Annotated in this window: 43 protein-coding genes, 3 tRNA genes, 1 other RNA gene and 21 pseudogenes (2 of these 68 cut by a window edge); 42 read left to right on the top strand and 26 right to left on the bottom strand. The window is 71.5% G+C overall.

The features are described 5' to 3' along the window. Positions 1-104, top strand: a pseudogene (locus tag L2X98_RS22035) (ATP-dependent helicase); it begins 3,172 nt to the left of the window's first position. A gap of 13 nt (positions 105-117) precedes the next feature. Here L2X98_RS22035 and L2X98_RS22030 read toward each other — a convergent pair. Beyond that, positions 118-1,344 carry a hypothetical protein gene (locus tag L2X98_RS22030; protein WP_435526237.1) on the bottom strand — a complete coding sequence of 409 codons (1,227 nt, stop codon included), beginning with the start codon at positions 1,342-1,344 and terminating at the stop codon, positions 118-120. A 159-nt stretch (positions 1,345-1,503) separates the two neighbouring features. Between L2X98_RS22030 and L2X98_RS19705 the strand changes: the two genes are divergently transcribed. The 3 genes and pseudogenes from L2X98_RS19705 (at position 1,504) to L2X98_RS01540 (ending at position 4,115) form a co-directional block, all read left to right on the top strand. After that, positions 1,504-2,079, top strand: a complete 576-nt coding sequence (locus L2X98_RS19705) for an NAD(+) diphosphatase (protein ID WP_354002873.1) — start codon at positions 1,504-1,506, stop codon at positions 2,077-2,079. Further along, complete coding sequence (locus tag L2X98_RS19700) at positions 2,042-2,326, top strand: NUDIX domain-containing protein (RefSeq protein WP_354002872.1); 285 nt, start codon at positions 2,042-2,044, stop codon at positions 2,324-2,326. Before L2X98_RS19705 ends, L2X98_RS19700 begins: the two co-directional genes overlap by 38 nt. Next, positions 2,323-4,115, top strand: a pseudogene (locus tag L2X98_RS01540) (ATP-dependent helicase). Before L2X98_RS19700 ends, L2X98_RS01540 begins: the two are co-directional and overlap by 4 nt. 771 nt (positions 4,116-4,886) lie before the next feature. Here L2X98_RS01540 and L2X98_RS22025 read toward each other — a convergent pair. From L2X98_RS22025 to L2X98_RS22015, 3 genes and pseudogenes are all read right to left on the bottom strand, one after another. Further along, positions 4,887-5,549, bottom strand: coding sequence for a zinc-dependent metalloprotease (locus tag L2X98_RS22025; RefSeq protein ID WP_435526236.1), 663 nt, complete (start codon positions 5,547-5,549; stop codon positions 4,887-4,889). 61 nt (positions 5,550-5,610) lie between these two features. Next, positions 5,611-5,799: pseudogene (locus L2X98_RS22020) on the bottom strand (zinc-dependent metalloprotease); the annotation flags it as partial. A 20-nt stretch (positions 5,800-5,819) separates the two neighbouring features. Next, positions 5,820-6,206 carry a zinc-dependent metalloprotease gene (locus L2X98_RS22015; RefSeq protein ID WP_435526235.1) on the bottom strand — a complete coding sequence of 129 codons (387 nt, stop codon included), beginning with the start codon at positions 6,204-6,206 and terminating at the stop codon, positions 5,820-5,822. Positions 6,207-6,433: 227 nt separating this feature from the next. Here L2X98_RS22015 and L2X98_RS01530 point away from each other — a divergent pair. From L2X98_RS01530 to L2X98_RS01515, 4 genes and pseudogenes are all read left to right on the top strand, one after another. Continuing rightward, positions 6,434-7,559: pseudogene (locus tag L2X98_RS01530) on the top strand (YlbL family protein). A gap of 76 nt (positions 7,560-7,635) precedes the next feature. Beyond that, positions 7,636-10,440, top strand: coding sequence for a UPF0182 family membrane protein (locus tag L2X98_RS01525; protein WP_259612112.1), 2,805 nt, complete (start codon positions 7,636-7,638; stop codon positions 10,438-10,440). Further along, positions 10,437-10,640 carry a hypothetical protein gene (locus L2X98_RS01520; protein ID WP_259612111.1) on the top strand — a complete coding sequence of 68 codons (204 nt, stop codon included), beginning with the start codon at positions 10,437-10,439 and terminating at the stop codon, positions 10,638-10,640. The genes L2X98_RS01525 and L2X98_RS01520 overlap by 4 nt, the downstream gene beginning before the upstream one ends. After that, positions 10,618-10,691 (top strand) — tRNA-Met (locus tag L2X98_RS01515). Before L2X98_RS01520 ends, L2X98_RS01515 begins: the two co-directional genes overlap by 23 nt. 76 nt (positions 10,692-10,767) lie before the next feature. Here the strand turns inward: L2X98_RS01515 and L2X98_RS01510 are convergent. Next, the gene (locus L2X98_RS01510; RefSeq protein WP_259612110.1) at positions 10,768-11,430 is read right to left on the bottom strand and encodes an SDR family NAD(P)-dependent oxidoreductase; all 663 of its coding nucleotides are present in this window, start codon (positions 11,428-11,430) and stop codon (positions 10,768-10,770) included. 177 nt (positions 11,431-11,607) lie between these two features. On the opposite strand from L2X98_RS01510, the gene L2X98_RS01505 reads away from it, so the two are divergent. After that, on the top strand, positions 11,608-12,210 hold the full coding sequence (locus L2X98_RS01505) for a TetR/AcrR family transcriptional regulator (RefSeq protein WP_259612109.1): 603 nt from the start codon (positions 11,608-11,610) through the stop codon (positions 12,208-12,210). Here L2X98_RS01505 and L2X98_RS01500 read toward each other — a convergent pair. Continuing rightward, complete coding sequence (locus L2X98_RS01500) at positions 12,107-12,742, bottom strand: flavin reductase family protein (RefSeq protein WP_259612108.1); 636 nt, start codon at positions 12,740-12,742, stop codon at positions 12,107-12,109. The genes L2X98_RS01505 and L2X98_RS01500 overlap by 104 nt on opposite strands. A gap of 107 nt (positions 12,743-12,849) precedes the next feature. Here L2X98_RS01500 and L2X98_RS01495 point away from each other — a divergent pair. After that, a pseudogene (locus L2X98_RS01495) lies at positions 12,850-13,669 on the top strand (carbon-nitrogen hydrolase family protein). 6 nt (positions 13,670-13,675) lie between these two features. Here L2X98_RS01495 and L2X98_RS01490 read toward each other — a convergent pair. Continuing rightward, positions 13,676-14,909, bottom strand: a pseudogene (locus L2X98_RS01490) (aminotransferase class I/II-fold pyridoxal phosphate-dependent enzyme). Positions 14,910-14,974: 65 nt separating this feature from the next. Between L2X98_RS01490 and L2X98_RS01485 the strand changes: the two are divergent. The 6 genes and pseudogenes from L2X98_RS01485 (at position 14,975) to L2X98_RS19685 (ending at position 19,231) form a co-directional block, all read left to right on the top strand. Next, positions 14,975-16,429 (top strand): S1C family serine protease, encoded by a 1,455-nt coding sequence (locus L2X98_RS01485; RefSeq protein WP_259612107.1) that lies wholly within the window; start codon positions 14,975-14,977, stop codon positions 16,427-16,429. Between the two features lie 102 nt (positions 16,430-16,531). Continuing rightward, the gene (locus tag L2X98_RS01480) at positions 16,532-17,083 is read left to right on the top strand and encodes a CDP-glycerol glycerophosphotransferase family protein (RefSeq protein WP_259612106.1); all 552 of its coding nucleotides are present in this window, start codon (positions 16,532-16,534) and stop codon (positions 17,081-17,083) included. Further along, positions 16,968-17,774, top strand: a complete 807-nt coding sequence (locus tag L2X98_RS01475) for a CDP-glycerol glycerophosphotransferase family protein (RefSeq protein WP_259612105.1) — start codon at positions 16,968-16,970, stop codon at positions 17,772-17,774. The genes L2X98_RS01480 and L2X98_RS01475 overlap by 116 nt, the downstream gene beginning before the upstream one ends. A gap of 207 nt (positions 17,775-17,981) precedes the next feature. Then, a pseudogene (locus L2X98_RS19695) lies at positions 17,982-18,764 on the top strand (CDP-glycerol glycerophosphotransferase family protein); the annotation flags it as partial. A gap of 139 nt (positions 18,765-18,903) precedes the next feature. Beyond that, positions 18,904-18,957 (top strand): annotated as a pseudogene (locus L2X98_RS19690) (CDP-glycerol glycerophosphotransferase family protein); the annotation flags it as partial. Between the two features lie 61 nt (positions 18,958-19,018). Further along, positions 19,019-19,231, top strand: coding sequence for a CDP-glycerol glycerophosphotransferase family protein (locus L2X98_RS19685; RefSeq protein ID WP_354002870.1), 213 nt, complete (start codon positions 19,019-19,021; stop codon positions 19,229-19,231). Between the two features lie 12 nt (positions 19,232-19,243). Here the strand turns inward: L2X98_RS19685 and L2X98_RS01465 are convergent, their stop codons facing one another. The 6 genes and pseudogenes from L2X98_RS01465 to L2X98_RS01440 all read right to left on the bottom strand — a co-directional run bounded on the left by L2X98_RS01465 (position 19,244) and on the right by L2X98_RS01440 (position 24,100). After that, positions 19,244-20,269 (bottom strand): glycosyltransferase family 2 protein, encoded by a 1,026-nt coding sequence (locus L2X98_RS01465; protein WP_259613144.1) that lies wholly within the window; start codon positions 20,267-20,269, stop codon positions 19,244-19,246. A 93-nt stretch (positions 20,270-20,362) separates the two neighbouring features. Beyond that, positions 20,363-21,595 carry a DUF4192 family protein gene (locus tag L2X98_RS01460; protein ID WP_259612104.1) on the bottom strand — a complete coding sequence of 411 codons (1,233 nt, stop codon included), beginning with the start codon at positions 21,593-21,595 and terminating at the stop codon, positions 20,363-20,365. A 125-nt stretch (positions 21,596-21,720) separates the two neighbouring features. Next, positions 21,721-21,963, bottom strand: coding sequence for a hypothetical protein (locus L2X98_RS01455; protein WP_259612103.1), 243 nt, complete (start codon positions 21,961-21,963; stop codon positions 21,721-21,723). A gap of 39 nt (positions 21,964-22,002) precedes the next feature. Next, a complete protein-coding gene (locus tag L2X98_RS01450) occupies positions 22,003-22,299 on the bottom strand; it encodes a hypothetical protein (protein ID WP_259612102.1) in 297 nt (98 codons plus the stop codon). Positions 22,300-22,408: 109 nt separating this feature from the next. Then, a complete protein-coding gene (locus L2X98_RS01445) occupies positions 22,409-23,335 on the bottom strand; it encodes a hypothetical protein (RefSeq protein WP_259612101.1) in 927 nt (308 codons plus the stop codon). A 75-nt stretch (positions 23,336-23,410) separates the two neighbouring features. After that, positions 23,411-24,100, bottom strand: a pseudogene (locus tag L2X98_RS01440) (phosphocholine cytidylyltransferase family protein). A gap of 466 nt (positions 24,101-24,566) precedes the next feature. Here L2X98_RS01440 and L2X98_RS19680 point away from each other — a divergent pair. From L2X98_RS19680 to L2X98_RS01420, 5 genes are all read left to right on the top strand, one after another. Continuing rightward, the gene (locus L2X98_RS19680; RefSeq protein ID WP_354002869.1) at positions 24,567-25,415 is read left to right on the top strand and encodes an ATP-binding cassette domain-containing protein; all 849 of its coding nucleotides are present in this window, start codon (positions 24,567-24,569) and stop codon (positions 25,413-25,415) included. Then, entirely contained in the window at positions 25,301-25,756 is a 456-nt protein-coding gene (locus L2X98_RS19675; protein ID WP_354002868.1) for an ATP-binding cassette domain-containing protein, read from the top strand. The genes L2X98_RS19680 and L2X98_RS19675 overlap by 115 nt, the downstream gene beginning before the upstream one ends. Before the next feature lie 97 nt (positions 25,757-25,853). Next, complete coding sequence (locus L2X98_RS01430) at positions 25,854-27,059, top strand: hypothetical protein (RefSeq protein ID WP_259612100.1); 1,206 nt, start codon at positions 25,854-25,856, stop codon at positions 27,057-27,059. After that, on the top strand, positions 26,944-27,303 hold the full coding sequence (locus tag L2X98_RS01425) for a hypothetical protein (RefSeq protein WP_259612099.1): 360 nt from the start codon (positions 26,944-26,946) through the stop codon (positions 27,301-27,303). Before L2X98_RS01430 ends, L2X98_RS01425 begins: the two co-directional genes overlap by 116 nt. Before the next feature lie 77 nt (positions 27,304-27,380). Then, positions 27,381-27,647, top strand: coding sequence for a DUF3039 domain-containing protein (locus L2X98_RS01420; protein ID WP_259612098.1), 267 nt, complete (start codon positions 27,381-27,383; stop codon positions 27,645-27,647). 3 nt (positions 27,648-27,650) lie between these two features. Here L2X98_RS01420 and L2X98_RS01415 read toward each other — a convergent pair. Continuing rightward, positions 27,651-28,978: pseudogene (locus L2X98_RS01415) on the bottom strand (nicotinate phosphoribosyltransferase). Positions 28,979-29,016: 38 nt separating this feature from the next. Between L2X98_RS01415 and murI the strand changes: the two are divergent. The 4 pseudogenes from murI (at position 29,017) to L2X98_RS01395 (ending at position 32,198) form a co-directional block, all read left to right on the top strand. Then, a pseudogene (gene murI / locus L2X98_RS01410) lies at positions 29,017-29,837 on the top strand (glutamate racemase). 27 nt (positions 29,838-29,864) lie between these two features. Then, positions 29,865-30,607, top strand: a pseudogene (rph, locus tag L2X98_RS01405) (ribonuclease PH). After that, positions 30,604-31,198: pseudogene (rdgB, locus tag L2X98_RS01400) on the top strand (RdgB/HAM1 family non-canonical purine NTP pyrophosphatase). The pseudogenes rph and rdgB overlap by 4 nt, the downstream one beginning before the upstream one ends. A 90-nt stretch (positions 31,199-31,288) precedes the next feature. Next, positions 31,289-32,198, top strand: a pseudogene (locus tag L2X98_RS01395) (cation diffusion facilitator family transporter). Positions 32,199-32,320: 122 nt separating this feature from the next. Here the strand turns inward: L2X98_RS01395 and L2X98_RS22010 are convergent. Beyond that, a pseudogene (locus L2X98_RS22010) lies at positions 32,321-34,741 on the bottom strand (ATP-dependent DNA ligase). Between the two features lie 103 nt (positions 34,742-34,844). Between L2X98_RS22010 and ku the strand changes: the two are divergent. Beyond that, positions 34,845-35,726 carry a non-homologous end joining protein Ku gene (gene ku, locus L2X98_RS01380; RefSeq protein WP_259612096.1) on the top strand — a complete coding sequence of 294 codons (882 nt, stop codon included), beginning with the start codon at positions 34,845-34,847 and terminating at the stop codon, positions 35,724-35,726. Here the strand turns inward: ku and L2X98_RS01375 are convergent. From L2X98_RS01375 to L2X98_RS01365, 3 genes and pseudogenes are all read right to left on the bottom strand, one after another. Beyond that, positions 35,723-36,416: pseudogene (locus L2X98_RS01375) on the bottom strand (DedA family protein). The gene ku and the pseudogene L2X98_RS01375 overlap by 4 nt on opposite strands. Positions 36,417-36,478: 62 nt before the next feature. Then, positions 36,479-36,560, bottom strand: a tRNA-Leu gene (locus L2X98_RS01370). A gap of 98 nt (positions 36,561-36,658) precedes the next feature. After that, entirely contained in the window at positions 36,659-37,114 is a 456-nt protein-coding gene (locus L2X98_RS01365; protein ID WP_259612095.1) for a MarR family winged helix-turn-helix transcriptional regulator, read from the bottom strand. Positions 37,115-37,170: 56 nt separating this feature from the next. On the opposite strand from L2X98_RS01365, the gene L2X98_RS01360 reads away from it, so the two are divergent. From L2X98_RS01360 to L2X98_RS01315, 10 genes are all read left to right on the top strand, one after another. Then, positions 37,171-38,055, top strand: a complete 885-nt coding sequence (locus L2X98_RS01360) for an LLM class flavin-dependent oxidoreductase (RefSeq protein WP_259612094.1) — start codon at positions 37,171-37,173, stop codon at positions 38,053-38,055. Positions 38,056-38,134: 79 nt separating this feature from the next. Continuing rightward, a complete protein-coding gene (locus L2X98_RS01355; protein WP_259612093.1) occupies positions 38,135-39,325 on the top strand; it encodes a TadA family conjugal transfer-associated ATPase in 1,191 nt (396 codons plus the stop codon). A gap of 150 nt (positions 39,326-39,475) precedes the next feature. Next, positions 39,476-40,177 (top strand): type II secretion system F family protein, encoded by a 702-nt coding sequence (locus L2X98_RS01350; protein WP_354002867.1) that lies wholly within the window; start codon positions 39,476-39,478, stop codon positions 40,175-40,177. Beyond that, entirely contained in the window at positions 40,174-40,332 is a 159-nt protein-coding gene (locus L2X98_RS01345) for a hypothetical protein (protein WP_259612092.1), read from the top strand. The genes L2X98_RS01350 and L2X98_RS01345 overlap by 4 nt, the downstream gene beginning before the upstream one ends. A gap of 87 nt (positions 40,333-40,419) precedes the next feature. Beyond that, positions 40,420-40,782 (top strand): hypothetical protein, encoded by a 363-nt coding sequence (locus tag L2X98_RS01340; RefSeq protein WP_259612091.1) that lies wholly within the window; start codon positions 40,420-40,422, stop codon positions 40,780-40,782. A gap of 11 nt (positions 40,783-40,793) precedes the next feature. Next, positions 40,794-41,105 (top strand): type II secretion system F family protein, encoded by a 312-nt coding sequence (locus L2X98_RS01335; protein ID WP_259612090.1) that lies wholly within the window; start codon positions 40,794-40,796, stop codon positions 41,103-41,105. Between the two features lie 94 nt (positions 41,106-41,199). Continuing rightward, positions 41,200-41,358, top strand: a complete 159-nt coding sequence (locus tag L2X98_RS01330) for a hypothetical protein (protein WP_259613431.1) — start codon at positions 41,200-41,202, stop codon at positions 41,356-41,358. Between the two features lie 4 nt (positions 41,359-41,362). After that, entirely contained in the window at positions 41,363-41,764 is a 402-nt protein-coding gene (locus tag L2X98_RS01325) for a TadE/TadG family type IV pilus assembly protein (RefSeq protein ID WP_259612089.1), read from the top strand. A 73-nt stretch (positions 41,765-41,837) separates the two neighbouring features. Next, on the top strand, positions 41,838-42,218 hold the full coding sequence (locus L2X98_RS01320; protein ID WP_259612088.1) for a TadE family protein: 381 nt from the start codon (positions 41,838-41,840) through the stop codon (positions 42,216-42,218). Positions 42,219-42,263: 45 nt separating this feature from the next. Further along, the gene (locus L2X98_RS01315) at positions 42,264-42,680 is read left to right on the top strand and encodes a pilus assembly protein TadG-related protein (protein WP_259612087.1); all 417 of its coding nucleotides are present in this window, start codon (positions 42,264-42,266) and stop codon (positions 42,678-42,680) included. A 24-nt stretch (positions 42,681-42,704) separates the two neighbouring features. On the opposite strand, the gene L2X98_RS01310 is transcribed toward L2X98_RS01315, so the two are convergent. Together L2X98_RS01310 and L2X98_RS01305 are read right to left on the bottom strand one after the other, a co-directional pair. Next, entirely contained in the window at positions 42,705-44,324 is a 1,620-nt protein-coding gene (locus tag L2X98_RS01310; RefSeq protein WP_259612086.1) for an FAD-dependent oxidoreductase, read from the bottom strand. Between the two features lie 59 nt (positions 44,325-44,383). Next, positions 44,384-45,638: pseudogene (locus L2X98_RS01305) on the bottom strand (MFS transporter). An 82-nt stretch (positions 45,639-45,720) separates the two neighbouring features. On the opposite strand from L2X98_RS01305, the pseudogene prfB reads away from it, so the two are divergent. From prfB to smpB, 4 genes and pseudogenes are all read left to right on the top strand, one after another. Next, positions 45,721-46,828, top strand: a pseudogene (gene prfB / locus L2X98_RS01300) (peptide chain release factor 2). 55 nt (positions 46,829-46,883) lie between these two features. Beyond that, positions 46,884-47,875: pseudogene (gene ftsE, locus L2X98_RS01295) on the top strand (cell division ATP-binding protein FtsE). Then, the gene (gene ftsX, locus L2X98_RS01290) at positions 47,872-48,786 is read left to right on the top strand and encodes a permease-like cell division protein FtsX (protein WP_259612085.1); all 915 of its coding nucleotides are present in this window, start codon (positions 47,872-47,874) and stop codon (positions 48,784-48,786) included. Before ftsE ends, ftsX begins: the two are co-directional and overlap by 4 nt. A gap of 119 nt (positions 48,787-48,905) precedes the next feature. Beyond that, positions 48,906-49,381: pseudogene (gene smpB / locus L2X98_RS01285) on the top strand (SsrA-binding protein SmpB). Here smpB and L2X98_RS01280 read toward each other — a convergent pair. Genes L2X98_RS01280 through L2X98_RS01270 form a run of 3 tightly spaced genes read right to left on the bottom strand, consistent with a single transcriptional unit; the run spans position 49,382 to position 52,897 of the window. After that, positions 49,382-50,845 (bottom strand): MFS transporter, encoded by a 1,464-nt coding sequence (locus L2X98_RS01280; RefSeq protein ID WP_259612084.1) that lies wholly within the window; start codon positions 50,843-50,845, stop codon positions 49,382-49,384. It abuts the pseudogene before it with no gap. A gap of 31 nt (positions 50,846-50,876) precedes the next feature. Next, the gene (locus L2X98_RS01275; protein WP_259612083.1) at positions 50,877-52,247 is read right to left on the bottom strand and encodes a M20/M25/M40 family metallo-hydrolase; all 1,371 of its coding nucleotides are present in this window, start codon (positions 52,245-52,247) and stop codon (positions 50,877-50,879) included. Beyond that, complete coding sequence (locus L2X98_RS01270) at positions 52,244-52,897, bottom strand: SIMPL domain-containing protein (RefSeq protein WP_259612082.1); 654 nt, start codon at positions 52,895-52,897, stop codon at positions 52,244-52,246. The genes L2X98_RS01275 and L2X98_RS01270 overlap by 4 nt, the downstream gene beginning before the upstream one ends. 165 nt (positions 52,898-53,062) lie before the next feature. Here L2X98_RS01270 and ssrA point away from each other — a divergent pair. Continuing rightward, positions 53,063-53,433, top strand: a transfer-messenger RNA (tmRNA) gene (ssrA, locus tag L2X98_RS01265). A gap of 72 nt (positions 53,434-53,505) precedes the next feature. Here the strand turns inward: ssrA and L2X98_RS01260 are convergent. The 3 genes and pseudogenes from L2X98_RS01260 to L2X98_RS01255 all read right to left on the bottom strand — a co-directional run. Beyond that, positions 53,506-54,483 carry a flavin monoamine oxidase family protein gene (locus L2X98_RS01260; RefSeq protein WP_354002866.1) on the bottom strand — a complete coding sequence of 326 codons (978 nt, stop codon included), beginning with the start codon at positions 54,481-54,483 and terminating at the stop codon, positions 53,506-53,508. Beyond that, positions 54,420-54,833 (bottom strand): FAD-dependent oxidoreductase, encoded by a 414-nt coding sequence (locus tag L2X98_RS19665; protein ID WP_354002865.1) that lies wholly within the window; start codon positions 54,831-54,833, stop codon positions 54,420-54,422. Before L2X98_RS19665 ends, L2X98_RS01260 begins: the two co-directional genes overlap by 64 nt. A gap of 626 nt (positions 54,834-55,459) precedes the next feature. Further along, positions 55,460-56,215, bottom strand: a pseudogene (locus tag L2X98_RS01255) (inositol monophosphatase family protein); the annotation flags it as partial. 156 nt (positions 56,216-56,371) lie between these two features. Here L2X98_RS01255 and L2X98_RS01250 point away from each other — a divergent pair. Further along, positions 56,372-56,436: transfer RNA gene (locus L2X98_RS01250), tRNA-Lys, on the top strand (it continues 7 nt past the right edge of the window).

Here is a 56,436-nt window from a genome sequence, read left to right as displayed (position 1 = left end):
TCGAGCTGTACCGTCGCGCGTACCACGAACGGCATGGTGTGCCGCTGGACTCGATCGACGTGACGCTCTACTACGTCGCACACGGGCTGGTGCTGCGCGGCTGAGCCGGCCGGAGTGCTATTCCGAAGCCGCCCACCGCCGCAGCGCGGCCTCGGATGCGCGATCCGCCTCGCCGACCGCATCGGCGTCGCCGGCCGGGCCGACCCAGTCCGAGACGTCCAGCGGGGCGGTCCGGTCCGGGTCGACGGCCGGTTCCGGCGCGGCCGAGCCGCGCAGGTCGGTGTCGGTGAAGAAGGACGAGTCGTCCGCGTCGAACGCGTCGGTGTGCAGCGAGGTGTCCACCGACGGGGCCGCGGCATCCGGCATCCGCCCCAGCAGGGCGATGGCGTCGTCCACGTCCATCCCATCCTCGGCGAGCAGGTCGTCGTCCAGGACGGTGTCGGCCAGGGACGCCAGCAGCGCCACCGCGTCGGCGATGACGTCCTCGCGTCCCTCGTCGTGACCGTGCAGCGCCAGGACGCGAACTCGAGTTCGGCATACAGCCGTGCGCGGATCCGCAGCGACTCGTCCGGGGTGCGCGCGCTGGCGGCCAGATACGCGGCGTAGATGTCGCCGGCTGCGTCCGGGGCCGAGGACAGCCAGCGCAGATCCGCGGCGGGGTCGCCCTCGCGCAGTCCGTGCCACGGGAGCAGACCGGTCACTGTCGGCACCCCGTCGCGGTCCTCGATCAGGAACGCGTCGGCCGAGACGCCGCCGAGCGACAGGGTCGATTCGAATCGCCACAGGCGGTCCTCTGCGAGGGCCCGGCTCCATCGGGACAGCAGCGAGACGGGGATGCCGTGGTGGCTGGTGGTGACCCGGTCCAGCAGGCGCGACACCTCGCCGCGGGCCTGCTCCGGCGAGAGGGCGGGCAGGCCGGCGGTGCGCGCCACCGACTCGGGCAGGGCGTGGATGGCCGCGATCGCCGCTCCGAGCGAGACGGCGGCCCCACGGCCGGCGGGCACATGCGCGGCATCCACCCGGTAGCCGGCCAGGTGGTCGGTGACCACCGCCGGGCGGGAGTCCACGACGGTCTGACCGAGCAGTTCGGGCGCGCGGAACGGCAGCGAGCGAGCGGACCCCGGAGGTCAGCGCGGCCAGTGCCCGCGCCTGCGCGGTCAGCTCCTGGGCGGCGTCGTCGTCGGCGGCGATGCGCACCACCACGCGCCGTCCGTCGGCGAGGTCGGCGACGGCGGAGTCGAAGCGGCCGGCATCGTGCTCGGTGAGGGGAGCCACCCCCACGACCGACGCCGACGGCAGAGCCGCCGTCACCGTCGCCGCTAGAGTGAGAGGGGAGCGTGCCATGCCCCCAGGGTAGGTCCGGCCCGGTCGGAGGGCAGGTCGCCACGCCCTGTACGGAGGTATCGATGACGGCAGTGCCGGCCCGGCGGATTCCCGCCCTGGCCCGACCCGGATTCGACCGCAGCGCCGAGGAACGGACGGATCCCGGGCTGCTGGACCGGCTTGCGCGGCGATCCCTCTGCGCGGGTGCTCGTTATCCGCGGGGATCGCGCGGTCCTCGCCGAGGACGGCACGCGACTGCGGTACCGACGGGTGCAGGAAGTCCCGGAGGACGCGCTCTGGGCGTTCCTCGGCCGCACCGCGGCCGGCGTGCCGCTGCTGCTGGCGGCGCGGGCGGCGGACGCGCCCGATCCCGACGACGGAGCGTGGGCACCGCTGCGGGTGATCGGCGGCGGACTGGATGCCGCCGATGCGGCGGCGCTGGTGACGGCGGTGAGCCTGGGGCGATGGCTGCGAGATTCTCCCTTCTGCCCGAGCTGCGGCGCCCGCACCGCGGTGAGCACCGGCGGCTGGGCGCGCACCTGCCCGGACTGCGGTCGCGAACACTTCCCGCGCACCGATCCGGCGGTCATCGTCGCCGTCGGCAGCGAGGACGGCGACCGACTGCTGCTCGGGTCCAACGCGCTGTGGGACGCGAATCGGTTCTCCTGCTTCGCCGGGTTCGTCGAAGCCGGCGAGTCCGCCGAGGGCGCTGTCGCACGTGAGCTTGCGCGAAGAGGCCGGGGTCCGGCTGCGTGAGGTCCGCTACGGCGGTTCGCAGGCCTGGCCCTACCCGCGCTCGCTCATGCTCGGCTTCCACGCGCGGGTGCAGGACGACGCGGCGGCACGCGCCGACGGCGACGAGATCGCCGCGGTGCGCTGGTTCACCCGTGCCGAGATCGGCGAGGCTCTGGAACGAGGGCAGGGCGGCAGCGGCATCCTCCTTCCCGGCCCCTCATCGATCGCCCACGCGCTCATCTCGGATTGGCACGCGGAGCGTTCGTGAGCGACAGGACGCTGGAGGGTCTGGACGATCAGCAGCGTGAGGCGGCGACCGCCTTGCGCGGCCCGGTCTGCGTCCTGGCGGGCGCCGGCACGGGCAAGACCCGCGCGATCACCCACCGCATCGCCCACGGCGTGGACACCGGCGCCTACTCTCCGAGCCGGGTCATGGCGGTGACGTTCACCGCGAAGGCCGCGGGGGAGATGCGGGGGCGACTCCGGGCGCTGGGAGTGGTGGGCGTGTCCGCCCGGACGTTCCACGCGGCCGCGCTCGCGCAAGCTGAACTTCTTCTGGCCGACGGTGGCCGGCGACACGGCCCCGGCCATCGTCGACAACAAGGTTCGCCTCCTCGCCCACGCCGCCGATGGGCTGGGGATGCGGCCCGACACCGCCACCCTGCGCGATCTCGCGTCCGAGATCGAATGGCGCAAGGTCGGCATGCTGTCCATCGACGGCTATGCGGCGGCCCGCCCGCAGGGTGTGGCCCGTCTCGGCCTGGAGCGCACGCTGGACCTGCAGCGCGCCTACGAGAAGCTCAAGGACGAGCGACGACAGCTGGACTTCGAAGACGTCCTGCTGGCGTGCGCGGGGATGCTGGAGGCCGAGCCGCGCGTGGCGGTGGCGGTGCGCGAGCAGTACCGGCATTTCACCGTGGACGAGTTCCAGGACGTCTCGCCGCTCGAGCATCGCCTGCTCGAGCTGTGGCTGGGGGACCGCCGCGACCTGTGCGTGGTCGGTGACGCGAGCCAGACGATCTACTCCTTCGCCGGCGCCGACGCCTCGTATCTGATCGACTTCGAGAAGCGGCATCCGGATGCGCGCGTGATCCGCCTGCAGACCAGCTACCGGTCGGCCCCCGGCATCCTCGCCGTGGCGAACGAGCTGATGCGCGGTCGTCCCGGAGCGCTGACGCTGCACCCGCCGGCGTCGCCCGGCGACGCGGAGCCCGGGGTGGTCCCCACGGTGACCGGGTATCCGGATGACGCGACCGAGGCGCGCGGGGTCGCCGCCGCGATCGCTGCGCAGGTGCGGTCGGGCATCGATCCGCGGACGATCGCGGTGCTGTATCGGGCGCACGCGCAGTCGGCCGAGCTGCTCGGCGCACTCGCCGATGAGCAGATCGCGGCGACGGTGATGGGCGGACGGCGCTTCTTCGACATGCCGGAGGTGCGCCAGGCGGTCCTCGCGCTGCGCGGCGCCTCGGTCGCCCCGGTGGACGGGGGACTGGTCGACGCCGTCCGCGATGTGCTGCGCTCGCTGGGCATGAGCGAGGATCCGCCCCCGGCCGGGGGCGCCGTGCGAGACGGATGGGAGGCGCGCCGAGCGCTTGCTCCGCCTGGCCGAGGAGGCCGCCGACGGCACGACCCTGCGTGCGTTCACCGACGAGCTGATGGGACGGGCCAAGGACCAGCACGAGCCGGCCATGCGCACCGTGACCCTGGCGACCCTGCACGCCGCCAAGGGGCTGGAGTGGGACCACGTGCACCTGCTCGGCGTGGCGGAGGGGCTGCTGCCGATCTCGTACGCCACCACCTTCGAGCAGGTGGACGAGGAGCGCCGGCTGGCCTATGTGGGGATCACGCGGGCCGCGCGAACGCTGTCCGTGTCGTGGTCGCGGGGCGGATCGGGTCGTGCAGAGCGCGTCCCGTCGCGGTTCCTGCAGGAGATCGGCAGCCGCACCCTGCCTGCGGTCGATGCACGTGCCACGACCGGCGCGGCGAATCGGCGCACAGGGTCACGGAATGCCCCGACATCGAAGACCGGGAGCTCCCCGGTTCGCCGGACTCGCTGAGCAGACGCGCCGCCACCAGTCCGGCCTCCAGCGCGAGCGCCGCCCCGACGTCCGGCAGCGGCGCCGCCAGCAGCTGCGACGCCAGTGCGGGCCACGCCGGGTCGCGCTCGGCACGCTCGGCCTCCACGCACATGAGGCACCCGGTGCGGCCCGGCCGCACGAGCGGACCGACCGTGACGGTGCGGCCGTCGAACACCACCGGCAGATGCGGGACGTCATCGCGCAGGAGCGCGGCAGCCGCCCACGGGTCGGTGACGTGCGCGCCGACCAGGACGACGACGCTGCCGGTCGTGGCCGGTCCCGCCCCGGTCATCTGAACGCCGGCCGCTGCCAGCGCCCGGGCCACCTCGCCGGCCGTCGCCGCCGGCACCCCCGCGGCCGCCTGCACCGCCGCCGTGATCGTCGGGGGAGGCAGGGTGTGCAGCAGGGCGCCGTCCAGGCGCCGCAGCAGCATCCGCGCCCCGGAGGGCGTGCCGCCGAGGGCGACGGCCACCGGCTCCAGCGCACCCTCGGGGATGCCACGGGCGAGTTCGGCGACCATCCGCTGCTCCCACGCCGCCGGCTCGTTCAGGACGGCCGCGGCATCCGTCCCGAACTGGAGCGTGTCACACGTGCGCCAGAGCGGGGGCTTCGCGGGATCCAGGACGAGCATGACCCGATTGTGCGCCCAGCATCGCGGCGTGTTGCGACTTTCCACAGGAGCCCGCGCGGATCGGCGTCTTCCGCGTGCCTGGGGAGGAAACGATGGAACGGGTCGGGCCGGAGTGAGGTTCAGACCGGCCGGGGGTCCTCCGGGGCGTCTCCCTCGTCATCGTCGCCGTCACCTGACCGGTCGTCGCCGGCCGGCTCGTCGCCTTCTGCCTGGGGCGTCTCGCCGCGCAGCAGGGCGTCCAGCGCGTCGTCCATCTCGTCCCGCGGCGGCGCCTCGCCGCGGGCTCGCGCCTGCAGGCGCGAGATGAGGGTCGACGGGTCGTCGATGTCGGATGCCTCGGGCATGAGGTCCGGGTAGTCCCACAGGGCGTCCCGGGCCGCCACGCCGACCGCGTCCGTGACCGCCCGCCACATCGCCGCCGCCTCGCGCATGCGGCGCGGACGCAGCTCGAGGCCCACGAGGGATCCCAGCGCCTTCTCGGCCGGTCCGCCCACCGCCCGGCGGCGGCGGACCGCCTCCGCGATCCGGGCCGCCGAGGGGAGGCGCCCGGTGGCATCCGCGGTCACCACGTCCACCCAGCCCTCGACCAGGGCCAGCAGGTTCTCCAGCCGCGAGCGCCGCCGTCTGGGCGTCGGTGCGCGCCGGCAGCGCGCACCGCTCTGCAGGGCGTCGCGCAGCTCCTCCGGGTTGGACGGATCGAAGCGCGAGGCGAGGTCCTCCAGGGCGTCGGTGTCCACGTGCACGCCCCGCGCGAACTCGCCCACCTGGGCGATCGCCTGCAAGCCGCAGCCACTTCGCGTGCCGGAACAGTCGCGCGTGCGCCAGCTCGCGCGTGGCCAGGTACAGCGCCAGCTGATCCTCCGGCACTTCCAGATCTCGGCCGAAGTCGGCGAAGTTCTGCGGCAGGATCACCGCTTCACCGGCGGGCATGACCGGGATGCCGACATCCCCGCCCGAGACCACCTGCAGCGAGAGCTGCCCGAGCACCTGCCCCAGCTGCGTGGCGAACAGGCCACCGCCGATCGTGCGCATCACGCGCCCGGCGCCCTGGATCAGCTTGCGATCTCCTCCGGCGCCTGCGTACGCAGCGCGCCGGTGAGCGCGTCCGCGATGCTCGTGGCGACCGGTTCGGCCAGCTCCTGCCAGACCGGGAGGGTCGCCTCCACCCATCCGCCGCGTGTGATCGCCCGCGGTGGCACCGCGAGATCCGAGATGGCGGTGGCCTCGCCGAGCCACAGGGTGGCCAGGGCGAACGCCTGGTCGAACTCGCCGCGCTGACCCGTGGTCACGCCCAGATCGCTCTGATTGGCGATATGCAGGGCCTGGCGCCGGGCCGGCTCCCACGAGATCGCGCCGTCGTCGGTGCCGCTGCTGAACGCACTCTGCAGCTGGCGCATCATGTTCTGCATCATCGCCGGGTCGATGCCGAGGGCGCGCATCTGCTCGAGCTGCTCGGGGTCCGGTCCGTCGCCGGCGCCGCCGAACAGCTGCCGGCAAGCTCCTGGAAGTCGTCTTCCGGGCTGCGGTCGTCATCTGCCACTTCAGCCGCCTTTCAGCAGGGAGTCCGGGTGTGGTTCTACGCTAGTCGCACGGATCACAGCGATCCCCGGCCGAATGGACGTCACTCGTACGCCGGTCGCGAACGACGGGACTCGGAAGGTCATCTGTGGCGCTGTTCGACGAGGACGTGACGATCACCCCCCGGCCCCGCCGCACGCGGCCCCGCGGCGCCGCGATCGGCATCTGGTCCCTGACCGTGGCCCTGGTCGTGCTGCTGGTGCTGACGTTCCTGCCGACCGCATACGTCATCCAGCGGCCCGGCCCGGTGTTCAACACGCTCGGCACCTCGGCCGCCGCGAACGGCGAGAAGGTGCCGCTGATCGCCGTGGACGGTGCGAAGACCTATCCGACCAGCGGGACGCTCGACCTGCTGACGGTGGAGACGGTCGGCAATCGTGAGCGGACGCCCTCCTGGCTCGAGCTGGCGGCGGCGTGGCTCGATCCCTCCCGGGCGGTGCTCCCGCTGGACGCGGTGTTCCCCGCCGGTCAGTCCTCGACTGAGCGCGAGCAGCAGTCGACCGAGATGATGGTGGACTCGCAGAAGGAGGCCACGGCCGCCGCGCTCACCCATCTCGGCTACAAGGTGACGCCCAAGCTCACGGTCTACTCGGTGATCGACGGCGCTCCGGCCGACGGCACTCTGCGCACGGGGGACGTCATCACGGCGGCGGACGGTACCGCGGTCACCGACGTGGACACGCTGCGCGCGGTGATCGACAAGGCTGCCGGCAGGGCGGTCCTGCTGTCGATCGAGCGGGACGGGCGGCGCGAACAGGTGTCGGTCACGCCGACCCAGCAGACCACTGACGGGAAGACCTCGTGGATCATCGGCGTGACCCTGGTCACCGACTTCGACTTCCCGATCGATGTCACCATCCAGCTGAACAACGTGGGCGGTCCGTCGGCCGGGATGATGTTCTCGCTGGGCATCATCGACACCCTCACGCCGGGGTATCTGAACGGCGGGAAGGATGTCGCCGGCACGGGCACGATCGACGCGGACGGCGACGTGGGTCCCATCGGCGGCATCCGGCAGAAGCTCTACGGGGCCAAGGATGCCGGGGCGCGGTACTTCCTGGCGCCCGCGTCCAACTGCGACGAGGTCGCCGGTCACGTCCCGTCGGGGCTTGCGCGTGTTCTCCGTGAAGACGCTGGAGGACTCTCTCGCCGTCCTGGACGCGCTCGATCACGGCGGAGATCTCGGCGCGCTGCCCACCTGCGCCGCGAAGTGACGGCGTTCGGGTCCCGGGATGCGGCTGTCCGGGGACACTCGGCTCACGCATACCCGGTCCCGCCTAGGATGATCGGGTGACCACCAACGAAGCCCCCGCACCGGCCACGCCCCACCGTTCGCGGCGCGTCATCGCCATCTCGCTCGTCATCATCGCAGCCCTGGTGGTGGCGTTCTTCATCTTCGCGAACCTGTACACCGACTGGCTCTGGTACGAACAGCTCGGCTTCTCGGGCGTGCTGACGACGCAGTGGCTGGCCCGCGTGGCGATGTTCGCGATCGGGTTCCTGGGGATGGCGGTGCCCGTCTGGCTGTGCATCCAGCTGGCGTACCGCCTGCGCCCGGTGTACGCGCGACTGAGCGCGCAGCTGGACCGCTACCAGGAGGTGGTCGAGCCGCTGCGGCGCCTCGCCATGTGGGGGATCCCGATCTTCTTCGGGTTCTTCGCCGGATTCGCGGCATCCACCCAGTGGGAGACCACCGCGCTGTGGCTGAACGGGGTGTCCACCTCGGTCACCGACCCGCAGTTCCACCTGGACACCGGGTTCTACATGTTCGCGCTGCCGTTCTACAGCACGCTGCTCGGGTTCACCTCGGCCGTGCTGCTGATCTGCCTGCTCGTCTCGGCCGTCGTGGCGTACCTGTACGGCTCGGTCCGGATCGCGCAGCGGGAGCTGCGGATCTCGAAGTCCGCGCGCATCCAGTTCGCCGTCCTGGCCGGCATCTACCTCCTGGTGCAGGCGGCCAGCCTGTGGCTGGACCGGTACAAGACCATGGTGTCCGAGAACGGCCTGATCACCGGGCCGGGCTACACCGAGGTCAACGCCGTCATCCCCGGGCAGGTGATCCTGGCGATCGTGGCCGCGATCGTGGCCGTGCTGTTCTTCGTGACCGCGATCATCGGGCACTGGCGCTACCCGCTGATCGCGACCGCGCTGCTGATCGTCTCGGCGATCGTGGTCGGCATGGCCTACCCGTGGGTCGTCAACGTGGTCAGCGTCAAGCCGAACCAGCTCACGCTGGAGAAGACGTACTACCAGCGCAACATCGACGCCACCAAGACCGCGTACGGCATCGACGACATGGAGACGACGAACTTCGCCGCCAAGACCGATGCCACCAAGGGACAGCTGCGCGCGGATGCCGACACCACCGCGCAGATCCGGATCATGGACCCGGCGATCATCGGGCCCACCGTCCAGCAGCTCGAGCAGTACCGGTCCTACTACCAGTTCAACAACCCGCTGGACGTGGACCGCTACGACCTGGACGGCACCTCCCAGGACTCCGTGATGTCGGTGCGCGAACTGAACCTGAACGCCCTGGGCGCGAACGCGACATGGCAGAACACCACCCAGATCTACACCCACGGCTACGGCCTCGTGGTGGCCAAGGGCAATGCGCGCACCAGCGACGGCAAGCCGGTGTTCCTGGAGCGCGGCATCCCCTCGACCGGATTCCTCACCGACGAGAACTACCAGCCCCGGGTCTACTTCGGCGAGCACTCGCCGCAGTACTCCATCGTGGGCGCGGCCAAGGGCACCGACCCGATGGAGCTGGACTACCTCGCCGGCAGTGACGAGGGATCGAACGAGGTCAAGACCACGTTCTCCGGCGACGGCGGGCCGAACATCGGCACCTGGTTCAACCGGCTGGTGTACGCCCTGAAGTTCCAATCGGAGCAGATCCTGTTCTCGGACAGCATCAACCCCGAATCGCAGATCCTGTACGACCGGGATCCGCTGACCCGGGTGCACAAGGCGGCGCCCTATCTGACGCTGGACGGCGACCCGTACCCGACCGTGGTGGACGGCCACATCGTGTGGGTGGTGGACGGCTACACCACCAGCGCCGACTACCCGTACTCGCACACGACGAGCCTGTCCAAGGCGATCACCGATTCGTCGACCTCGACGCCGACGATCACCATGGATGACATCAACTACATCCGCAACTCGGTGAAGGCCACGGTCGACGCCTACGACGGGCACGTGACCCTCTACGCGTGGGATGCCGAAGATCCGGTGCTGAAGACCTGGGAGAAGGTCTATCCGACCACGGTCAAGCCGGTCTCGCAGATGAGCGCCGATCTGATGAGCCACGTGCGCTACCCGACCGATCTCTTCAAGGTGCAGCGCTCGGTGCTGGGCACGTACCACGTGAACGACGCGCAGTCGTTCTACCGCAGCGACAACAAGTGGGTCACCCCGCCGGACCCGCAGGACAAGGAGCAGCTGCAGCCGCCGTACTACCTGTCGATGAAGATGCCCGGCCAGGACAGCGCCGAGTATTCGATGTTCACCAGCTTCATCCCCGAATCGAATGCGGAGAGCTCGTCGCGGAATGTGCTGATGGGGTATCTCGCCGTCGATTCGAACGCCGGTGACAAGGCGGGCGTGAAGGACGCCGACTACGGCAAGCTGCGGATGCTGGAGATCAGCGCCGACACTCCCGTGCCCGGTCCCGGCCAGGTGCAGAACAACTTCGATGCGCAGCCGGCCGTCTCCTCGTTCATCAACCTGCTCAAGCAGGGGCAGTCCCAGGTGCTCCCGGGCAACCTGCTGACGCTGCCCGTCGGGGGCGGTCTGCTCTACGTCCAGCCGGTGTTCGTCCAGTCCTCCGGACAGACGAAGCTGCCCACGCTGCAGAAGGTGCTGGTCGCCTTCGGCGACAAGGTCGCCTTCGAGAACACCCTCGGCGAGGCGCTGGACACCCTGTTCGGCGGCGACTCGGGCGCCAACACCGGCGACAGCAATGTGACGCCGTCGCCCAACCCGAGTCCGTCCGAGACGGGGGCGGCTCGACCGGTGGCGGAGGCGGTACCGGCACGGACACCTCGGTCGCGTTCCAGGCCGCACTGCACGAGGCGCAGCAGGCGATGATGGACCGCGACGCCGCGATGAAGGCCGGCGACTGGACGGCGTACGGCGTGGCGGATGCACGCCTCACGGACGCTCTGAACACGCTGCGAGCTGTCCGGAGACAAGTAGCCGGCGCCCGCCGACGGGCGCTGTCGGATTCGATCCCGGCCCGCGGGCATGCTGAAGCTGATGACGTGCCGCGGGGTGGAGCAGTTCGGTAGCTCGCTGGGCTCATAACCCAGAGGTCGTAGGTTCAAATCCTGCCCCCGCAACAGATGACGAAGGCCCTCGCGAAGGCGAGGGCCTTCGTCGTGTGCGCGCCGCCAGGGAGCGTGCACGCTCGCGGCGTCACCAGGGGACGCGCGTCCCATCCCACGACCAGAGCGCGCCCGTGGGGCCGTCGTCGGGCAGCAGCGCGAGACGGACCGCGCCGGCAGCGGCTTCGTCCGGGTCACCGCCGCCGACGGCGCCGGCGACGAGGTTGGTGCGGCGCCGGCCCGGAGCCAGCGCGTTGACCTTGGCGCTCGCGCCGAGGGTCTGCGCCGTCAGGAGCGTGACGGCGTTGACCGCCGTCTTCGAGCTCCGGTAGGCCAGGCCGCCGCCCTGGACCCGCTCCCAGTCGAACTGCGGATTCGGTCCGCTGTTCCAGGCGAGCGACCCGGTGCCGCTGGACACGTTGACGATGCGGGGGTGCCTCGATCGCTGCAACGCGGGAAGGAACGCCTGCGTGACGGCGACGAGCCCGAAGACGTTGGTCTCGTAGGCGGCGCGCAGCTGGGCGACGGAGGTGCCGATGATGTCCTCGCCGCCGGGGTTGATCCCGGCGTTGTTCACGAGGATGTCCAGGTCGCCGACCTGCTCCGCGGCCGCCGCGATCGATGCCGGGTCCGTCACCTCCAGCGGCACGACGCGTACGGACGCGCCGAGTTCGGCTGCCGCAGCGCGCCCCCTGCCGGGCTCGCGGGCGCCGATCCACACGGTCACGCCCCGGTCCGCGAGCTGGCGGGCCACGGCGAATCCGATGCCGCTGCCCTCCGGTCACCAGAGCGACAGGGGCCGGCTGCGGTGTGCGGATGTCGGCGGGAAGACGGTCGATGATGTCCATGGGTATCTCCAACTCCAACGATGTGGTTGGAGTCTAACTCGATGCACGTCCATTTCCAACCCTCGAGTTGGTATTCTGGCGAGGTGGCCTGGGACACCGAAGGGACGCGCCGTCGACTCCGCGACGCGGCGCTGATCGAGTTCGCCGCGCGCGGGTTCGACGGCACCACGGTCGGCTCGATCGCCGCGCGGGCCGGGGTGAACAAGGAGCGGCTCTACAGCTACTTCGGCGACAAGCGGGCGCTCTGGGAGCTCGTGCTGTCCACCGAGCTGGAGCGGCTCGCCGCAGCGGTGGGTCTGACCGGCGTCGGTCTGGACGACATCGGCGCGTTCGCGGGCGCCACCTTCGACTACCACGCTGTCCACCCCGAGCTCGGGCGCCTCCTGCAATGGGAAGGGCTGCAGGGCGGCCCGGCCGCCGATCTGGACGCGCGCAGCACGCACTACCGCGAGAAGGTGGAGCGCTTCGCCCGTGCGCAGCGGGACGGCCTGCTCGATCCCGCATTGGACCCTGGCCACCTCGTGTTCGCCCTGATCGCGCTGGCCGCCTGGTGGCAGACGGTGCCGCAGCTCGCCGAGATGATCACCGGGGCCGGACCGGACGACGAACGGGAGCGGGCCGGGCGTCGTCGCTTCGTGGTCGAGGCCGCGCGACGACTCGCGACGCCCTCGACCCGTCAGCGCTGATACGTCGACTGCCAGCGCACGAGCGGTCGCACCCCCACACGGTCGCCTGCGTCATCGCGCGGACCTCGCCCACCACGAGCAGGTGGGTGGCGGCTCGGTGCACGGCGGTCACCTGCAGGTCGAAGCAGGCCAGCGCGTCGGCGATGAGGATCGGCGCGCCCGGTTCACGGCGCACGTGCGGCACGTGGTCGAGCAGGCCCACCAAGGGGGTGCCCGGCTCGCCCAGCCAGTCGGCGACGCGGCGCTGATCGTCGCGGAGCAGGCTGACGCCGAACCGGCCCGACGACACGATCGCATCGGCGATGCGCGACAGCTCATACAGGCTCACGAGCATCGTCGGCGGGTCGTACGACACCGACAGCAGATCGGTCACCGTCGCCGCATGGTCCCACCGGCCCTGGACGGCAGTGACGACCGCCACTCCCTTCGCCACGAGCGTCGAGGCGGCCTTGTAGGCGTCCTGGTCGTGCGCGGTCGGGGGCGCGGCCAGGATCCGCTCGCCGCGCGCGCCGCCCGCGGGCGCTGCACTCATCGACGCTTCCCGGTCATCGCATCCTCCCGCGGCCAGATCCTGCCCCTCAGCGTAGGCCCGGGCACGGGCGGGTTGCCGACCGGCGCACAGCCGGTGAGGATGGAGACATGCCCGAATCCCCGGATGCCGCCCTCGCCCTGGCCGTGGCGCAGTTCGCCCCCACGGCGGACGGCGTCGGCAACCTCGCCGAGATCAGCCGGCTGACCGCGGTGGCCGTGGGCCGCGGGGCGGGCGTCGTGGTCTTCCCGGAGTACTCGAGCGCGTTCATCGATCCATTCGACGAGACCATCGCCGACCTCGCGCAGGACGTGGACGGCCCGTTCACCGCCGCCCTGGCCACCCTCGCTCAGCAGGCACGGCGTGCATCTGGTCGCCGGGCTCCTGGAACGCGCCGCCGACGCCGGTCGGGTGCACAACACCGTCGTCGCGGTGGGGGCGGACGGGGTCGTGGCCCGGTATCGCAAGCTCCACCTGTACGACGCGTTCGGGCAGCGCGAATCGGACTTCGTCCAGCCGGGTCCGATGGGCGATCCCGAGACGTTCGAGGTCGACGGGCTGCGGTTCGGTCTGCAGACCTGCTACGACCTCCGGTTCCCGGAGATGACCCGGACGCTGGCCGACGCCGGCGTGCACGCGGTGCTCGTGCCCGCCCAGTGGGTGCGCGGCCCGCTGAAGGAGCAGCATTGGCGCACGCTCCTGCAGGCGCGCGCCATCGAGAACACCGTCTACGTCGCCGGCGCCGACCACCCGCCGCCGCTGGGCGTCGGCCACTCGATGATCGTGGACCCGCAGGGGGTGACGCTGGCGGCGGTCGGGACGACGACGGATGTCGCGGTCGCCCATCTCGAGTCCGCGGCGATCGACCGCGTCCGGCGCGTGAACCCGTCGCTGCGGCTCCGTCGCTTCCGCGTGACGCCGGTGGACTGACGCCGGTCAGGACAGCCGGTGCAGACCGGCGACGGCCGCCTCGATGACCTCCACGCGCTTGCACGCGGCGAACCGGACGAGCGTCGCATACTGCGCGCGGTGCGCCGCCGTGACGAAAGCGGTCAGCGGAATCGCCACGACGCCGGCCCGTTCCGGCAGCGAGCGGCAGAACATGCCGGCATCCGTCGCGCCCAGCGGCGCCGCGTCCGCGACCGTGAAGTACGAGCCGGCCGGCACGGACACCGTGAACCCGGCCGCGCGCGAGCCCTCGCCGAGCAGATCGCGCTTGTGCTGGAGGTCGTCGGCGATGCCGGTGAAGAACGCATCGGCAGCCGAGCCCGGCCGCGATCGCCGGCTGGAACGGGCTGCCGTTGACGTAGGTGAGGAACTGCTTGACCGCCAGCACCGCATCCACGAGCGCGGCCGGTCCGGTGATCCAGCCGATCTTCCACCCGGTGGTCGAGAACGTCTTTCCGCCGGACGAGATCGACAGGGTCCGCTCCCAGGCACCGGGCAGGGCGGCGATCGGCGCGTGCGGTCCGTCGAACCGAAGATGCTCGTACACCTCGTCGGTGACGATGACGGCGTCGTGGCGCTCCGCCAGACGTACGACCTCGTCGCGGACCTCTGCGGACAGCACGGTCCCGGTCGGGTTGTGCGGGTCGTTCATCAGGATGACCCGTGTGCGATCGGTCACGGCGGCCCGCAGCTCGTCCAGGTCCGGCTGGAAATCGGGCCAGCGCAGCGGCACGGTCGCCAGCCGAGCGCCCGCGAGGGCGACGCAGGCGGCATACGAGTCGTAATAGGGCTCCAGGACCAGGACCTCGTCGTCGGGACCGTCCACCAGAGCCAGCAGTGCGGCGGCGATCGCCTCGGTGGCGCCTGCGGTGACCAGCACGTCCCGCTCCGGATCCGGGGTGAGGCCGTAGAAGCGGTGCTGGTGTTCGCTGATCGCCTCGCGCAGTTCGCGGATGCCGCGCCCGGGCGGATACTGGTTGGCACCGTTCGCGATCGCCTCGCGGGCCGTGGCCAGCACGATCTCAGGTCCGTCCTCGTCGGGGAAGCCCTGGCCGAGGTTCACCGCGCCGGTACGGGCGGCCAGTGCGCTCATCTCGGCGAAGATCGTCGGGGCGCTGCGACCGTCGGCGCCGAGCAGGCCGGCGCCGGCGGCGACGCGGCGCCAGGCTCCGGTCACAGGCTCTTGCACGATTCCCACGCTACTCGCATAGAGTCGTCCCATTCTCGGCATACGGAACGCACAGAAACAGTCGCCATGCTTTCACTGTCAGCCAAAAGGAGCACTCCATGAGCGAGAACCAGGACAACCGTCCCGAGGACATCCCCGCGGCCCCCGCCGTGCCGTCGGCCGGGCCCGGCGCCGCCCCCATCAACCCGACCGCAGGCGGGTCGATTCCGCCGCAGCCGCCCGCACCCGCCGCACCGGCCGCCCCCGCCTCGGCGCCGACCGACACGGGCGCCACCCAGCCCTACCCGGGCCAGGCGTTCGGCTTCCCCGCGCCGCAGGCCCGGACCGGACCGGCACGCCCCGACGGCGACAAGAAGAAGGTCACCGGGGGCCGGATCGCCGGCCTGCTGGTCGCCGCCGCGCTGGTCGGCGGCGCCGCCGGCCTGGGCGGATCCTGGGCCGGGGCCAACCTGTGGGCGCCGGTCGATTCCTCCTCGACCGCCGGCCCTTCGGTGGTGACGGTGAACAACCCGGACAGCGTGAACGCCACCACCGGGATCGCCGCCAAGGTCGTCCCCAGCGTCGTGACCATCAACGTGAGCTCCGGAAACAACGGCGGCACCGGCTCGGGCGTGGTGCTGAGCAAGGACGGCTACGTCCTGACCAACACGCACGTGGTCACGCTCGATGGCGCGAGCGGCGACGCGGCGATCTCGGTCACGACCTCCGACGGCCACATCTACACGGCGAAGATCGTCGGCACCGATCCCGTGTACGACCTCGCCGTGATCAAGCTGACCGGCGCCAGCGACCTCACCCCGGTGACCTGGGGAGATTCGGGCAAGCTCAACGTCGGCGACCAGACGGTGGCCATCGGCGCCCCGCTCGGCCTGTCCAACACCGTGACCACGGGCATCGTGAGTGCGCTGAACCGGTCGATCGAGATCGCCTCCTCCGCCGCGCCGAAGGGCGGCTCGGGTGATGGCGGGAACGGGGGAGACAACGGCGGCAGCCCGTTCTTCTTCGACTTCGGCCAGGGCCAGCAGCAGCAGTCTCAGGCGAGCGAGTCGATCAAGATCGCGGTGATCCAGACCGACGCCCCGATCAACCCGGGCAACTCGGGGGGTGCGCTGGTGGATGGCGAGGGCAAGCTCGTCGGCATCAACGTGGCGATCGCCTCGACCGGCTCGACATCCTCGTCCAGCCAGAGCGGCTCGATCGGCGTCGGCTTCTCCATCCCGTCCGACATCGCGCACCGCGTCGCGGACGAGATCATCAAGGACGGCAGCGCCAGCCACGGCCTGCTCGGCGCGAGCGTCCGTGACGCCTCCGCCGTCCAGGGCGCCACCATCACCGGTGCGTACATCGTCGACGTCACCTCCGGGGGCGGCGCCGAGAAGGCGGGCCTGCGTGCCGGCGATGTCGTCACCGCGTTCAACGAGGTGCCCGTGGGCAGCGCCGTCGACCTCACCGCACAGGTGCGGGCGGCGGCCGCCGGCAGCAAGGCGACGGTCACCTACGTCCGCGACGGGCGCACCGCGACCGCCGACGTCACGCTCGGTTCGCTGAAGTAGCGTCAGGGACGCACCGATCAGGAACGGACGCCACCCCGCGATAGGCTCGCGGGGTGGCGTCCTTCTCGTTCGGTGCGGGCAACGCGGCCAAGCTCCTCCGGCTTGCCGCTGTACGCGGCGGGGCGACTGGCCACCCTCCTGATCCCGCGCTCGGCGGGCGACTGGGTGTTCGGGTGCGGCGCCGGCATCGGCGACGGCGCACTGGCGGTGTGGCAGCAGACGGTCGCCCACGGCGATCGGACCGTATGGCTGGTCGGGTCCACGCGGGAGCAGCGGGATGCCGCGGCCCACGGCATCCCCACACTGCCCAAGCACTCCCTGCGCGGGTTCTGGCGCACCGCCCGCGCACGCGTCGTCGTGGTCACGCACGGGTTCGGCGACGTCAACCGGTATGCGATCGGCGGGGCGTTCATCGTGCAGCTGTGGCACGGCATCCCGCTCAAGCGCATCGGCATCGACTCGCCCGAGACGGTGCGTGTGCCGGCGGCGCTGGAGCGGATGCCGGGAGCACGGCTTGCTGCGTCGCCTGGTGGGCGTCATGTACCGCCGGACCACCCGGCGGATCGGCCTGATCCCGGCGGCATCCCACCTGGTCCGCGGGCGCCTCGAATCGGCGTTCTCGCTGCCGGACGAGTGCGTGCCGGTGACCGGTGAGCCGCGCGTGGACGTGCTCAGCGCCGGCACCCCGGGTCGGCGCCGCGCGCGCGCGACAGCGGCGGTCGAGGCGGCGGCGGGGCCGATCGGCGCGGCGCGGCTCGTGCTGTACGCACCCACCTGGCGCGACGGCGCCGAGGACCCGGCGATCCCCGCGCCGTCCCAGTGGCGACTGCTGGAGCGGATGCTGATCGAACGGGATGCCGTCCTGCTGATCCGCTCGCACCCGCTGGGTGCCGGGCGCTACCGGCCGCCGGGCGACGTCGAGCGGGTGCGCGCCGTCGGCAGCGATCTGGTCAGCGACATCACCCCGCTGCTTCCCGCGATGGACGCGCTGATCACCGACTACTCGTCCCTCGCGTTCGACGCGTCACTCGTTCCGCTGCCGGTGGTCTTCCTCGCCCCGGACCTGGCCGCATATACGGCCAGGAGGGGGATGTACGGCACCTACTCGGACGTGGCCGGGGATGACTGGGCGTCGACCTGGGAACAGGCCATCGCCGCGGTGGACGCGGTCCTGGGCGACGCGGACGAGCGCGCGGAGCGGACCGCCCGGTCGGCGGCGCTCAGCTCTCGGGTGCACGCCTTCACCGACGGCGGGAGTGCCGCCCGTGTGCACCGGGCCGTCCACGCCCGGCTGGCCGCCGCAGCGCGCGGACGACGCCCGGTGCGATCGGAAGGACGACGATGACCGAGGCGCGGTTCGAAGCGCAGCCCGCCCCTGTGCTGATCCTGACCGGCAGCGGTGCGCGTCCCGCGCGGGTGGGGCTGAGCGGCCCCCGCGCCGGCGTGGACGGCCGGCTCACCGGACGGGGGCGCACCTGGAAGGCGGTCGTGCCCCTCGAAGCGTCACGCTGGGGCGGTCCGGTGCTGCCCCTTCCCGTCCGGGGACTACACGCTGCAGATCGAGGCATCCGATCCCTCCATCGGTGCCGTCGCGCCCCCCGGACCGGTCGCCGAGACGGCGCTGGGCGGACTGCACGCGCGGCTGGACGGCGAGGTCGTCCGGATCACGCCGCCGCTGGACCCGGCGTACGGGTCGTGGGAGGGGCAGGCCGCCCTGGAGCGCCGCTACGCGAACCGGCCGAGCGACCGGCTGGAGAACGCCGTCTTCTTCGAGAGCTTCTACGGCCGCAACGTCGCAGACAACCCGCTCGCGATCGATCGCGAACTCGCCCGGCGCGCACCGACGGTGACGCGGTACTGGAGCGTGGCGGACCTGTCGGTGCCGGTGCCGGACGGCGCGATCCCCATCGTGGAGGGCAGCCCGCAGTGGTGGCGCGCGCGCGGATCGGCCCGGCTGCTCGTGGTCAACGACTGGCTCCGGCGGCGATTCGAGCGTCGCCGCGGCCAGCGGGTGCTGCAGACCTGGCACGGCACGCCGTTGAAGCGTCTCGCGCTGCACCGCCGGGGGTTCGACCTGCGTCGCGCACTGGCGGTGGTGCGCGAGGCGCGTCGCTGGGACGTGCTGCTCGCGCAGAACCCGTACGCGGGCCGGATCCTGCGCGCGGCGTACGCGTTCGGCCGGCGTCCGGTGTGGGCCGAGGGCTATCCGCGCAACGATGTGCTCGTGGGCGGTGACGGCGCTGCGGTGCGTGCGATGCTCGGCATCGGGGCGACAGAGAAGGTCCTGCTGTATGCGCCGACGTGGCGCGACGACCGCACGCACATCGTCGACTTCCTGGACCTGGAGGCGCTGGCGCGGGAGACGGGAGCCGTGGTCCTGGTGCGCGGGCATTCGCGGACGCTGATCCCGGGCACCGACGCCGGCGGCACCCGTGTGATCGACGTGACCTCGTTCGGCGACACCGCGCAAGCTGATGCTGGCCGCCGACGCGCTGATCACCGACTATTCCTCGGTGATGTTCGACTTCTCCGTGACCGGCCGCCCGATCTTCTTCCATGTGCCCGACATCGCGCACTACCGGGGACGGCTTGCGCGGCTTCTACTTCGACCTCGCCGCGCACGCCCCGGGGCCGCTCGTGCGCACCCAGCAGGAGCTGGCGGACGCGATCACCGCGCACGACCCCTCGCGCTACGCGGAACGGTACGCGCAGTGGCGGGCGCGGTTCAACGCGCGCGATGACGGGCACGCCGCCGAGCGTGTCGTCGCACGCATCCTCGACCGGGGCTACATCACCCGCTGATCGCCGCCCGGTTCAGGGCAGGGGAGTGTTGCGCGAGCCGAGCCGGGACGTGTCCACCGTCCCATGGGCTCCGGCCAGCAGCCCGGCCAGGAATCCCGTCCCCCAGGACAGGTGCATGGTGGGCAGGACCGCCAGCGTCCACAGCTTGTCGCGCCATCCGCGTCCGCCTCCGGATCCGGCGGCGACCGCGACGAGCAGGACGGCGTATGCGATGACCGGAAGGTAGACGACGGATGCCGCCAGCCCGACCCACGCCGAGAGGATGCCGGTGGCCTGCAGCACACCGGTGAGCACGGCGAGGGCGATCACGACCACGAGCGCCGGCGGCGCGAAGAACCGCACCGCGTTGCGACGGCCGTATCGCCGCACGAGCTCGCCGCGCCAGGCGCCGGTCGCGCGGAACTGACGCGCGAGCCGCAGCCAGCTCTCCCGCGGCCAGTAGGTGACCGCCAACGTCGGGTCGAACCAGACGCGGTATCCGGCGCGGCGGATCCGCAGGTTCAGCTCCCAGTCCTCGCCGCGCCGGATCGACTCGTCGAAGAGCCCGACCTCGTCCAGCACGGCGCGGCGCATCACCCCGAGGTAGGCCGATTCCGCCTCGCCGGCGTGGGTGCCGCCGTGGTAGGCGGCGCCGCCGAGGCCGATGGGGGAGTTGTATGCCCGGGCGACGGCCCGCTGGAACGGGGTGCGCCCGTCGGCGCGCATCACCCCGCCCACGTTCGCCGCGCGCGTGCGGGCGAGGGTCTCCAGAGCGCGGTGCGCATACCCGGTCGAGAGCTCGGAATGCGCGTCGACCCGCACGATGGTCGGGTGTCGGCTCGCCCGGATGGCGAGGTTCAGCCCCTTCGGGATGTCGGCGCCGGGGTTGCCGACGAGCACGATCCGCTCGTCATCGGCCGCGAGCGCACGTGCGACGTCGTCGGTCCCGTCGGTGGAGGGACCGAGGGCGAGGACGATCTCGCTGGGGCCGTCGATCTGCTGGGCCAGGACGGTGCGCACCGCCCGCTCCAGGTAGTCGACCTCGTTCAGCACCGGCATGATGAACGAGACGCCGGAGCCGGCAGCCGGAACCGGGGCGTCCCGATGTTCTGCCGCGTCCTCCTGCACCAATCGATCATGCCACGTCCCCGGTCACGGCCGCGCCATGGCCTCGGCCAGCTCGTCCGCGAACGCGTCGGTGGCGGGCGTGGGCACCCCGTGATGGGCGTATACCCACTCCGGCAGCCGGCCGGAGGAGAACATCGCGAGCAGCGTCCGCGCCATCCGGTGGTCGGGCGCGACCCGCAACGCGGACTCGGCGTGGTGGGCCGCGGCCGAGGCCGATCCGAGCGCCCAGTGCAGCCAGGAGAGCATGCACAGGAGGTCGGGCCGCTGATCCGGTGTCAGGTGCACGGCGATCCGTCCCAGGAGGACGATCGCCCGGCGCACCCGCTTCACTCTCGGTTCGCGCCTGCTCTCCCCGGTGAACAGTCCGCCGAGGTCCCCGAGCGCGGTTCCGCGGGCGTGGGGCATCTCGGCGGCGACGAGTTCGTCCATCGACTTCCCTGTGCGCCGCATCAGGGCGTGGAGCCGGTCGCTGTCGGCGCGGAGCCGGCGGCCGGCCTTGCGTCCGAACGCGATCTGGACCGTCATCTCGTCGCGACGGTCGGCGGTGACGCTGAGCACCGCCAGTCGGGCCAGGTCCGGGAGCGGGACGTCCTCCGGCTCACGGGCGAGCACCCGCTCGATCAGCGCGATCGCATCCAGCGGGGCCGCCGGCCGGTATCCGCCGAAGGCGTCCCGCTCCCGGCCGCCGAACTCGAGGTCGTCGACGGCCTCCGGCAGCGCTTCGGCCAGCCACGGGTCGGCGGGCGGAAGCTGGGCAGCCTGCCCCTGCGCGGGCAGCTCGCGGCCCCCGCGTACCCGGGCGGCCTGCTCGGCGAGCGGGCTGCGGTCGATCTCAGCAGGCGGATGGCCGTCGAACGCGGGATCCTGCTCGTACCAGCTCGCCCAGCCGTCGGCCGCAACGCAGAACGCGTCCTTCACCGTGAAGCCCGCATCCTCGCACCGCCGCTCCAGCGCCGAGATCAGGCCCTCCCACCGCGCGAAGGCGACCGGGAACGTCTGGTCGGCGTACACCGCGAACACGACACCGTCGCACCCGGAGAGCCGACTGAGCGCCGCCAGCGCCAGCGCCGAGATCTTGTCGTGCCGCCGTCGGTCCTCGTCGGGCGGCAGGTCGACCCGCATCACGCCCATGGTGCGCTTGCCGTGGAACGGCACGATGAGGATGCTGTCGTTCACCGTGAACCCGGTCAGTGTGGGCAGGGTCGCGAGGAAGTCGGCGCCGGTGGTCGAGCTGAGGATCTTCGGTGCGTCGGTCATGCAGACCATCGTGGAGCGCTGCGGCCCGGCACCGCCGGGTGTCCGCCGAATCTGTGGACAACGACCGCCCTACCGGCCCCTGGGGAGGAACCGGTGCCGGTTCGCTGTGCCGGTTCGCCGGGGTGTCAGTTCTCCGCGTCGTCCGCGTCGGCGTCGGCATCCGCCGCGGGTTCGTCCGACGGGCCGTCCTGACCGGTCTCGGTGCCGAGCGCGATGGTGATCGAGCTGCCGGCGACACCGGGGGAGATGGCGAACGGGTCGACGGGCAGATCGTCGAGCTGCTCGGATTCAGAGCGCGGCCGCAGCGGCTCGGACGGCAGACCCGCCCAGTCGAACGGCTCCTGGGGGCGCGGAGCGAAAAGTCCCATGACGCCATTGTGCCGCGCCCCGGCGTCCCACCGGGTCGGTCACGCCCGGAAATGCCAGAAGAGTTCGTCGCCCCCGCCCGCCTGGAACCAGGTGAGGGTGACGAGTGTCCGGTCCAGATCGTGCTCGCACAGGCACAACTCGGCTGACTCACCGGGCAGCATCTGCCCCCAGTGGGTCATCCCGGGCGCACAGCGGCCGCCGGTGATCAGCACACGCACGAAATCCAGCGGCTCCGCGCTGACGTTGGTCACCACCGGGTGGGTGTCGTACAGCCGGTCCACCATCCAGGGGACCGGACGGGAGGCGAGGGCCGGATGATCGATGAGATGCAGCATGCCGCCGACGATAGGTGCCGGCACGGACGCTCGGGCCGGAACTGTGGACGACGATGGCGGGCGGGCCGCTGGGGAGGAAGGGCGCAAGCCGTCCCCGGCGATCCGGCCGTCAGGGGATGGAACCCGCGGACTGGTCGTCGTCGTCGTCGGCGACCTCGGCACCCGGTCCGTCCGTCCCGCTCGGCGGTCGACGGATGACCGCCCGACTCACCCGTTTGCCGGCGGTGGTGGTCGCGCCGACGACGCTCCCGGTCGCCCCGGCCACGGCGGTGCCCGCACGCCGCAGCCCCGCCCCACGGCGTGCTCCACCCGCGTGGCGCCGGGCCGCGGTTCGAGCTCGGCCGGCAGGCACGGCCGGCGGGACGCCGAACGCACGACGCGAGCCGATCATCACGCGCCGACCGAGGATGCCGTTGCCGATGCCGCCCACGGCGGCGCCGACGCCGAACGGCAGAGCCTTGCCGACCCACGATGCTCCGCCGGCGACGGCGAACCGATGGATGAACGTGGTCTTCAGCCGATCCACGAGCGGCCCGACCGCGGCCCGCGGCAGGGATTTCGTGATCAGGTCCCCCCAGTACGCGCCGCGGTCGGGGCCGCGGCCGGTCGCCTGCCGGGCGAGCTGAGAGACCAGATCGACCCCCTCGGTGCCCAGCATGAGCGTCAGCACGAGCGCCCGCGCGCGGTCGGGGTCCTCGACGCGGATGCCGTGCACCTCGGACAGCGACTGGGCGAACAGGGCCGTCGCCTCGACGAAGGCCACCGTCTCGGCGCCGCTGAGGGCGAGGGTCAGCCCCGTGGTCACGCCCGGAACGACCGCGGTCGCCCCGACCGCGGCGCCCCCGGTGGCGACGGTCGCGAGATAGCGGCGCTCGAGCATGCGGACGATGTCGGCGGGTGAGGCATCCGGATGCCGCAGCCGGATGCTGCGCAGGTGCGCGAGCACCGCAGGACGCTGGATCGCCAGCACGCGGTCCAGCGCACGGATCGTGCGGGATGCTGCGGTGAGCCCTCCGGCGGCAGACCGCCCGACCACGGTGCACCGTCCGGGAGCGAATCGATGCGGTGAACCTTCTTGGCCATCACCGGCAGCCTGGATCAGACCCGGAGATCAGACGTAGAGGTTGGCCCGCTCGAGGTCCTCGGCGAAGTCAACCTCGACCGCGTACAGGTCGGAGATGTCCAGGGGCTTGGAGCAGCCCGTCCTCGATGATCGCCAGCTCGAGTCCGCGCTCGAAGTAGTCCTGGTCGTCGACGCGGTGCAGCTGCCGCAGGAACGCCTTCTTGTCGCGGCTGGAGATGTAGTTGATCCCCACCGCTTCGCCGATCCCGCCCTTGACGGTCTTGGACAGCTCCTTGATGAAGCCCTCGGCGGTGACCGTGTACTTCACCTCTTCGTCGCTGACCCGCGAGGTGTTCACCGTCACGAAAGACTCGTCCCGCTCGATCAGCGAGACCGCGCGGCCGAGGATGCGGGGGTCGAAGACGACGTCGCCGTTCATCCACAGCACGCCGTGGCGGCCGGTCGCCGCGAGCGCGCGCAGCAGACTCTTGGAGGTGTTGGTCTGGTCGTAGCGGTCGTTGTACACGTAGTCGGCGTCCGGGAACGCCTCGACGATCGTCTCGGCGCGGTAGCCGACCACCGTGGTGATGCGGGCTTCCCGCCCGAAGACGGCGCGGATGTTGTCGTGCTGCTGCCCATGATGGAGCGGCCGTCGCCGAGGACGGTGAGCGATTTGGGAAGACTGCGGCCGAGCCGCGAGCCCATGCCGGCCGCGAGGATGACGGTCTGAAGAGTCAAGATCAGCTCCTGAAGTGCGTGTCTGGGATTCCGGCCGATGCCGGTACGGCACCCCTTCGTGCTCTTCACATCGTAGCGAACGCACATGAACGACCCCGGGATTCACGGCGGACGTTGTGTTTTCGTGACGAAGGACACGGCGTGTTCTCAGCATCCAACGTCCAGGTGCCGCTTGATACCTTTGACCGGTGACCGCCTCTCTGCCCCTGCCGCAGGATCCCCGGCCCGACGACGAGTCGGGTCAGGAGCCCGTGCGCCCGAGTCGAGGTCCCTCCCCGGCGAAGCCGCGGGTGAAGGCGAGTGATGCCGCCGTCCGGCTTGCAGCGCGTCGAGGATTCCGACCCGCCGCGCCCGAAGCCGCCGAAGACCCCCGCTGCGGCGGCCGCGAAGGCCGGGGCGAAGGCGGGCGGCGCGGCGAAGTCGACGCCGGGAGCCAGGACCACGGCCGGCGGGAAGTCGACGCCCGGTGCGAAGTCGCGGCCCTCGAGCGGGAAGAAGTCCGGCTCCGGCGCCCACCGGAAGCCGTCGCCGAAGCCGCGCCCGTCGAGGCCGGATCTGGTCATTCCGCCCAAGCCCCCGCTGCCCGCTTGCGCCCGACGCCGCGGCCGAGCGGCCGGCCGAGTCCGAGGCGGCGGAGCCCGAGGCGGTCGAGCCCGAGGCGGCGGAGCCCGAGGTCACCGAGCCCGGGGTGGCAGAGCCCGAGGCGGCGGAGCCCGAGGTCACCGCGACCACGCCGATGGCCAGCCTTGCGGCCGCCGTCGAAGAACTGACCGCCGAGGCCCCCTCGGTCCCGGCGTCGGTGCAGGAGGAGGCGGATGACGCACCGGTCGTCGTCGAGGAACCGACTGTCGAGGCGCCGGTCGACGCACGGCCGCAGGCCGAGACATCCATCCTTCCCACGGCGCTGGATGTCCGCGGCCTGACCAAGCGCTTCGGCGAGACGCTCGCGGTCGGCGGCATCGACCTGACCGTCCCGGCGGGCTCGTTCTACGGGCTGGTCGGGCCGAACGGAGCCGGCAAGACGACGACGCTCTCGATGATCGCCGGCCTGCTGCGGCCGGACGCCGGCAGGATCCGCGTGAACGGCATCGACGCCCGCGACCACCCGCGGGACGTGAAGCGGCTGATCGGCGTGCTCCCGGACCGGCTTGCGCACGTTCGACCGGCTCACCGGCCGGCAGCTGCCTCGACGACTGCGGCGTGCTGCGCGGACTCGACCCGTCGGTGGTGCACACGCGCACGGCGGACCTCGCCCGGGCATTCGACCTGGCCGATGCCCTGGCCCGGCCGGTCTCGGACTACTCGGCCGGCATGACCAAGAAGGTCATGCTCGCCGGCGCCATGATCCACTCCCCGCGTCTGCTCGTGCTGGACGAGCCGTTCGAGGCCGTCGACCCGGTCTCGTCCACGGTGATCCTGGACATCCTCGGGGCCTACGTCGAGCACGGCGGAACCGTCATCCTCTCCAGCCACGGGATGGACATGGTGGAACGCGTCTGCTCGCGAGTGGCCGTGATCGTCGGCGGGCAGGTGCTGGCCGAAGGCCCGGTGGACGAGGTGCGCGGCGAGCTCACCCTGGAGCAGCGGTTCGTGCAGCTGGCCGGGGGCGTCAGCGACGTGGAGGGCCTGGAGTGGCTGCACACGTTCTCGGACTGAGGCTGGCGATGCTGGTCGGTCCGCTGCGCACCGACGCCCGCCGGACCGTCCGCATCGTGCTCGGCCTCCTGCTGCTGGGAGCCGTGACGGCGGTCGGATGCTGGGGCTGCTGTCGCTGCGCGACTCGTCGACGCAGGCCGCGACGGTCGTCACGGTGCTGGCCGGCAGCGCGCTCACGCTCGGGTTCGCCGCGGCGCCGCTGATCGGCGGGGCGACGGATCCGCTGGACCCGCGCCGCTTCACGGTGCTCGGGATGTCGGCCGGCCCGCTGGCCGCGGTGCTCGGACTGGCCGGGCTCGTGAGCGTGCCGATCGCGGCGGTGACCGCGCTGGGCGTCTGCATCGTCCTGCTCTGGCAGGGCCAGGGGGTGCCCTGGCCGGTCGGGACGATCAGCGTCATCCTCAGCATCCTCATCTGCAGTCTGCTGGCACGGGTCTGCATGGCCCTGGCGGCGCTGTTCCTGCGGGAACGGCGTTCGCGCGAGCTGACCGGCCTGTTCGTGCTCGCGCTGCTGGTCGTCGTGGTCCCGGTGGGCGTGTTCCTGGCCTCACTGCAATGGGGCGGACACATCCCCGTCCAGCTCGTGCAGGCCGCAGACATCCTCGGCGACACGCCGATCGGGGCGGCCTGGGCCGTTCCCGCGCGGTGGGCGGACGACCCCCGCGGGGCGGTGCTGAGCCTCGTGGTCGCCCTCGCGACGGTGCTGTGCCTGGCCGCCGGCTGGGCGGCGTTGGTCCACCGGGTGCTGCACGTCGTGGAGCGCCCCGCCGTGGCGCGCGGACACGGCGGCCTCGGCTGGTTCGCGGTCACCCCCGGCACGCCGAGCGGGGCGATCGCGGCGCGGAGCCTGCTGTACTGGCTCAGCGACCGGCGGTACCTGGTCAACATCCTCATCATCCCCGTCGCCGGCGTGCTCTCGATGGTCCCGCTGCTGATCGTCGGCGTGCCGCTGGGCATGGCCGTCCTGCTCCCGGTGCCGATCATGGCGCTGTTCCTCGGCTGGCTGCCGCACAACGACCTGGCGTACGACTCGACCGCCGTGTGGCTCGCACATCGCCTCGGGCGTGCGGGGTCTGGCGGATCGGTGGGGACGCCTGGTCCCGGTCCTGGTGATCGGCGTGCCGCTGCTGGCGGTGACCGCACCGGTCGCCATCGCGCTGCACGAGCGGTGGTCGACGCTCCCGGTCATGATCGGCGTCTGCACCAGCCTGTTCCTCGGCGGCCTCGGACTGTCCAGCGTCGCCTCGGCCGTCGCCCCGTACCCGGTCACCCGGCCCGGCGACAGCCCGTTCCGCCAGCCTGAGCGGTCCACCGCGAGCGGGGCGATCGCGCAGGGGGTGGTGCTGGCGGGGGCGCTGGTGGTCTCGGCCCCGGCCGTGTGGTGGGGATGGCGGGCCGTCTCGGGCGGAGACCCGCAGGACGCCGAGTACGCCTTCTGGTCGGGCATCGGCGCCGGCGTCGCCGTGCTGCTGCTGGGCCTGGTCGCCGGTGCGGTGGCGTACTCGCGCCGGGGCTCGCGCCTGCTCGAGGCGGCCGAGGCCGGCTGAGCCGTGCCGGCATGGTCCGCCGCGCAGATCCGCGTCGGCCGCGCCGCGCCGCCGGCACGCGATTAGACTGGGCCACCATGAGCACCCCGATCGATCACCCCGATGCCGGGGGCGTGACGACCCTCGATCGCGAGCTGGAGCAGCTCCTGAACGAGGAGAACGTCGAGCCGGGCGACCACGAGCGCTTCTCGCACTATGTGAAGAAAGAGAAGATCCTCGAGTCGGCGATCACCGGCAAGCCGGTCCGGGCCCTGTGCGGGAAGAAGTGGACGCCGGGTCGCGACCCGGAGAAGTTCCCGGTGTGCCCGACCTGCAAGGAGATCTACGAGTCGCTGATGAGCTGACGCTCACGCGACGTCGACGAAGACGGTCGGGATCGCCGGGTCGGCGCGGCTGAGCGCGAGCGCGCGGATCGGCAGCTCCTCGCGCACGCGTGCGTGATGCGCGCGTGCCGCCTCGACACCGGCTGCCCCTCGGCGGCCGCGTCCAGGTCGCCGTGATCGGCCAGGGTCGTCTGCAGGGCGCGGGCGTCGGGCTGGTCCTCCGCCTCGCCCAGCTCCTCGAAGCCGTCCGCGACCCGGACCAGCTCCTCCACGGCGGTGCCGGCATCCAGCCGCCGGTAGGCCGCCTTGCGCCCGCCCTTGGAGGCCTTGTCCGTGGACGCCTTCGCGACCGCGACCCACGACCCGTCCGCGGCCTGACGGGCGACCAGCTTGTACACCATGCCGGCGGTGGGCGTCCCCGAGCCGGTCACCAGCGAGGTGCCCACCCCGTAGGAGTCGACCGGCGCGGCGGCCAGTGTCGAGATGGCGTACTCGTCGAGGTCGCTGGTCACCGTGATCCGGGTGCCGGTGGCGCCGAGCTCGTCCAGCTGGGCCCGCACCTCGGCGGCGACGATCGGCAGGTCGCCCGAGTCGATGCGCACCCCGCCCAGACCGGTGCCGGCAACCCGCACCGCCGTCTGCACCCCGGCGCGGATGTCGTAGGTGTCCACCAGCAGCGTGGTGCCCACCCCGAGCGCTCCGACCTGGGAGCGGAAGGCGTTCTCCTCGCTGTCGTGCAGCAGCGTGAACGAGTGGGCGGCGGTGCCCATGGTCGGGATGCCCCAGACCCGACCGGCCTCGAGGTTGCTGGTCGCGTCGAACCCCGCGATGTAGGCGGCCCGTGCGGCGGCGACGGCGGAATGCTCGCCGGTGCGGCGGGAGCCCATCTCGGCCAGCGGACGGTCACCGGCGGCGATCGACATCCGCGCCGCGGCCGTGGCCACCGCCGAGTCGTAGTTCAGCACGCTGAGGGCGATCGTCTCCAGCACCACCGCCTCGGCGAACGAGCCCTCGATGGTGAGCACCGGCGAGCCGGGGAAGTACAGCTCGCCCTCGCGGTAGCCGGTGATCGAGCCGGTGAAGCGGTAGCCCTCGAGATACGCGACGGTCGCGGCATCCACGACCCTCTCGTCCCGCAGATACCGCAGCTCGTCCTCGCCGAAGCGGAAATCGCGGATGAGCTGGAGGAGCCGGCCCGTTCCGGCGACCACGCCGAACCGGCGTCCGCCGGCCAGCCGTCGGCTGAACAGCTCGAACACGCAGTGGCGCGCGGCGGTGCCGTCCCGCAGCGCCGCATCGAGCATGGTCAGCTCGTACCGATCGGTGAAAAGGGCCGTGGCGCGCGCGCTCATGCCGGTCAGCCTAGCGGGCACCGGTAGGCTGGATGACTGTGAATGACGCGCCGATCGGGATCTTCGACTCCGGTGTCGGCGGGATGACCGTGGCCCGCGCGGTCTCGGCGCCTTGCCCGCGCGAATCCATCCGCTACCTCGGCGACACTGCGCATTCGCCCTATGGGCCCAAGCCCATCGCCGAGGTGCGCCGCTACGCGCTCGAGGTGCTCGACACGCTCGTGGACGAGGGCGTGAAGATGCTGGTGATCGCCTGCAACACGGCATCCGCGGCCATGCCTGCGCGATGCGCGCGAGCGATACGACGTGCCGGTCGTCGAGGTCATCGGCCCGGCCGTGCGCACCGCCATCTCGACCACCCGCAACCGCCGGATCGGGGTGATCGGCACCGCCGGAACCATCGGCTCGGGCGTCTACCAGGACATGCTCGGCGTCAACGAGGACCTGGCCGTGTTCGCCCAGGCGTGCCCCCGCTTCGTGGAGTTCGTCGAGGCGGGCGTCACCGACAGCGCCGAGGTGCTGGCCGTGGCCGAGGAGTACCTGGCGCCGCTGCGGCACGCCGGGGTCGACACGCTCGTGCTCGGCTGCACGCACTACCCGTTCCTGGAGGGCGCGATCAGCTATGTGATGGGCGCCGAGGTGTCGCTGGTCTCCAGCGACACCGAGACCGCGAAGGACGTGTACCGCCAGCTCGTCTCGCGTGATCTGCTGGCCGGTCCGGATGCCGTCACCCGGCACGACTACGAGGCCACCGGCGATTCCGCCCAGGAGTTCCTGCGTCTGGCCCACCGACTCATGGGCCGCGAGGTGCGCAAGCGTGAAGCTGGTGCAGACCGGCGTCATCGACCTGCCGCGGTAGCGGCATCCACCCCTCGAGAGGACCCACATGACCGACAACGCTCGCGCGGATGGCCGCGCTGTGGACCAGCTTGCGCCCGGTGACGATCGAACGGGGCTGGAGCGCGCAGGCCGAGGGCTCGGCGCTGGTGAGCTTCGGGAACACCAAGGTGCTGTGCACGGCGTCGTTCACCAACGGCGTGCCGCGATGGCTCACCGGCAAGGGGAAGGGCTGGGTCACCGCCGAATACGCGATGCTGCCCCGAGCGACGAACACCCGCAACGACCGCGAATCGGTGAAGGGGCGGATCGGCGGTCGCACGCACGAGATCTCCCGGCTGGTCGGGCGCGCGCTGCGCGCAGTGGTGGACACCAAGGCGCTCGGCGAGAACACCATCGTGATCGACTGCGACGTGCTGCAGGCCGACGGCGGCACCCGCACCGCGGCGATCACCGGCGCCTATGTCGCCCTCGCCGACGCGATCGCGTGGGGCCGTGAGAAGAAGTTCATCGGCCAGAAGGCGACGGTTCTGTTCGACTCCGTCGCGGCCGTGTCGGTCGGCATCATCGACGGCGAGGCGATGCTCGATCTGGCGTACGTCGAGGACGTGCGCGCCGAGACCGACATGAACGTCGTGGTCACCGGGCGCGGGCTGTTCGTAGAGGTGCAGGGCACCGCCGAGGGCGCGCCGTTCGACAAGAGCGAGCTGGACCGGCTGCTCGAGCTGGGCGTGGACGGCTTGCGCGCAGCTGCGCGAGGTCCAAGCCGGCGTGCTGGGGGAGCGGGCGTGAGCCGCGCGGTCCTGGCCACGCACAACCCGCACAAGGTCACCGAGTTCGCGCAGATCGTCGCGGTATCCCGCCCCGACTTCGAGCTGCTCGGTTATGACGGTCCCGAACCGGTCGAGGACGGCGTCACGTTCGCGCAGAACGCGCTGATCAAGGCGCGGGCCGCGGCCACGCACACCGGGCTGCCCTCGTTCGCCGACGACTCCGGGGTGTGCGTGGACGTGCTCGGCGGCGCCCCCGGGATCTTCTCGGCGTACTGGGCCGGACACCAGAAGGACGCCGTGGCCAACCTCGAGCTGCTCCTCGACCAGATCTCGGACATCGCCGACCCGCACCGCGCGGCGCACTTCACCTCGGTGATCGCGCTCGTGCTGCCCGGGTGCGGAGCACGTGGTGGAGGGCATCTGGCCCGGCCGGATCGCGACGGCCGCACGCGGCGACGGCGGATTCGGCTACGACCCGATCTTCATCCCGGACGAGCAGCCGACGACGGTCGAGCGCACGGTCGGGGAATGGACGGATGACGAGAAGGCGGCCGCCTCGCACCGCGCCCGCGCGTTCCGGGCCCTCGGCCCGCCTTGCGAGCTCCTGTAGCCCGCGGCGCGGCGGGCAGTGAGAAGCAGACTCATTCCCGACAGGGCCGAAACGGCCGGGCCGCGGCATCCATCGTCCTAGCCTGGGGCTATGCACGATCACGCGCCCGGCATCCGCGGCGCCGACAACCGGCGGCTGCTGGCGATCTCGCTCGCCCTGACCGGCGTGGTGATGGTCGTGCAGGTGATCGGTGCGGTGCTGTCGGGGTCGCTCGCGCTGCTCGCGGACGCCGCGCACATGTTCACGGATGCTGCGGCTCTGGTGATCGCTCTGGTGGCCAGCATCGTCGCCGCCCGGCCGGCGAACGACCGGCGCACCTTCGGCTATCAGCGCGCCGAGGTGTTCGGCGCCCTGGTCAACGCCGTCATCCTCATCGTCCTGTCGGCATCGGTCGCGGTCGCGGCGGTGCTGCGGCTCGAGCACGGTGCCGCCGCCGAGGTGCAGGGCGGGGTGATGCTGGTCGTGGCCATCGTCGGGCTGTGCGCGAACGCGGTCGCGATGTGGCTGCTGTCGGCGGCGCAGAAGCGCAGGCATGAACGTGCGCGGCGCGTACCTGGAGGTGATGGGCGACCTGATCGGGTCGGCGCTGGTGATCGTGGCCGCGGTCGTGATCCTCGCCACGGGATGGGCGCCCGCCGACGCCATCGCCTCGCTGCTGATCGCGGCGATGATCGTGCCGCGCGCGGTCGGGCTGCTGCGCGAGGTGGTCTCGGTGCTGGGCGAGTCGGCGCCCAAGGACACGCATGTGCAGGCGATCCGCGAGCACATCCTGTCCACTCCCGGTGTACGCGACGTGCACGACGTGCACGTGTGGCAGCTCACCCGCGGCGCCCCCGTGTTCACCGCGCACGTCGTGGTCGACGCCGATGCGCTGCGGGCCGGGCGGGCCGGCGACATCCTGTCGGAGCTGCAGGGGTGCCTGTCCACTCACTTCGACGTGGAGCACTCGACGTTCCAGCTCGAGCCGGCCGGCCACGACGAGCCCGCCCCTCACGACTGACCCGCCCTTCCTCTCGTTGAAATCGTACGATTTGGCCGAGTGCACATCAATTTCGGCCGAGTTTCATGTGCAGTGGGCCGGATCGTACGATTTCGCGGGGAAGTGAGAGGGGACAGCGGGGGTCAGGACTCGCGGCGCACGTCGGCGGGGGACTTGTCGGGCCGCAGGCCGCGCCACCGGGCATGACGCAGGATGCCGCCCGGGCTGAACTCGGCGAACTCCACCTCGCCCACCAGCTGCGGACGCACCCACAGGGCGTCGCGCGCATCGGTCGGCGGCACGCCGACGAACGGGTTCTCGTCGCTTGCGCAGCGGCTCGAGCAGCTCCTGCAGTCGCGCGAGCACCGAGTCGCTGAACCCGCTGCCCACCCGCCCGGCGTACCGCAGCCCGTCCGGCCCCGGGATCCCGAGGAGCAGCGATCCGATCGACCCGGACCGGCCCCCGCGCCCGGGCCTGATCGCCCCGATCACGACCTCCTGGGTCCGGGTGAGCTTCACCTTCAGCCAGTCGTCCGACCGCTGGCCCCGCCGGTAGCGCGAGGCAGGGTTCTTCACGACGATCCCCTCCAGCCGCAGCCGCTGGGCGGTCGCAAGCGCGTCGTCGACGTCATCGAACACCGGCGGCACCGCGATCTCGTCGATCGCTTCCCGGACCAGCCGCTCCAGAAGCCGGCGCCGCTCGCGCAGCGGCCGGGCCGCGACGTCCTCGTCGCCGACGGCGAGCACGTCGAACATGTGGTACCGCACCGGCGTGTGCGCGCGCTCGGCCGCGATCTGCCGCGCCCCCGTCAGGTGCATCCGGCTCTGGAGCCGGGTGAAACTCGGCCGTCCCGCGGCATCCAGTGCTATCACCTCGCCGTCGACGACGGCGGATGTCTCGCCCAGCCCCGCGTCGTGTCCGGTCAGCTCGGGGTAGCGCGCGGTGATGTCGGTGCCGCTGCGGGCGAACAGGCGCAGCGCGTGGCCGTCCCACACGCCGAGCGCACGAATGCCGTCCCACTTGACCTCGGCCCACGCACCCCAGCGTTCGGCGGCGGCCCGCGCCACGGACGGCTTGGCCGCTGTGGACAGCATCGGCGCGACCGCGGCGGCGCGATGCGCCGGCTCCGGATCGGCCTGGTCCGAGGCCGCCACCGGAGCGCCGTCGGACTGCACGCGGCCGTCCGCATCCGTCTTGGTCCGATGCAGCAGCCAGCTGGACTTCTCGCCGGCGCCCTGTGTGCGGATCAGCGCCAGCCGCACGGTTCCCAGCGGCCCACCCGGTCGGCCGTGCGCGGTGAAGATGACCTCGTCGTCGCGCCACTTCTCCGGATCGTAGCGGCCGTCGTCCCAGATCGTGACGCTGCCGCCGCCGTATTCGCCGCGCGGGATCGCGCCCTCGAACGAGCCGTACTCCAGCGGATGGTCCTCGGTCATCACGGCAAGGCTGTTCCGGCCACTGGTCGGCGGCACCCCGCGCGGCACCGCCCAGCTCACGAACACGCCGTCGTGCTCGAGCCGCAGATCCCAATGCAGTCGCCGGGCATGATGCTCCTGGATGACGAATCGAGGCGGCTGCCCGCCGGCGTGGGTGCGGCCAGCGGGTTGCCGGGCACCGGCTCGGGGGTGCGGGACGGGTCGCGTTTGGCGATGTAGGCCGACAGCGGGCCGGATGCCGCGGCCCGGCCGCCGGCGCGGAACCCGAGCGCACCCATCGGGTCGCCGATCCGGTCGGCGCGCTCGAGCACCTCGGCGATCTCGAGCTGGGCGAGTCCGGGGGCGGCCAGCTCCTCCCAGGTGCGCGGTGCGGCGACGGTGGGGTGCGCCCGTCCGCGCAGCGAGTACGGGGCGATCGTCGTCTTGCTGCCGTTGTTCTGGCTCCAGTCCAGGAGCACGCGCCCGGCGCGCAGCTCCTTGGCCATCCGGCTGACCACCAGGTCGGGGTGATCGGCCTCCAGCGCGCGGGCGAGCTCGCGGGCCACGGCGGAGGCCTGGTCGCTGGTCTGCTGCTGGTCCAGTCCGGCGTACAGGTGGATCCCCTTGCTGCCGCTGGTGACCGGATGCGGGTCGAGCCCCATGTCGGCCAGGATGGCGCGCGCCCAGAATGCGACCTGCGCGCATTCGGCCAGGCCCGTGCCCGGTCCGGGGTCGAGGTCGAGGACCAGGCGGTCCGGATTGCCGCGTCCGCCGTCCGGGGCGAACCGCCACTGCGGCACGTGCAGCTCGAGGCTCGCGACCTGCGCGAGGTAGACCAGCGTGGGCAGGTCGTCGACGAGCGGATAGTCCTTCTCGCCGGTCGAGTGGCGGATCGGCAGCCGGTGCACCCACTCCGGCGCTCCCGCCTCCAGGTGCTTGGCGAAGAACGGCGGCTGGTCGACGCCCTCCGGCCACCGCTTGCGCGTCACCGGACGCCCGGTGATGTGCGGCAGCAGCAGGGGCGCGATCCGCGTGTAGTAGTCGATCACCTCGCCCTTGGTGGTGCCGGTGGCCGGATAGAGCACCTTGTCGAGACGGCTCAGGCGCAGGCGGCGGCCGCCGATCTGCACCAGCTGTTCGTCGCCCATCTGCCCATCCTGCCCGCCGACCGGCATCGCGCGCACGCCCGTCGCGACATCCTCGATCCTTCAAGGCGTTGCCCCGTACGTGTTCGCAGTGTGTACTGAGTGCATGAGAGCGATCTGGAAGGGCTCCCTCACGTTCGGGCTGGTGAACGTGCCGGTCAAGGTGTACGCCGCCACCGAGGACCACGACGTGCGCCTGCACCAGGTGCACGCCGCCGACGGAGGTCGCATCCGATACCAGCGGGTGTGCGAGCTGGACGGCGAGGTCGTGCCGTACGCCGACATCGACCGCGCGTACGACGACGGCGAGCAGACTGTCGTGCTGAGCAAGGAGGACCTGGCGTCCCTGCCGAGCGAGCGCAGCCGCGAGATCGAGGTCGTCGAGTTCGTGCCGACCGATCAGCTGGACCCGCTGCTGTTCGAGAGCCCCTACTACCTCGAGCCCGATTCGAACTCGCCGAAGGCCTACGCCCTGCTGCGCGAGACGCTGGAGCGCACCGACCGCACCGCGATCGTGCGCTTCTCGCTGCGCCAGAAGACCCGGCTGGCGGCGCTGCGGGTGCGCGGCGACGTCCTGACGCTGCAGACCATGCGGTGGGCCGATGAGATCCGGGATGCCGCGTTCAGTGGGCTCGACGAGCCGGTCAAGATCTCCGACAAGGAGCTGAAGCTGTCGGCGGCTCTGGTGGAGAGCTTCGCGGCGGATTTCGACCCCGCCTCGTTCACCGACGAGTACCAGGACGAGCTGCGCACGCTCATCGACGCGAAGCTGGCCAAGGGCGAGACGATCGACACCGCCGAGACGTTCGGCGAGCGCGAGGAGGAGACCGGCGGCGAGGTCATCGACCTGATGGAGGCGCTGCGGGCCAGTGTCGAGCGCTCGCGCGCCGGCCGCGGCTCGAAGGCATCAGACGACGCGAAGGACGAGGCGGAGGGGTCGGCGGATGCCGGTGGTCGGACGCGCTCGAAGAAGAAGAAGGCGGGCTAATCCGGGGCATCCGTCGGCGGATGCGCCTGCGTCCGGGCCAGCTCCCTGCGCACCTTGCTGCGCTCCCGGAAGTAGTGCCAGACGGTGACGGTGATCGTGATCACCACGACGCCGAGCAGGATCAGGTCGATGTACTCGGTGACGAAATTGGCCACCCACGGGATGTAGCCGATGCCGTAGCCGAGCATCGTCAGGCCGAAGCCCCAGAGCACGGCGCCGATCAGGTTGTAGACGGAGTAGCGGCGCCAGGGCATGTGCCCCACTCCGGCTGCGACCGGTGCGAACGTGCGCACGACCGGGACGAAGCGGGCCAGGACCACGGTCAGGCCGCCGTAGCGCTCGAAGAAGGCGTTCGTGCGGTCGACGTTCTGCCGGCTGAACAGCCCCGACTCCTTCCGCTCGAACACGGCGGGGCCGCCCTTCGCTGCCGATCAGATAGCCCACCTCGCCGCCGACGAAGGCGGCCACGGCGATCAGCAGCGCGACCACCCAGACGTTCAGGCCGAAGATGTCGCTGGTGTTCGTCAGCAGTCCGGAGATGACCAGCAGCGTATCGCCGGGGAGGATGAAGCCGATCAGCAGCCCGGTCTCGGCGAAGACGATGAAGCACACCACCAGGAGGGCCCAGGGCCCGGCCGCGGCGATGATCGTCTCGGGGCTGAGCCAGGGGACGAGGTCTGCTGGGTGCACGTGGAGTCCCGTCGGAAGAGGGGCGGACAGCGGGAGCGGAAGCGGCAGAGTGCGGCACTCCGTGCGGAAGGTGGGACTTGAACCCACACGCCCGAAGGCACAGGAACCTAAATCCTGCGTGTCTGCCGCTTTCACCACTCCCGCGCGGTTCTCAGTCTACTGAGCGCGCTGTGTGCGCGCTGTGGGGATAACCCGACTGTTCGGCCGCCGGGCAGCCTGTGGACGAGGTCCCCTCTGCGTGGTCAGGCGCGGGCGTGATCACGACGGTCCGAGGAGGCAGCGAGGGCCTGCAGCGCGGCGACGAGCCGTCGCGTCGAGTCTTCGTCGAGTCGCGCCAGGAAGTCGGCCTCGACATCCGCGCGTGCCTTCTCGGCCGCGGTGACCCGCACTCGACCGGAAGCGGTGAGGGCCAGCGTGTTGCGGCGCCGGTCCCGCTCGTCTCGGCGCCGTTCCACGAGTCCGATGCGTTCCAATTCGTCGAGCATCGCCACGATCGAGGTCCGGTCGACCCCCAGTCGCGCACTGACCTCGATCTGCGAGAGCGCTTCGTCGGACGCGATGACGGAGAGCAGGGCGAGTTGGCGTGCCGTGAGGGCCAACGTCGCCAGAGCCGCATCCACCCGTAGCGCGAGACGGGCGTACGCGGTCTTCAGCAGATAGCCGAGCCGCTCGTCGAGCGGGGTCACATTGTCCACCATGGCGCCAATCTATCAGTACCACTGACGATCAGTCGCACTGACGATATACTCTCGTCATGGTCACCTTCGGAATCAAGACCACGCCCATGCACGTGGGCTATGAGGATGTCGTTCGCGTGTGGCGTGATGCCGACGCGGCGCCCGAGATCGCGGACGCCTGGCTCTGGGATCATCTGATGCCGCTCGCCCCGCCGACTGATGGCCCGCTCTTCGAGGGATGGACGCTTCTGAGCGCCCTCGCGGCGCAGACCCGGCGACTGGAGCTCGGGCTGCTCGTCACGAGCAATCGGCTGCGACATCCTGCACATCTCGGCAAGATCGCTTGCACGGTCGATGCGATCTCCAGCGGCCGGCTGATCATGGGCCTCGGTGTCGGGGGCACCGTGCAGCCGGCGGGTGCGGGGGGCTTCACCGCGAACCCCGCCGTCGCGGAGTACGCCGCCTACGGCATCGATCTCGTTCGCCCGAGCGAGGGGATCGCACGCCTCGTCGAGACACTGGACATCCTCGATCTGATGTGGACGGGAGGACCGTTCGACTTCGACGGTCCCTTCACCACTCTGCGCGGGACGGTCAGCGAGCCGCACCCGGCTCGTCGTCCTCCGCTGCTGCTGGGCGCCTGGGGCGACCGGATGCTGCGCCTCGTCGCCGAGCGGGCGGATGTCTGGAACATGCCGGGGCCGCCGCACAACGCGGTCGACGCGTTCGCCGAGCGCTCGGCGAGACTCGATGCGCTCTGTGCAGAAGCGGGACGCGACCCGTCGAGCCTCGGCCGTTCGGTGCAGCTCACGGTCGGCTACGACGACCTGGGGGCGACCCGAGCGACCGCAAGCAGGCTCATCGCCGTGGGGGCGACCCACCTGGTGTTCAACCTTCCGCGCGGGTACCCGGAAGGAATCGTGGGGAGGCTCGTCAAGCACGTCGTGAGTCCGCTCACCTGACCGTAACCGTCGGCTCCGCCGCCGGACAGCCTGTGGATAACTTTCGAGGCCGTTCGGCGATTCCTGCAACGATGCTGATATGAGCCTGGCCTATGCGTCGCAGGGCGACGGTGCCGCGCCCGCCGCCGAGCACATCGCCGAACGGGTGCGCGACCGGCTGCGGGCGGCGCAGGCCGATCCGGCGCGCGATCCGGAGCGGGCGACGCAGATCGCGTGGGCCGAGGTGCGCCGGTTCAACGACTATGCGCTGGCGCGGGGCGTGGCCACGATCGACGACGAGCAGGGGTGCGTGCGCGACGTGCTGGCGGCCGTATCGGGCTTCGGCCCGCTGCAGGCGTATCTGGATGATCCCACGGTCGAGGAGGTGTGGATCAACGCTCCGGACCGCATCTTCATCGCCCGCGACGGCGTGGCCCAGCGGGTGCCGCTGGTGCTCACCGACACGGCCGTGCGCGACCTCGTCGAGCGGATGCTGCAGGCCACCGGCCGGCGGGTCGACCTCAGCCAGCCCTTCGCCGACGCGTCCCTGCCGGACGGATCGCGCCTGCACGTGGTGATACCGGATGTGACCCGGCGCCACTGGTCGGTGAACATCCGCAAGTTCCTGCCGGCCTACCGCGAACTGGATCGCCTGGTGGAGGGCGGATCGATCACGGCTGAGGGCGCGCAGCTGCTGCGCACCGCGATGATCGACGGCCGCAGCATCCTGGTCTCCGGTGCCACCCATGCCGGCAAGACCACGCTGCTGGCCGCCCTGGTCGCCGCCGGCGCGCGGGGGCAGCGCATCGTGACGGTGGAGGAGACGTTCGAGCTGGCCGTGGACGCGCCCGACATCGTGGCGCTGCAGGGCCGCCAGCCGAGCCTGGAGGGATCCGGCGAGGTGACGCTGCGCCGACTGGTGAAGGAGGCGCTGCGGATGCGCCCGGACCGGCTCGTGGTCGGCGAGGTGCGCGACGCCGAGGCGCTCGACCTCGTCCTCGCGCTGAACACGGGCGTGCCGGGCGCCGCGACGATCCACGCGAACTCCGCGCGCGAGGCGCTCGTCAAGCTCGAGCGCTTGCCGCTGCTGGCCGGCCGCAACATCGACGCGGACTTCCTGCTGCCGGCGATCGCGACCTCGGTGCATCTGGTGGTGCACTGCGTCCGCGAGGCGGACGGCCGACGTCGCATCGGGCAGATCATCGCGCCGACCGGGCGGGTGGAGGACGGCCTCATCGAGACCCGCACGGTGTACGACGCGCCGGCCGAGCGCCGACGGGGAGACGCATGACGATCGTGTGGGGTGCCGTGCTGGCCGCGGGCCTGCTGCTCGCCCTGTCGCCGTGGCTGTGGCCGGCCGGGCGCACCCCGCGGCCGCGCACACCGGGCGCGTTGGATCGCCTGCTGGAGGCAAGCCGGGTACGCCCACGTCCCGCCGAAGGTGCCGGTGCTCGTGGCCGCACTTCTCGCCCTGGTCGCCGGCGCGGTGGCCTGGCTGCTCATCCCGGTGCCGATCGTCGCGGTGCTGGCCGTGGCCGCGGGGGCGATCGCGCCCCTTCTCTGGCTGCGCGCGCGTCGACTGCGGCTCCTGCGACTGCGCCGGGCGCTGTGGCCGGACGTCTGCGACCTGCTGATCGCGTCGGTGCGGGCGGGGATGTCGCTGCCCGACGCGGTCGCATCGCTCCAGACATCCGGTCCTCCCGCCCTGCGGCCCGCCTTCGCCGCCTTCGCCCGCGACGTCTCGGCGTCCGGGCACTTCGACTCCAGCGCCGCGCGGCTCAAGGTGGCCCTGTCCGATCCGATCGCGGACCGCATCGTGGAGACCCTGCGCATGGCACGCCAGGTGGGCGGCACCGAGCTGGTGCCCGTGCTGCGCGCCCTGGCGACCTCCGTCCGCGCGGATGCCGCACTGCGGGCCGAAGTCGAGGCGCGTCAGTCCTGGATCCGGGGCGCCGCGGTGCTCGGCGTGGTCGCACCGTGGGTGATCCTCGCGCTTCTGGCCATGCGGCCCGAGGGCGCGCACGCGTACAGCAGCCCGCAGGGGATCGCGCTGATCCTGGTCGGCGCGGTCGTCTCGTTCCTCGCCTACCGGGTGATGATCCGCCTGGGCCGGCTGCCCGAGCCGCGGCGGTGGTTCGGATGATCGGCATCACCAACGCCGCCCTGGCGATCGTGCTCGGCGGAGGGCTGGGGGCCGGCATCTGCCTGCTGCTCGCGCTGCCGCCCGGTGGGGTGCGCCGAGCCTGGAGCGAAGGATCGCGCCGTACATCCGCGACGTCGCCGACCCGCAGGGACTGACACCGCTGGCGCCGGTGCCGTCGCCGACCGCGCTGTGGCAGGGGTCGGCAGGACCGACTCGCGAGCGTCCTGGGCGGGACGGATGCCGTGGCCCGCCGGCTGCGCCAGTCCGGGCGCCGGGCGGACGGCGCCGGTCTCGCGGCGTATCGCGCGCGACAGCTGGTCTGGCTGCTGGGCGGGCTGGTGGTCGGAGGGCTCATCACGGTCGCGCTCGTGCTGACCGGGCGGTTCACGCCGGTCGCGGTCGCGGTGCCGGTGATCGCGGCGATCGCCGCGGCCGCGATCTGCGACCAGATCCTGAGCCGGGCGGCACGCGCACGCGTCGCGCGGGTGGAGGAGGAGCTGCCCACCGTTCTGGAGTTCCTCGCACTGTGCCTGTCGGCCGGTGAGGGCATCCTCGACTCGCTTGCGCCGCGTCGGCCAGGTCGGGGCGGGCGAGCTCACCGGTGAGCTTGCGCACGATGGTGCTGGCCGTCGGGACCGGTTCGACGCTGTCCGAGTCGTTGACCGCCCTCGGTCGCGGACTGCAGATCCCGGCCCTGACCCGCGCGATCGATCACATCGTGGCGGCGCTGGATCGCGGCGCGCCACTGGCGCAGGTGCTGCAGGCGCAGGCGGTCGACGCCCGCGAGGACGCCAAGCGCGGACTCATCGAGCGGGCCGGGCGCAAAGAGATCCTGATGCTCCTGCCGCTGGTGTTCCTGATCCTTCCGCTGTCGGTGCTGTTCGCCGTGTTCCCGGGGGTCTTCATGCTGCGGCTGGGCATCGGATGAGACGAGATCGTGACACGAGTGAGGAGAAGAACATGCAGGAGATCGCGCGAAGCGCCGGACCGCCTGCCGGTCGGCATGGGGCAGAGTGCGTCGAGTGTGGGCGGGCGAGGTCTCGGACGACCGTGGAGACGTCCCGGGCTGGGTGCTGATCACGTTGATGACGGCCGGTCTGGTCGTGGTGATCTGGGCCCTGGCCGGCCCCGCGCTGGCCGACCTGTTCGAGCAGGCGATCGACAAGGTGTCGGGGCTGTAGCAGGATGCGTGAGCGCCCTGGCCGCCATGACCGTGACGACCGCGGCTCGAGTCCGGTCGAGTTCGTGCTGGTCGGCGCCCTGCTGACGCTGCTCACCCTCGGGGTGCTCGAGCTGGGACTGGCGGTCTACGTCCGCAATGTCGTCCATGACGCCGCCGTCGAAGGCGCGTACCGCGCGGCGCTGGCGGACGAGACGCTGGCCGACGGCGCCGCACGGACCCGGGCGCTGATCAGTCGGGCAGTCGGCACGGCCTATGCCGGCGATGTCACGGCGACCGCGCAGACGCTCGGTGGAGCCCCCGTCGTGCGGGTGACGGTCCGGGCGCCCCTCCCGCTGGTCGGACTGCTCGGCGCGCCCCGGGGACTGGAGGTGAGCGCGGATGCTCCCGCGGAGAGCTTCGACTGAGTGTCCGCCGGCCGACCACGACCTCGCGGACCGCGGATCTGCGGCGCTCGAGTTCATCCTCGTCGGGCTGCTCTTGCTCGTCCCGATCGTGTACCTGGTCATCGCACTGGGGGCGATCCAGGAGCAGTCCCTGGGTGCCGAGTCCGGCGCCCGGCACATCGCCCGTGCGGTGGCGACGGCACCCGACGAGGCCGCAGCCCGCGAACGCGCGGAGGCGGTCCTGGGATCGATCGTGGCGGAATACGGGATGGACGCCGGCGACGTCGACCTCGCCGTGACGTGCGCTCCGGCGGGCGGCGCATGCCCGCGCGCGGGGGCGACCCTCACCGTCACCGTGCGCACCCGGGTGGCCTTGCCGCTGGTCCCGCCCATCCTCGGACTGGATCGGGCCGCGAGCATCCCGATCGAAGCATCGTCCGCGCAGCGGGTCTCGCGCCTCTGGGGCGCATCGTGATCCGGCGCGGGCGCAGGACCGGCGTCCACGACCGGCCCAGCCTCGATGACGAGCCCAGCGCCGAGGACGCGGGCAGGCATCCTGCTGCTGACGATCGGGTACGCGGTGCTAGCCCTGGTCGCCGTGCTCGTCTGCGTGGACGCCACCTCGCTGTATCTGTCGCAGAAGAAGCTGGATGCGTTGGCGGATGCCGCGGCACTGGCGGGTGCGGACGGGTTCGCATTGACTGCCGACGACGGAGCGGCCACCGCCGCGCTGACCGGTGACGCCGTACGTGCGCAGGCAGCCGCGCTCGTCGCGGACGTGGGCACCGGCGCGCGACTGGTGTCGGCCGACACGCCGGACGGCCTGTCGGCACGCGTGCGGGTGGCCCAGACGTGGCATCCGCCGGTGGTGACCATTTTCGTCCCCGACGGCTACCTGCTCGAGGCGACCGCGACCAGCCGAACCGCGTTGCGCTGAGGCGGCCGCTTCACCGCGGCCGGCTCACCGTGGCAGGGCGAGATACGCGTGCGCGAATGCCACCGCCATCCCGCCCTCGCCGACGCCGGCGGCGACCCGCTTGACCGAGCCCGACCGCACGTCGCCGACGGCGAACACGCCGGGGGCACTCGTCTCCAGGGCGAACGGGCGGCGTGGGGCCGTCCACTGCGGGGTGTCGGCGGCATCCGGTCCGGTGACGATGAAGCCGTGCGCGTCGCGCGCGATCGCGGGCGGCAGCCAGCCGGTCGCGGCATCCGCGCCGATCATCACGAACACGACCGCGGCGTCGCGGCGCTCGGTGCGGCCGGTGTCGGCATCGTGCACGTCGATCGCCTCGAGGCCGGCGCCGCCGTGGAACCCGGTGATCTGGCTGCCCACGGCCACCCGGATGCCGTCGTTGGCGACGATCTGGTCGATCAGATACCGCGACATGCTCGTCGCCAGCGACGGACCGCGCACCAGGATGGTGACCGACCGGGCGTGCCGCGAGAAGAAGAGCGCCGCCTGTCCCGCGGAGTTGCCCGCCCCGACGATGCAGACGTCGGCGCCCTGGGCGAGCGAGGAGTCGCTGCGGGCGGCACCGTAGTAGACGCCACTGCCCAGGAACCTCTCGATGCCCGCGACCGGCAGGGTGCGCCAGGCCACACCGGTCGCGATGACCGCCATCGACGCCTCCAGCACGGTCCCGCCGTCCAGCGTGATCCGGGAGCGATCGCCCCGCGGCTCGATCGCGGTCACGGTGCGGGTCACGACGATCTCGGCGCCGAGCCGCTTGGCCTGCTTCAGGGCCCGGCTGGCCAGGTCGTCACCGGAGATCCCGAACGGGAAGCCGGTGTAGTTCTCGATGCGGGTGGATGTCCCGGCCTGTCCGCCGGGCGCGAGTCCCTCGATCACCACGGTGGTCAACCCCTCGGCCGCGCCGTTGACGGCGGCGGTCAGTCCGGCCGGGCCGGCGCCCAGGATCACCAGGTCGTATCGGGCCGACGCCGGTTCGACGTCCAGCCCCACCAGCTCGGCGACCGCGCGCATCGGCGGGTCCACGAGCCGGGTCCCGGCGGTCTCGAGCACCGGATGGCCGTCGGCGGACGGCTCGTCCAGCGTCACCCGGTCGAAGGCGACCTGGTTGCGGGTGAGGAAGCCGACCAGTGCGTGGGTTCCGGCATCCCGACGCGGTCCGACCACGCGCACGAGGGTCGCGGGCTGCTCCGCGGCCATCTCCTGCAGCGAGTCGAGATAGGCCCGCGCCAGCCCGGCGACCCGGGCCGGCACGCTCGGGGCGGCGGCGGCCAGCGTGTAGAAGACCGCAGCGTCGAGCTTGATCACCCGGGAAGCGACGCCGGCCCGCCCGCTCGCCGGGAACGGCGTGCTGAGGGTCATCGGCACCTCGCCGAAGAAGTGACCGGGACGGCGGCGTCCTATCACGCGCTCCTCGCCGTTGATCACCTTGGTGATCTCGGCGCCGCCCTCGATCACGACGAACAGCGCCCGCTCGTCGCCCTCGTGCGCGAAGTACTCGCCGGGGGAGAGGCGGATGTCCTCGACGGCGCCGGCGAGGTAGGTCAGCGCGGATTCGGGCAGGGGTGCGAAGATCGGGATCTCGCGCAGCGCGTCGACCGTGATCATGGGGCGGCCGTCGCACGCGGCCGGATGTCGTCCTCGTCCATCACTGCACAGAGTAGCGCTCAGCGCGGCGGTGAGTTCTGCCGCTCGTGCGGGACGAACCGGGGGATCCAGCGCAGGAACCCGACCGCGCCCAGCAGAGCGAACGCGCCGACGGCGCCGGTTGCCAGCGACAGCGACCATACGGCGGTCAGGGCCGAGACCATCAGCGGGGCCGCCGCTCCGCCGGCATCGGTCAGCGTGCGCCAGGAACCGAGGAACGCGGCCGGGTCGGCCTGTGGGGCCAGGTCCGCGCCGAGGGTCATCAGGATGCCGCTGGACATGCCGTTTCCGACCCCCAGGGCCGCCGCGAACAGGGCGTACCACATGGCCGCCTCGGGCAGATCGTGGGTGGAGGCGAGGGCGATGAAACCCGCGCCCATGATCAGCATCGCCGGCAGGGCGGCCCACAGCCGGCCGAATCGGTCCATCACCTGACCGCTCGCATAGAACAGCGCGAAATCCAGCGCGCCCGACACGCCGACCACGACCGCGATCGTCTGCGCATCCAGCCCGATCGACACGCCCCACAGCGGCAGCACCACCTGACGCGCCGACCGCGTCGCCGACAGGGCCGCGGCGGCCACGCCGAGGCGCGAGAGAGTGGCGGTGCTCCCGCATGGTGCGGAACACGCCGGGCGACCCCGGCCGCGTCACCCGGACGGGGCCGGTGATGGTCTCGCCGGTGTCCTCGTCGAGCAGGGGATCGGACGGTGCATGGGTTCGTGCCAGGGCGGCCGCGGCATCCTTCTCCGGATCGGGGCCGAGCAGCACGAGCAGCACCACCCCGACCAGGCACACCAGCGCGAACCAGATCGCGGAGTGCTCGTCGCCGAACACGCCGAGCAGGCCGGCGGCGACGAACGGACCGATGAACACTCCGAGCCGGAAGGATCCGCCCAGAAGCGACAGCGCGCGGGCGCGGAATGCCAGCGGGATGCGGGTGGTCATGAACGAGTGGCGGGCCAGCCCGAACACGGCCGCGCAGAAGCCCAGGATGAACACCGCGATGGTGAGGGTGCCGAGGTTCGGCGCTGCCAGCAGTGCGACGCTGGCCGCGATCGCCGCAGAGCCGCCGATGACCATCGTCATCCGTTCGCCGATCCTGGCGACCGCCCACCCGGCGGGGAGATTGCCGCACAGCTTGCCCACCACGAGCGCGGAGGACACCAAGGCGGCCAGAGCGACGCCGGCCCCCAGCTGCGAGGCGATGACCGGGATCAGCGGCAGCACGGCGCCCTCGCCGAGCGAGAACAGCAGGGTCGGACCGTAGATCATCGGACCGAAGCGCCACAGGACCGACCCCACGCGCAGAGGAGGGGAATCGCCGGTCACCGCATCCACGTTAGTCTGGAGTGCCATGCTCGAACTCGATCTGTCTGCCGACATCCAGGCCCTGCGCTCCACCTTCGCCGATATCCAGGCGGTGGTCGACGTGCCGCAAGCTCGAGTCGGACATCGCCCGGCTGAGCGAAGATGCGGGGGTTCCCGACCTGTGGGACGACCCGGCACGCGCGCAGCAGGTCACGAGCGCGCTCAGCCACCGCCAGTCCGAACTGGCCCGGATCACCGCGATCGGGCGACGCCTGGACGATCTCGAGGTGCTGATCGAACTCGCCAACGAGATGGACGACGAGGCCTCCGCCGCAGAGGCGCGTGCCGAACTGGCGTCCCTGGGCGAGGTCATCGGCCAGCTCGAAGTGCAGACCCTGCTGGACGGCGAGTACGACGCGAGGCCGGCGGTGGTCACCATCCGCGCCGGAGCCGGGGAGTGGATGCCGCGGACTTCGCCGAGATGCTCCTGCGGATGTATCTGCGCTGGGCCGAGCACCACAAGTACCCGGTCACCGTGATGGACACCTCGTACGCCGAAGAGGCGGGCGTCAAGTCCGCCACGTTCGAGGTGGACGCGCCGTATGCGTTCGGCACCCTGAGCGTCGAGGCCGGCACGCACCGGCTCGTGCGGATGAGCCCGTTCAACTCCGCCGGCAAGCGGCAGACCTCGTTCGCCGCGGTCGAGGTGATCCCGCTGATGGAGGAGGCGACCGAGGTCGACATCCCCGAGGCGGACATGCGCGTGGACGTGTTCCGCTCGTCCGGCCCCGGCGGTCAGTCGGTGAACACGACCGACTCGGCGGTGCGCATCACCCACCTGCCGACCGGGATCGTGGTCTCGATGCAGAACGAGAAGTCGCAGATCCAGAACCGCGCCGCCGCGCTGCGCGTCCTGCAATCACGGCTGCTGCCTGCAGAAGGAGCAGGAGGCGGCGACCAAGAAGGAGCTCGCCGGCACCATCACCGCCAGCTGGGGCGACCAGATGCGCTCGTACGTGCTGGCGCCGTACCAGATGGTCAAGGATCTGCGCACCGACCACGAGGTGAACAACCCGCAGGCCGTGTTCGACGGCGACCTGGACGGCTTCATCGCGGCCGGCATCCGGTGGCGCAAGCGCAAGACCGAGGACTGACACGCGGGGTGTCGCTCGGTCGCATCGGCATGCGTCCGCTTAGGCTGTCACAGCCATGATCCGGTTCGAGAACGTCACCAAGCGGTATCGCGGCACCGCGAAACCCGCTCTGCAGGATGTCGACTTCGAGGTGCAAGCGCGGAGAGTTCATCTTCCTCGTCGGCCCGTCGGGGTCCGGCAAATCGACCTGTCTGCGCATGATCCTGCGCGAAGAGACTCCCAGCGAAGGACGCGTCGTCGTCCTCGGGCGCGACCTGCGCATGCTGTCCAGTCGCAAGGTCCCGTACTTCCGGCGCCACATCGGGGCGGTGTTCCAGGACTTCCGGCTCCTGCCGACCAAGACGATCTTCCAGAATGTGGCGTTCGCGCTGCAGGTGATCGGCTCGTCGCGCGCCTTCATCCGCCAGGCGGTGCCCGAGGCGCTCGCACTGGTGGGGCTGCAGGACAAGGGCAAGCGGCTCCCGCACGAGCTGTCCGGCGGCGAGCAGCAGCGGGTCGCGATCGCGCGCGCGATCGTCAACCGCCCGCAGGTGCTGCTGGCCGACGAGCCCACCGGCAACCTCGACCCCGGCACGTCGGTGGACATCATGCAGCTGCTGGCGCGGATCAACGAGACCGGCACGACCGTGGTGATGGCCACGCACGAGGCCGGGTTCGTCGACCAGATGAAGCGCCGCGTGATCGAGCTTGCACCAGGGCGAGATGGTCCGCGACGAGCGGCACGGCGGCTACGGGGACACCTCGAGCCTGCCCAGCCTCGCGCCCGGACCCGAGCGCGGAGCGGCATCGGTCGCGGCTCTCACCGCGGTGCTGGAGGTGCACCGCGAGACCGTCGAAGCGGGCGGCTCGGTGCCGGCCCCGGAGCAGGATGTGGCACGCGAGCAGGATGTGGCACGCGAGCAGGATGCCGCACCCGAGCAGGATGCCGAGGACGAAGCGCCGTCCGACGAGGCGGCGGATGTCGCCGGGATCGGCGTGGACGAACTGGGCCTGGCAGACCGGCTCGGACTGGATGAGCGCGACGACGAAGTGGGTCCCACGCGATGAGGGCGGGTCTGATCTTCGGCGAGGCACTGACCGGTCTGCGCCGCAACGCCTCCATGGTCATCTCGATCGTGCTGGTCACATTCGTGTCGCTGACGTTCGTCGGCGCGGCCATCCTGATGCAGGCCCAGATCGGCACCATGCGCGACTTCTGGACCGGGCGTGCGCAGGTGCAGGTCACGATGTGCATCGACGGCGCCCGCGAGGCGACGTGTGATGACGGGGCTGCCACCGACAAGCAGATCCAGACGGTGCGCGACCAGCTGAACGGCGCGGGGCTGAAGCCGCTGATCAGCAAGGTGCGCTACGAGACGCCAGAGCAGGCGTACAAGAACGCCCTGGAGCTGCTCGGCGCCGACTACAAGGACATCCTCTCGCCGGACCAGTTCGGCGCGAGCTTCTACGTCAACCTCGTCGACCCCGAGAACTCGGCGGTGATCACCGAGGCGTTCGCCGGCAAGAAGGGCGTGCAGGTGGTGCAGGACCAGATGCAGCTTGCCGAGCCGCTGTTCTCGGCGCTCACCGTGGCCACCTACATCGCCGTCGGCATCGCCGGGCTCATGCTGATCGCGGCCGTGCTGCTGATCGCCACCACCATCCGCCTGTCCGCCTATTCGCGACGCCGAGAGCTGCGGATCATGCGTCTGGTGGGCGCCTCCAACCGATTCATCCAGACGCCGTTCATCCTGGAGGGGGTGTTCGCCGCCCTGATCGGCTCGGTGCTGGCATCTGTCGCGATCTGGGCCGGCGTGCAGTTCGGCGTGCACGGCTACCTCCGCTCCCGGGTGGACTTCATCACCACCTGGGTGGACATGAAGGACGTCGCCTACGTGATCCCCATCATGATCGCCATCGGCGTGGTCCTCGCCGCGGTCTCGGCCGGCTTCGCGATCCGACGATGGCTGCGCGCCTGAGGTCGAGGGATGCCGCAAGCGGGCAGGACCGGATCGCTGCGTTAGACTGATGGGCTGTCGCCGATCGGGCGGCCGCCGCATCCGTGCGCACCCATCCGCCCCACCCCAGAGGAGCCCTCATGCCCGCCGAACGCGGGGAGAAGGTCGTCGCGACCAACCGTCGCGCGCGGCACGACTACTCCATCGAGAAGACCTACGAGGCGGGCCTGGTCCTGACCGGCACCGAGGTGAAGTCGCTGCGTGAGGGCCGGGCGACCCTCACCGACGGATACGCCTACATCGAAGGCGGCGAGGCGTTCCTGGACGCGGTGAACATCCCTCAGTACCTGCAGGGCAATTGGACCAACCACGCCGCCAAGCGCACCCGCAAGCTGCTGCCGACGAAGAGGAGATCGTGCGCCTCTCGCACGCGGTCTCGGCCGGCGGGTACACCCTGGTCCCGCTGCGACTGTACTTCTCCGACGGCCGGGTGAAGGTCGAGATCGCCGTCGCCAAGGGCAAGCGCGAGTTCGACAAGCGGCAGACGCTGCGCGAGCGGCAGGACAAGCGCGAAGCCGAGCGGGCCATGCGCACGAAGAATCGCCTGGGCGACTAGCTACGGCACCAGATCCACGACAGGCGTCTCGGCGTCGGTGAACGCGGTCTTCGGCACGAACAGCAGCAGCACGGCGGCCACCAGCGCCGTCACGCCGCACACCACCCAGACCGTGACATAGCCCGAGAACGAACCGGCGGTGCCGTCGGCGACCGCGCCCGATGCGCCGTGCAGGAGCGCGATGCCGAACACGCACGACGCGACGGCGCCGCCCACGGTCTTCACCGAGTTGGTCAGCCCGGTCGCGACGCTGGTCTGCGTGTGCGGCGCGGCGGATGCGGCCGCGGCCGGCAGCGCGGCGACCAGGGCACCGGACCCGATCCCCACGACCACCATGTTCACGATGACCTGCAGATACGTGCCGTGCAGCGGCAGGAACAGCAGGAACCCGACGCCGACGAGCACCGCGGCCACGATCAGCACGATGCGCGGAGCGACCAGCCGGGTGGCCAGAGGGTAGGTCAGGGCGCCGACGATCATCGCGATCAGGTACACGCCGATGATCAGCGAGGTGGCGAAGCCGCTGGTACCCAGGCCGAACCCGTAGACGCCCGGATCGGTGCGGGCGAACGTCGACAGCGGCGCCTGGGCGCCCAGCACGCTGACACCGAACAGCCCCGCCGTCAGGAACACCGGGCCCAGTGCCGGGGACCGGAACATCCGCACGTCGATCAGCGGGTCGGCGCAGCGCAGCTCCCACAGCGCGAACGGGATCACCAGCAGCACGCCGATCGCGACCACCGCCCACGACAGAGGATCGGCCGGGCCGTTCAGGCGCAGCATGCTCAGCCCGCCGGTGAACGCGATCAGGGCCAGCGAGATCAGCACCAGTCCGACGGTGTCGAAGATCCCGCCCGTCGGCTCCGGCGACTCCTTCACGCCGCACAGCACGACGAAGAAGCAGACGATGATCAGGATGCTGGGGACCAGCAGCACGATCCACAGGGGAAGCGCGTCCACCAGTGCACCGCCGACGAGGGCGCCGATGATCGCCCCGGACTCCAGCGCCGCCACCAGGATGCCGGCGGCCCGGGCCGTGATCGTGGAGCGGCCCTCCATCCGCCGGGCGCGCGACCAGATCAGCGCGATCTCCAGCGGCAGCCACACGACGTAGAACCCCATCAGCGCCCAGCCGACCAGGAACACCGCGAACGAGTCGGTGAACGGCAGCACGAGGGATGCCGCCCCGGTCACGGCGGTCGAGATCAGCAGCATCCGCCGGTGCCCGATCATGTCGCCCAGCTTCGCGAACGCCGGCACCACCAGCGCCGACAGCATCAGCTGGGTGCCTTCCAGCCAGTTCACGTCGGCGTCGTGGATGTGCAGGTGGCGGGCGATGTCGGTGAGCATCGGCGTGTAGTAGCCCTGCAGCACGCCACTGGTGAACTCGACGAAGGCGAGGAAGCCGACGACGCCCATCAGCATGCCGAGCGAGACGCGACCGGGCGCGACGCGTTGCGTCATCGTGCTCCTTTGCAGCGGGATTCGGGTCGGCTCACTCTAGCGCTTCGATGAGCGCGCGATGGAACCGCTCTCCGGCCTCCAGCGACGCGATCTCGACCCGCTCGTCCACACCGTGGATGCTCGCCCGCTGCGCGGCCGACATCCGCAGCGGGGCGAACCGGTACACGGCGGGGGAGAAGCGGTGGAAGTGGCGCGAGTCGCTGGCCTGCATCATGATGTACGGCACCGCGTCCGCACCCGGATAGGACGCGCGCAGCGCGCCGGCCAGGGCCGCGAACTGCGCATTGTCGACGGCCGACTCCGGGGACGGCTCGTCACCCTCGATCACGGTCACCTCGACCTTCGGATCGGCGATGCGCCGCCGCACGCGGGCCACGGTCGCCTCGACCGTCTCGCCGATCGCGATCCGCAGATTGACCGTGGCGGACGCCTGGGACGGCAGCACGTTCGCCGCGGTGCCGCCGGCCGCCATGGTGGCGGCCACGGTCGTCCGCACGAATGCCGCGGTCTCGCCCCCCATCCGGGCGAACACCCGGGCGGCCAGCCAGGGTGCCGCGGCCAGCAGCCGGTACAACGGCCGCCCGGCGCCCCGGGCACGGCGTGCGAACACGCCGAGCATGCGCGTGATCGCCGTCGGGGCGTGCGACCGGAACGTGCCGGCATCCAGCCGTTGCACGGCCCGGCCGATGCGTCGCACCGCGGTCATCGGCGGCGGGGCCGAGGCGTGTCCTCCCTCGCCCCGGGCGGACAGACGCAGGGTCAGCACGCCCTTCTCGGCGACGCCGATCATGGCGGCGTCGCCGGTGACGAACGGCAGCGGGGCGTCGACGACGGCGCCGCCCTCGTCCAGCACGAGCCAGGGCAGTTCGCCGGCGGTGTGGAAGGATGCCGCGATCTCGCGGGCGGCGGCGCCGAACGTCTCCTCGTTCCCGCCGAAGGACAGGCACACGTCACGGGCCGGGCGGAAGCCGGCGGCCAGCAGATTCTCGACCGCCTCCAGGATGACCAGCAGCGGACCCTTGTCATCGAGCGTGCCCCGGCCATAGACCCACCCGCCCTCGACGTGGCCCTCGAACGGCGGATGCGTCCACGGGTCCGACTCGTCCACCGGCACGACGTCGTAGTGCGCCATCAGCACCAGCGGACCGTCGGCGGCGGAGCGACGACCCCGCCAGCGGAAGAGGAGGCCGAGCTCGGTGTGCCGGCTCAGCTCGAGATGCGCGTGCACGAGCGGGTACAGCTCGCCGATGAGGGCGACGAACGCGTCGAAGGGCGCCATGCCGCGCTGTTCGAGCTCGGCCGAGACCGTGGGCAGCTGGATCATGCGGGACAGGCGCTCGGCCATCCCCGGGCGCGGGGTGAGCCGAGCGGCGGCGGGCGGGACTGCGGCGGGCGGATTCATCGTGCGGTGAACCTCGCCTCGACGGCCGCGGAGACGACGATGTCCTCGGCCTGGAAGTCCAGACTCGGCGGTGCGGCGTCTGCCGAGAATGATGCGCGGGCCGCGCGCAGCGGGGCCGGGGCGCTGCGGCCGAGCAGTCCGACGTCCGCGATCTGGACGGGAACCACCTCGGTCAGGCCGAGAGCCTGAGCGTACGCGGTCGCCCGTTCGACGGCGACGCGCACGGCCTGCGCGGCCACCTCTCGTTCCAGCGCCGCCTCGGTGTCACGGGTGAGTCGCCAGTCGATGTCGCCGACGTGCACGCCGTCCTGCTCGGCCACCTGGCTGACCCACCAGCTCAGTGCGGTGAAGTCGGTGAACGTCGCGCTGATCTGCACGGCGGCATGATGCACGACCGCCAGCTGTCTGCCCTCGGGGTTCCAGGGGCGCTCAGCCCAGACCGCGACGCGCTGACTGGACCAGTCCGACAGGCCACCGGCATCCTTCCGCGCGGCGAGCCCGTCGCGGATCGGCGCGGACAGTGCGGCGATCCGCTCGACGACGGCGCCGCGTTCGGCTCCCTCGGCACGCACGGCGATGTGGGCGACGGCTTCTTCCGGTGCGTGCAGCACTTCGTGCTCGCCGCGGACGGTGATGCTGACCTCGGTCATGCACGAAGCCTACGGGAGGCGGCCGGGGCGCGGGTGCGACGGGAATGTCGGATGTCGCTGTCACGTTGTATGCTGAGACGCTCGGATGCCGCGGCATCCGGTCTTGGAAACTCCACAGTGTGACAGCGGCCGCTCCTTGCGAGCACCAGCTCATTGCGAGCACACGGGGATGATCGGTTTCGACATCGCCTGTGAATCCACGAGAAGCGGGCCGAGGATGCAGGGTTATCTCGTGAACGCTCCCTGCAAAACCAATAAGTGCCAACTCTAAGCGCACTGACTTCGCCCTCGCTGCGTAAGCGAGCCCGATAGTCCGTCAGACCGTGGTCGATCCCGACACGGACCCTGGCGTCATCTAGGGATCTTGCCGCACGACGGCGTCTGGACGTCGTGCGGGACTCTTTCCAGGCTGGGCTCGTCGACTTAGGTGTCTGTGACAAAGGTCGGAGCCGAGCAGAACGCCTGCACAGACTGCGCCCGGAGAAGGCGTGGAGACTCAGCGATGGACGGGGGTTCGATTCCCCCCATCTCCACGATGCCGCTGTCATACGGAGGAAGCCCCTCGACCCCATGGAGACATCGGGATCGAGGGGCTTCGCGTTGTCGCCTCAGCTCTCGGCCCAGAGCGCGCTGATCGGGATCGACCGCCCCAGGATGTTCGCCGCCGCACGGTGGCCCGAGCACAGGGCGGCCGTCACCGTCGCGGGGTCGTCGCCCCAGGTCGCCTCGCCGGCCAGGTGCAGCACCCCGGCGATCGGCGTCGCCAGATCGTCGTGGTCGGCCAACCGGGAGCCGACCGGCATGTAGGCGTACGCGCCGCGCGCGAACGGGTCGTCCTGCCAGGACGTGACGTGCGCATGCGTCGGCTGCGGTACGCGGTCGCCGTACAGCCGGCGCAGCTGGGCGAGCACCGAGGCGACCACCCGATCCTCGGTCCAGCCGCGCGTCTGGACCGCCGCCGGACCCGCCGCGAACGTCAGCAGCGAGGGCGTGCCATCGACGGCGGTCAGGTCGTACCAGGAGTGCCACCAGGCGCCCTGGGCTCCCTGCTGGCGGATGGCGTAGACATCCTTGTCCCAGAAGGCCGTCGGGAACCGCAGGACCACCTTCTCGAACGCGTTCATCTCCAGGCGTCCCAGCGCACTGCCGACCGGGTCCGGCAGCGGCGGGTCGATGACCAGGTCTCCCGAGTGCAGCACGCCGACCGGCACCGCCACGACGGCGTCGTCGGCGGTGAACGATCCTCGCCCGGTGGTGACCGTCACGCCGTCGACGGACCAGTCCAGGTGGGTCACGATGTGCTCGAGGCGGATGTCGAGGCCCGCCGCCAGCCGTGCGGGCAGGCGGTCGTAGCCGTCCGGGAAGATCACCTCGTCGCCGTTCGGGACGTCGTCGTCCAGGCCGTGCGCGGCGAGGTCTTCGATCCAGGCCCCGTACTGCTCCTCGGTGCGGTGCTGGAGATACTCCCGCACGCGCTGCGCACGTTCCTGATCCCATGGCTGGCGGGCCAGCGCCACCTCGGTCACGTCGCGGTACGAGTCGGCGTCATCCGAGGCGGCCACGGCGTGCGCGAGCGCAGCATCCACCGCCCGGATGTCGTCGGCGAAGCGCCGCGCCTCGGCGTCGCCGAGTCGCTGCCCGTCGGGGAGTAGTACGCGATCGGGCGGCTGTCGGGCTGATAGCTGCCGACGGTGAACTCCAGCATCCTCATCCCGAACGCCCGTGCAGCCTCCGTCACCGGGCTGTCGGTGGTGCCGTGGATCCACGAGGCGCCGAGGTCCGTCACCAGCCCGTCGGTGCGGTCGGTCCACACGCGGCCTCCGATACGCGCGCGGGCTTCGAGCACCACGACCCGACGGCCCGCACCGGACAGCAGGCGGGCGGCGGTGAGTCCGGCCACGCCCGCGCCGATCACGATGGTGTCGAAGCGATCCATGCGGGGCCTCCTGGTCAGCCGGCCGGTGGCCACTGGATCAGCAGCAGGCCCTGGCGCGTATCGGCCAGCGTGATCTGGCCGTCGTCGAGGCGGTAGGTCATGCCGTAGCCGTCGTCGTCGGGGTTCATCACCATGTCGCCGGTCGCCGTGAGGTACACCGCGCCGTTCTCCTCGAACTCCTTCCACCCTGAACCGAGGAGCTCCTCCTTCACCGCACGGGCCCGATCGGCGTCCAACGGCGCCCAGCCGAAGACCTGCACCTGGTCGCTGGCGATCTTCGCGTTGCCCCACGTGCACTGGATCCCGTCCGGCAGCTCGATGTTGCCGACGTAGAACGGGTCTTCACGCGACGTCCATCCCGCCTCGGTGAAGGCGTCGACGGTGTCGGCCGGGATGATGCCTGCGCACGTCGGTGGGCCGGCCGGGGTGGCAGACGGACCCGGCGCGCCGGTGGCGGAGGGATCCTGTGTCTGGCTTCCCCCGCTGACCACCGGGCCGGTCGGTGTGGGCGCGGGGGCGGGGGAGCCGGCACATCCGGCGAGTGCGAGGGTCGCGGCCAGAAGGACGACCCCCAGCATCCTGCCGCGGTCGAGAGGGCTCAACGTCCGTCCGCCCCACGCAGGCGTCAGGTAGGCCTCGTGGAGGATGCCGTTGGTCGCCAGCGCGGATCGGCTGTCGATGGCATCCGCCCCGTCGATGTCGGTGAAGCGGCCGCCGGCCTCGCGCACGATCGGGACGTGGGCGGCGATGTCGTACTCCTTGACGTCGAACTCGGCCACCATCTCGAGCCGGCCCTCGGCCAGCAGCATGTACGGCCACGCGTCGCCGTAGCCGCGGTCGCGCCACACGGCGCGGGAGAGCCGCAGCAGATCGTCGGTCCGACCCGCGTCGTCCCACTGGGCGATGCTCTGGAAGCTCACACTCGACTGGTCCAGCCGGGCCACCGACGAGACCCCGAGCCGGCAGGGCTTGTCGTCGGCGCCGTTGGTCCAGGCGCCGAGCCCGGTGGCGGCCCACCACCGGCGGCGTATCGCCGGCTGACTGACCACGCCCACGTGTGGAACTCCGTCGATGGCCAGTGCGATCAGGGTCGCCCACATGGGGATGCCCTTGAGATAGTTCGCCGTGCCGTCGATCGGGTCGACGATCCACTGCCGGGCCGTGCTGCCGGCGGTCCCGAACTCCTCGCCGAGGATGCCGTCGTCGGGACGCTCGGCGTCCAGGATGTCGCGGATGACCCGTTCGGTGGCCAGATCCGCCTCGGTGACGTGACTGTGGTCGGCCTTCAGTCGCACATCCAGATCGGCGGCATCGAACCGGTCCATGGACGCCGCATCCGCGGCATCGGCCAATCGGATCGCGAGCGCGAGATCCGCCTCGATGTCGCCGTCATGGGACGCCGCGGCGTCGGCAGGATCGGACGGTTCGGGCCAGGGAATGGTCACCCGCCCAGGATAGCCGGAGGGGCTGTCTCGATTTCGTACCGTGTCGATTCGGATGCTATCGTTGACCCTCGGTTCGCTGTTGCAGCGAGCTGAGCGCCTCTAGCTCAACGGCAGAGCAATTGACTCTTAATCAATGGGTTCTCGGTTCGAATCCGAGG

The sequence above is a fragment of the Microbacterium elymi genome, assembly GCF_021582895.2.
Lineage (GTDB): Bacteria > Actinomycetota > Actinomycetes > Actinomycetales > Microbacteriaceae > Microbacterium > Microbacterium humicola.
Note: the sequence above shows the minus strand (reverse complement) of the source record. Positions and strands in the feature narration are given on the sequence as shown.

Excerpts from the sequence above, each read along its gene's own strand:
- L2X98_RS22030 (WP_435526237.1), bottom strand. The coding sequence starts at position 1,344 with ATGGCACGCTCCCCTCTCACTCTAGCGGCGACGGTGACGGCGGCTCTG.
- L2X98_RS22015 (WP_435526235.1), bottom strand. The coding sequence starts at position 6,206 with ATGCGCGCCCTCGGCATCGACCCGGCGATGATGCAGAACATGATGCGC.
- L2X98_RS01520 (WP_259612111.1), top strand. The coding sequence starts at position 10,437 with ATGATGGACCGCGACGCCGCGATGAAGGCCGGCGACTGGACGGCGTAC.
- L2X98_RS01500 (WP_259612108.1), bottom strand. The coding sequence starts at position 12,742 with ATGAGTGCAGCGCCCGCGGGCGGCGCGCGCGGCGAGCGGATCCTGGCC.
- L2X98_RS01485 (WP_259612107.1), top strand. The coding sequence starts at position 14,975 with ATGAGCGAGAACCAGGACAACCGTCCCGAGGACATCCCCGCGGCCCCC.
- L2X98_RS01475 (WP_259612105.1), top strand. The coding sequence starts at position 16,968 with ATGTACCGCCGGACCACCCGGCGGATCGGCCTGATCCCGGCGGCATCC.
- L2X98_RS01465 (WP_259613144.1), bottom strand. The coding sequence starts at position 20,269 with ATGCCGGTGCTGAACGAGGTCGACTACCTGGAGCGGGCGGTGCGCACC.
- L2X98_RS01460 (WP_259612104.1), bottom strand. The coding sequence starts at position 21,595 with ATGACCGACGCACCGAAGATCCTCAGCTCGACCACCGGCGCCGACTTC.
- L2X98_RS01455 (WP_259612103.1), bottom strand. The coding sequence starts at position 21,963 with ATGGGACTTTTCGCTCCGCGCCCCCAGGAGCCGTTCGACTGGGCGGGT.
- L2X98_RS01450 (WP_259612102.1), bottom strand. The coding sequence starts at position 22,299 with ATGCTGCATCTCATCGATCATCCGGCCCTCGCCTCCCGTCCGGTCCCC.
- L2X98_RS01430 (WP_259612100.1), top strand. The coding sequence starts at position 25,854 with ATGCTGGGGCTGCTGTCGCTGCGCGACTCGTCGACGCAGGCCGCGACG.
- L2X98_RS01425 (WP_259612099.1), top strand. The coding sequence starts at position 26,944 with ATGATCGGCGTCTGCACCAGCCTGTTCCTCGGCGGCCTCGGACTGTCC.
- L2X98_RS01420 (WP_259612098.1), top strand. The coding sequence starts at position 27,381 with ATGAGCACCCCGATCGATCACCCCGATGCCGGGGGCGTGACGACCCTC.
- ku (WP_259612096.1), top strand. The coding sequence starts at position 34,845 with ATGAGAGCGATCTGGAAGGGCTCCCTCACGTTCGGGCTGGTGAACGTG.
- L2X98_RS01365 (WP_259612095.1), bottom strand. The coding sequence starts at position 37,114 with ATGGTGGACAATGTGACCCCGCTCGACGAGCGGCTCGGCTATCTGCTG.
- L2X98_RS01360 (WP_259612094.1), top strand. The coding sequence starts at position 37,171 with ATGGTCACCTTCGGAATCAAGACCACGCCCATGCACGTGGGCTATGAG.
- L2X98_RS01355 (WP_259612093.1), top strand. The coding sequence starts at position 38,135 with ATGAGCCTGGCCTATGCGTCGCAGGGCGACGGTGCCGCGCCCGCCGCC.
- L2X98_RS01345 (WP_259612092.1), top strand. The coding sequence starts at position 40,174 with ATGATCGGCATCACCAACGCCGCCCTGGCGATCGTGCTCGGCGGAGGG.
- L2X98_RS01335 (WP_259612090.1), top strand. The coding sequence starts at position 40,794 with ATGGTGCTGGCCGTCGGGACCGGTTCGACGCTGTCCGAGTCGTTGACC.
- L2X98_RS01325 (WP_259612089.1), top strand. The coding sequence starts at position 41,363 with ATGCGTGAGCGCCCTGGCCGCCATGACCGTGACGACCGCGGCTCGAGT.
- L2X98_RS01315 (WP_259612087.1), top strand. The coding sequence starts at position 42,264 with ATGACGAGCCCAGCGCCGAGGACGCGGGCAGGCATCCTGCTGCTGACG.
- L2X98_RS01310 (WP_259612086.1), bottom strand. The coding sequence starts at position 44,324 with ATGATCACGGTCGACGCGCTGCGCGAGATCCCGATCTTCGCACCCCTG.
- ftsX (WP_259612085.1), top strand. The coding sequence starts at position 47,872 with ATGAGGGCGGGTCTGATCTTCGGCGAGGCACTGACCGGTCTGCGCCGC.
- L2X98_RS01280 (WP_259612084.1), bottom strand. The coding sequence starts at position 50,845 with ATGACGCAACGCGTCGCGCCCGGTCGCGTCTCGCTCGGCATGCTGATG.
- L2X98_RS01275 (WP_259612083.1), bottom strand. The coding sequence starts at position 52,247 with ATGAATCCGCCCGCCGCAGTCCCGCCCGCCGCCGCTCGGCTCACCCCG.
- L2X98_RS01270 (WP_259612082.1), bottom strand. The coding sequence starts at position 52,897 with ATGACCGAGGTCAGCATCACCGTCCGCGGCGAGCACGAAGTGCTGCAC.
- L2X98_RS19665 (WP_354002865.1), bottom strand. The coding sequence starts at position 54,833 with ATGGATCGCTTCGACACCATCGTGATCGGCGCGGGCGTGGCCGGACTC.